The organism is Vibrio sp. Y42_MX_L11 (assembly GCF_024181785.1).
GTDB classification, from domain to species: Bacteria; Pseudomonadota; Gammaproteobacteria; order Enterobacterales; family Vibrionaceae; genus Vibrio; species Vibrio diabolicus.
The window spans coordinates 286,984-344,235 of sequence record NZ_JAMZAP010000003.1 but is presented as its reverse complement, the minus strand read 5'-3'; the positions used below and the strand labels follow the sequence as shown (position 1 = coordinate 344,235).

General features: G+C 44.8%; 54 protein-coding genes and 2 tRNA genes (1 of these 56 only partly in view). 30 read left to right on the top strand and 26 right to left on the bottom strand.

The window, feature by feature from the left end; all coding sequences use genetic code 11:
• Positions 1–209: 209 nt before the first annotated feature.
• From NL643_RS05305 to NL643_RS05285, 5 genes are all read right to left on the bottom strand, one after another.
• A complete protein-coding gene (locus NL643_RS05305) occupies positions 210–887 on the bottom strand; it encodes an LrgB family protein (protein WP_005377888.1) in 678 nt (225 codons plus the stop codon).
• 1 nt (position 888) lies between these two features.
• On the bottom strand, positions 889–1,263 hold the full coding sequence (locus NL643_RS05300; protein WP_005397786.1) for a CidA/LrgA family protein: 375 nt from the start codon (positions 1,261–1,263) through the stop codon (positions 889–891).
• Between the two features lie 55 nt (positions 1,264–1,318).
• Complete coding sequence (gene sbcB / locus NL643_RS05295; protein WP_005397785.1) at positions 1,319–2,740, bottom strand: exodeoxyribonuclease I; 1,422 nt, start codon at positions 2,738–2,740, stop codon at positions 1,319–1,321.
• A gap of 157 nt (positions 2,741–2,897) precedes the next feature.
• Positions 2,898–4,271: an L-cystine transporter gene (locus NL643_RS05290; RefSeq protein ID WP_253644048.1), complete on the bottom strand. Its 1,374-nt coding sequence runs from the start codon at positions 4,269–4,271 to the stop codon at positions 2,898–2,900.
• A 200-nt stretch (positions 4,272–4,471) separates the two neighbouring features.
• A complete protein-coding gene (locus tag NL643_RS05285; RefSeq protein ID WP_005397784.1) occupies positions 4,472–5,161 on the bottom strand; it encodes an NAD(P)H-binding protein in 690 nt (229 codons plus the stop codon).
• 247 nt (positions 5,162–5,408) lie between these two features.
• On the opposite strand from NL643_RS05285, the gene cobT reads away from it, so the two are divergent.
• The 8 genes from cobT to btuD all read left to right on the top strand — a co-directional run bounded on the left by cobT (position 5,409) and on the right by btuD (position 13,474).
• On the top strand, positions 5,409–6,452 hold the full coding sequence (cobT, locus tag NL643_RS05280; RefSeq protein WP_253644047.1) for a nicotinate-nucleotide--dimethylbenzimidazole phosphoribosyltransferase: 1,044 nt from the start codon (positions 5,409–5,411) through the stop codon (positions 6,450–6,452).
• Entirely contained in the window at positions 6,452–7,258 is an 807-nt protein-coding gene (locus tag NL643_RS05275) for an adenosylcobinamide-GDP ribazoletransferase (RefSeq protein ID WP_124008766.1), read from the top strand. Before cobT ends, NL643_RS05275 begins: the two co-directional genes overlap by 1 nt.
• A complete protein-coding gene (cobU, locus tag NL643_RS05270) occupies positions 7,255–7,788 on the top strand; it encodes a bifunctional adenosylcobinamide kinase/adenosylcobinamide-phosphate guanylyltransferase (protein WP_253644046.1) in 534 nt (177 codons plus the stop codon). Before NL643_RS05275 ends, cobU begins: the two co-directional genes overlap by 4 nt.
• A gap of 11 nt (positions 7,789–7,799) precedes the next feature.
• Positions 7,800–8,414, top strand: coding sequence for an alpha-ribazole phosphatase family protein (cobC, locus tag NL643_RS05265; RefSeq protein ID WP_167426668.1), 615 nt, complete (start codon positions 7,800–7,802; stop codon positions 8,412–8,414).
• Positions 8,415–8,542: 128 nt separating this feature from the next.
• A complete protein-coding gene (locus NL643_RS05260) occupies positions 8,543–10,339 on the top strand; it encodes a M3 family oligoendopeptidase (protein ID WP_253644045.1) in 1,797 nt (598 codons plus the stop codon).
• A gap of 274 nt (positions 10,340–10,613) precedes the next feature.
• Positions 10,614–11,642 (top strand): succinylglutamate desuccinylase, encoded by a 1,029-nt coding sequence (locus NL643_RS05255; RefSeq protein WP_005377878.1) that lies wholly within the window; start codon positions 10,614–10,616, stop codon positions 11,640–11,642.
• 82 nt (positions 11,643–11,724) lie between these two features.
• The gene (gene btuC, locus NL643_RS05250; protein WP_253644044.1) at positions 11,725–12,720 is read left to right on the top strand and encodes a vitamin B12 ABC transporter permease BtuC; all 996 of its coding nucleotides are present in this window, start codon (positions 11,725–11,727) and stop codon (positions 12,718–12,720) included.
• Complete coding sequence (btuD, locus tag NL643_RS05245) at positions 12,707–13,474, top strand: vitamin B12 ABC transporter ATP-binding protein BtuD (protein ID WP_082245220.1); 768 nt, start codon at positions 12,707–12,709, stop codon at positions 13,472–13,474. Before btuC ends, btuD begins: the two co-directional genes overlap by 14 nt.
• A gap of 69 nt (positions 13,475–13,543) precedes the next feature.
• Here the strand turns inward: btuD and NL643_RS05240 are convergent, their stop codons facing one another.
• The 3 genes from NL643_RS05240 to NL643_RS05230 all read right to left on the bottom strand — a co-directional run bounded on the left by NL643_RS05240 (position 13,544) and on the right by NL643_RS05230 (position 16,115).
• On the bottom strand, positions 13,544–14,119 hold the full coding sequence (locus NL643_RS05240; RefSeq protein WP_005397767.1) for a nucleoside triphosphate pyrophosphohydrolase family protein: 576 nt from the start codon (positions 14,117–14,119) through the stop codon (positions 13,544–13,546).
• A gap of 110 nt (positions 14,120–14,229) precedes the next feature.
• The gene (locus tag NL643_RS05235; protein WP_054867352.1) at positions 14,230–14,802 is read right to left on the bottom strand and encodes a DUF1415 domain-containing protein; all 573 of its coding nucleotides are present in this window, start codon (positions 14,800–14,802) and stop codon (positions 14,230–14,232) included.
• 89 nt (positions 14,803–14,891) lie between these two features.
• Positions 14,892–16,115: an MFS transporter gene (locus NL643_RS05230; RefSeq protein ID WP_085343191.1), complete on the bottom strand. Its 1,224-nt coding sequence runs from the start codon at positions 16,113–16,115 to the stop codon at positions 14,892–14,894.
• Positions 16,116–16,221: 106 nt separating this feature from the next.
• On the opposite strand from NL643_RS05230, the gene NL643_RS05225 reads away from it, so the two are divergent.
• Positions 16,222–17,091 carry a LysR family transcriptional regulator gene (locus tag NL643_RS05225; protein WP_054866061.1) on the top strand — a complete coding sequence of 290 codons (870 nt, stop codon included), beginning with the start codon at positions 16,222–16,224 and terminating at the stop codon, positions 17,089–17,091.
• Positions 17,092–17,118: 27 nt separating this feature from the next.
• On the opposite strand, the gene NL643_RS05220 is transcribed toward NL643_RS05225, so the two are convergent.
• Positions 17,119–17,349: a glutaredoxin family protein gene (locus tag NL643_RS05220; RefSeq protein WP_005377871.1), complete on the bottom strand. Its 231-nt coding sequence runs from the start codon at positions 17,347–17,349 to the stop codon at positions 17,119–17,121.
• A gap of 138 nt (positions 17,350–17,487) precedes the next feature.
• Here NL643_RS05220 and NL643_RS05215 point away from each other — a divergent pair, with 138 nt between their 5' ends.
• On the top strand, positions 17,488–18,003 hold the full coding sequence (locus NL643_RS05215) for a M48 family metallopeptidase (protein WP_047008672.1): 516 nt from the start codon (positions 17,488–17,490) through the stop codon (positions 18,001–18,003).
• Positions 17,990–19,117 carry a 23S rRNA (adenine(1618)-N(6))-methyltransferase RlmF gene (rlmF, locus tag NL643_RS05210; RefSeq protein ID WP_253644043.1) on the top strand — a complete coding sequence of 376 codons (1,128 nt, stop codon included), beginning with the start codon at positions 17,990–17,992 and terminating at the stop codon, positions 19,115–19,117. Before NL643_RS05215 ends, rlmF begins: the two co-directional genes overlap by 14 nt.
• 71 nt (positions 19,118–19,188) lie before the next feature.
• On the opposite strand, the gene NL643_RS05205 is transcribed toward rlmF, so the two are convergent.
• The 6 genes from NL643_RS05205 to NL643_RS05180 all read right to left on the bottom strand — a co-directional run bounded on the left by NL643_RS05205 (position 19,189) and on the right by NL643_RS05180 (position 25,716).
• Positions 19,189–19,509 (bottom strand): hypothetical protein, encoded by a 321-nt coding sequence (locus tag NL643_RS05205; protein WP_005397755.1) that lies wholly within the window; start codon positions 19,507–19,509, stop codon positions 19,189–19,191.
• A 70-nt stretch (positions 19,510–19,579) separates the two neighbouring features.
• Positions 19,580–21,175 (bottom strand): S41 family peptidase, encoded by a 1,596-nt coding sequence (locus NL643_RS05200; RefSeq protein WP_253644042.1) that lies wholly within the window; start codon positions 21,173–21,175, stop codon positions 19,580–19,582.
• Between the two features lie 363 nt (positions 21,176–21,538).
• Positions 21,539–22,303 carry a transcriptional regulator gene (locus NL643_RS05195; protein WP_253644041.1) on the bottom strand — a complete coding sequence of 255 codons (765 nt, stop codon included), beginning with the start codon at positions 22,301–22,303 and terminating at the stop codon, positions 21,539–21,541.
• Between the two features lie 30 nt (positions 22,304–22,333).
• The gene (locus tag NL643_RS05190; RefSeq protein ID WP_054867356.1) at positions 22,334–23,008 is read right to left on the bottom strand and encodes a GntR family transcriptional regulator; all 675 of its coding nucleotides are present in this window, start codon (positions 23,006–23,008) and stop codon (positions 22,334–22,336) included.
• A gap of 152 nt (positions 23,009–23,160) precedes the next feature.
• Complete coding sequence (locus NL643_RS05185) at positions 23,161–24,693, bottom strand: aldehyde dehydrogenase (NADP(+)) (protein WP_253644040.1); 1,533 nt, start codon at positions 24,691–24,693, stop codon at positions 23,161–23,163.
• A gap of 21 nt (positions 24,694–24,714) precedes the next feature.
• Positions 24,715–25,716, bottom strand: a complete 1,002-nt coding sequence (locus NL643_RS05180; protein ID WP_114322422.1) for a 4-hydroxyproline epimerase — start codon at positions 25,714–25,716, stop codon at positions 24,715–24,717.
• Positions 25,717–25,825: 109 nt separating this feature from the next.
• On the opposite strand from NL643_RS05180, the gene NL643_RS05175 reads away from it, so the two are divergent.
• The 7 genes from NL643_RS05175 (at position 25,826) to NL643_RS05145 (ending at position 33,636) form a co-directional block, all read left to right on the top strand.
• Positions 25,826–27,082 carry an FAD-binding oxidoreductase gene (locus NL643_RS05175; protein WP_253644039.1) on the top strand — a complete coding sequence of 419 codons (1,257 nt, stop codon included), beginning with the start codon at positions 25,826–25,828 and terminating at the stop codon, positions 27,080–27,082.
• Positions 27,083–27,206: 124 nt separating this feature from the next.
• Complete coding sequence (locus tag NL643_RS05170) at positions 27,207–28,280, top strand: polyamine ABC transporter substrate-binding protein (RefSeq protein WP_139060194.1); 1,074 nt, start codon at positions 27,207–27,209, stop codon at positions 28,278–28,280.
• A gap of 87 nt (positions 28,281–28,367) precedes the next feature.
• Positions 28,368–29,342 (top strand): ornithine cyclodeaminase family protein, encoded by a 975-nt coding sequence (locus NL643_RS05165; RefSeq protein WP_253644051.1) that lies wholly within the window; start codon positions 28,368–28,370, stop codon positions 29,340–29,342.
• A gap of 56 nt (positions 29,343–29,398) precedes the next feature.
• The gene (locus NL643_RS05160) at positions 29,399–30,313 is read left to right on the top strand and encodes a dihydrodipicolinate synthase family protein (protein ID WP_253644038.1); all 915 of its coding nucleotides are present in this window, start codon (positions 29,399–29,401) and stop codon (positions 30,311–30,313) included.
• Positions 30,314–30,386: 73 nt separating this feature from the next.
• On the top strand, positions 30,387–31,508 hold the full coding sequence (locus tag NL643_RS05155) for an ABC transporter ATP-binding protein (RefSeq protein WP_253644037.1): 1,122 nt from the start codon (positions 30,387–30,389) through the stop codon (positions 31,506–31,508).
• Positions 31,505–32,785 carry an ABC transporter permease gene (locus NL643_RS05150; RefSeq protein WP_253644036.1) on the top strand — a complete coding sequence of 427 codons (1,281 nt, stop codon included), beginning with the start codon at positions 31,505–31,507 and terminating at the stop codon, positions 32,783–32,785. Before NL643_RS05155 ends, NL643_RS05150 begins: the two co-directional genes overlap by 4 nt.
• A gap of 2 nt (positions 32,786–32,787) precedes the next feature.
• On the top strand, positions 32,788–33,636 hold the full coding sequence (locus NL643_RS05145) for an ABC transporter permease (RefSeq protein WP_006741629.1): 849 nt from the start codon (positions 32,788–32,790) through the stop codon (positions 33,634–33,636).
• Positions 33,637–33,756: 120 nt separating this feature from the next.
• Here NL643_RS05145 and NL643_RS05140 read toward each other — a convergent pair whose 3' ends face one another.
• Positions 33,757–34,191 carry a hypothetical protein gene (locus NL643_RS05140; protein WP_253644050.1) on the bottom strand — a complete coding sequence of 145 codons (435 nt, stop codon included), beginning with the start codon at positions 34,189–34,191 and terminating at the stop codon, positions 33,757–33,759.
• A gap of 445 nt (positions 34,192–34,636) precedes the next feature.
• Here NL643_RS05140 and NL643_RS05135 point away from each other — a divergent pair, with 445 nt between their 5' ends.
• Both NL643_RS05135 and NL643_RS05130 read left to right on the top strand, forming a co-directional pair.
• Complete coding sequence (locus tag NL643_RS05135; protein WP_012841894.1) at positions 34,637–35,170, top strand: hypothetical protein; 534 nt, start codon at positions 34,637–34,639, stop codon at positions 35,168–35,170.
• Between the two features lie 350 nt (positions 35,171–35,520).
• The gene (locus tag NL643_RS05130; protein WP_253644035.1) at positions 35,521–37,941 is read left to right on the top strand and encodes a collagenase; all 2,421 of its coding nucleotides are present in this window, start codon (positions 35,521–35,523) and stop codon (positions 37,939–37,941) included.
• Between the two features lie 149 nt (positions 37,942–38,090).
• Here the strand turns inward: NL643_RS05130 and NL643_RS05125 are convergent, their stop codons facing one another.
• From NL643_RS05125 to NL643_RS05095, 7 genes are all read right to left on the bottom strand, one after another.
• Positions 38,091–39,887, bottom strand: a complete 1,797-nt coding sequence (locus NL643_RS05125) for an aminopeptidase P family protein (RefSeq protein ID WP_253644034.1) — start codon at positions 39,885–39,887, stop codon at positions 38,091–38,093.
• Positions 39,887–40,879, bottom strand: coding sequence for an ABC transporter ATP-binding protein (locus NL643_RS05120; protein WP_203345834.1), 993 nt, complete (start codon positions 40,877–40,879; stop codon positions 39,887–39,889). The genes NL643_RS05125 and NL643_RS05120 overlap by 1 nt, the downstream gene beginning before the upstream one ends.
• A gap of 9 nt (positions 40,880–40,888) precedes the next feature.
• Complete coding sequence (locus NL643_RS05115) at positions 40,889–41,872, bottom strand: ABC transporter ATP-binding protein (protein WP_182034924.1); 984 nt, start codon at positions 41,870–41,872, stop codon at positions 40,889–40,891.
• Positions 41,873–41,882: 10 nt separating this feature from the next.
• Positions 41,883–42,815 (bottom strand): ABC transporter permease subunit, encoded by a 933-nt coding sequence (locus NL643_RS05110; protein ID WP_005377839.1) that lies wholly within the window; start codon positions 42,813–42,815, stop codon positions 41,883–41,885.
• Between the two features lie 9 nt (positions 42,816–42,824).
• Positions 42,825–43,745 (bottom strand): oligopeptide ABC transporter permease OppB, encoded by a 921-nt coding sequence (gene oppB, locus NL643_RS05105; RefSeq protein ID WP_005377838.1) that lies wholly within the window; start codon positions 43,743–43,745, stop codon positions 42,825–42,827.
• Positions 43,746–43,889: 144 nt separating this feature from the next.
• Entirely contained in the window at positions 43,890–45,500 is a 1,611-nt protein-coding gene (locus tag NL643_RS05100) for a peptide ABC transporter substrate-binding protein (RefSeq protein WP_253644033.1), read from the bottom strand.
• Positions 45,501–45,760: 260 nt separating this feature from the next.
• Positions 45,761–46,867: a M20/M25/M40 family metallo-hydrolase gene (locus NL643_RS05095; protein ID WP_053807328.1), complete on the bottom strand. Its 1,107-nt coding sequence runs from the start codon at positions 46,865–46,867 to the stop codon at positions 45,761–45,763.
• 539 nt (positions 46,868–47,406) lie between these two features.
• Here NL643_RS05095 and hppD point away from each other — a divergent pair.
• The 8 genes from hppD (at position 47,407) to NL643_RS05055 (ending at position 53,019) form a co-directional block, all read left to right on the top strand.
• On the top strand, positions 47,407–48,480 hold the full coding sequence (gene hppD, locus NL643_RS05090; protein ID WP_005377835.1) for a 4-hydroxyphenylpyruvate dioxygenase: 1,074 nt from the start codon (positions 47,407–47,409) through the stop codon (positions 48,478–48,480).
• Positions 48,473–49,603: a homogentisate 1,2-dioxygenase gene (locus NL643_RS05085; RefSeq protein ID WP_253644032.1), complete on the top strand. Its 1,131-nt coding sequence runs from the start codon at positions 48,473–48,475 to the stop codon at positions 49,601–49,603. Before hppD ends, NL643_RS05085 begins: the two co-directional genes overlap by 8 nt.
• A 9-nt stretch (positions 49,604–49,612) precedes the next feature.
• Positions 49,613–50,650 (top strand): fumarylacetoacetate hydrolase family protein, encoded by a 1,038-nt coding sequence (locus tag NL643_RS05080; protein WP_253644031.1) that lies wholly within the window; start codon positions 49,613–49,615, stop codon positions 50,648–50,650.
• 21 nt (positions 50,651–50,671) lie between these two features.
• The gene (gene maiA, locus NL643_RS05075) at positions 50,672–51,340 is read left to right on the top strand and encodes a maleylacetoacetate isomerase (protein ID WP_253644030.1); all 669 of its coding nucleotides are present in this window, start codon (positions 50,672–50,674) and stop codon (positions 51,338–51,340) included.
• A 195-nt stretch (positions 51,341–51,535) separates the two neighbouring features.
• Positions 51,536–52,195 (top strand): DUF2726 domain-containing protein, encoded by a 660-nt coding sequence (locus NL643_RS05070; RefSeq protein ID WP_253644029.1) that lies wholly within the window; start codon positions 51,536–51,538, stop codon positions 52,193–52,195.
• Between the two features lie 120 nt (positions 52,196–52,315).
• The gene (locus tag NL643_RS05065; protein ID WP_005377830.1) at positions 52,316–52,654 is read left to right on the top strand and encodes a hypothetical protein; all 339 of its coding nucleotides are present in this window, start codon (positions 52,316–52,318) and stop codon (positions 52,652–52,654) included.
• Positions 52,655–52,833: 179 nt separating this feature from the next.
• A tRNA-Val gene (locus tag NL643_RS05060) sits at positions 52,834–52,910 on the top strand.
• Positions 52,911–52,942: 32 nt separating this feature from the next.
• Positions 52,943–53,019 (top strand) — tRNA-Val (locus NL643_RS05055).
• A gap of 138 nt (positions 53,020–53,157) precedes the next feature.
• Here the strand turns inward: NL643_RS05055 and NL643_RS05050 are convergent.
• Both NL643_RS05050 and NL643_RS05045 read right to left on the bottom strand, forming a co-directional pair.
• Positions 53,158–53,454 carry a YkgJ family cysteine cluster protein gene (locus NL643_RS05050; protein ID WP_074191235.1) on the bottom strand — a complete coding sequence of 99 codons (297 nt, stop codon included), beginning with the start codon at positions 53,452–53,454 and terminating at the stop codon, positions 53,158–53,160.
• Between the two features lie 223 nt (positions 53,455–53,677).
• The gene (locus NL643_RS05045) at positions 53,678–54,124 is read right to left on the bottom strand and encodes a DUF3291 domain-containing protein (protein WP_046874876.1); all 447 of its coding nucleotides are present in this window, start codon (positions 54,122–54,124) and stop codon (positions 53,678–53,680) included.
• Positions 54,125–54,512: 388 nt separating this feature from the next.
• On the opposite strand from NL643_RS05045, the gene NL643_RS05040 reads away from it, so the two are divergent.
• Positions 54,513–56,009 carry an EAL domain-containing protein gene (locus tag NL643_RS05040; protein WP_253644028.1) on the top strand — a complete coding sequence of 499 codons (1,497 nt, stop codon included), beginning with the start codon at positions 54,513–54,515 and terminating at the stop codon, positions 56,007–56,009.
• A gap of 173 nt (positions 56,010–56,182) precedes the next feature.
• Here the strand turns inward: NL643_RS05040 and NL643_RS05035 are convergent, their stop codons facing one another.
• Entirely contained in the window at positions 56,183–57,070 is an 888-nt protein-coding gene (locus NL643_RS05035) for a DMT family transporter (protein ID WP_114322406.1), read from the bottom strand.
• Between the two features lie 110 nt (positions 57,071–57,180).
• Here NL643_RS05035 and NL643_RS05030 point away from each other — a divergent pair, with 110 nt between their 5' ends.
• On the top strand, positions 57,181–57,252 hold the beginning of the coding sequence (locus NL643_RS05030; RefSeq protein ID WP_253644027.1) for a MarR family winged helix-turn-helix transcriptional regulator. The gene runs 411 nt beyond the window's last position; only the first 72 of its 483 coding nucleotides appear in the window; it begins with the start codon at positions 57,181–57,183; its stop codon lies beyond the right edge, outside the window.

Sequence of the window (57,252 nt, the reverse complement as noted above, 5' to 3'; positions counted from 1 at the left end):
GTTGCCATTGTTGCCTGCATGAGAAAGATGGTTGTTATCTTAAATTCAATGCTAAGAGATGGTGTTATGTGGGATACAGATAGCCTCAAAAATTAACTATTGACGCCATAGTCTCTTGTTAGGTGAGGTAATACAGAATTTGGAAGGGATAAGGAAGAAACGGGAAGGCTACGGCCTGCCGGAAGGAGGGGCAGACCGAGAGCGCTTAACTATTGATATAGCCAGACAGCCAAAGCAAAAAAGCTTGGAGCCAAAATAGAAGTGATGATGCCGCATAAAACCAATGCGAGTGATGAGAACGCGGCATCAATGGGCTGTTTCTCTGCACATGTCGCGGTGCCTAAGGCATGAGACACGGTACCCATTGTTAGGCCACGTGCAATCGGGTGTTTAATTCCAATTAAGTTGTATATTGGGTATGCCAAAATCGCGCCCAATAAACCAACAATCAGAACCAAGATCGCCGCAACGGCAGCTTCACCACCGAGGTGACTCGAAATTTCCATTGCTATTGGCGTAGTGACGGATTTACCCACTAGACTCGCGATTAAACTGATATCCGCTTTGAAAGCGACTGCGATCAAGGTGGTTGTCATCATCGACATCACACTGCCTACTGTGCAAGCAAAAGTGATGATTCGCCAGTTTGCTTTAATCTGTGGTAGTTGTTCATATAACGGGTAAGCCAGAGCAACTACGGCTGGTTGAAGTAAAAAACTGATCCCTTCGTTATCCGCATAATACGTTTCAAACGGTACATTTAAGTAAGTAAGCAAAGGAATGAGCACTGCAATACTGATCAGCAAAGGATTTGCTAGAGGATTATTCACTTTGATTGCGATTTGGCGCGCGACAAGAAAAACCGCAATGGTAACAACTAACCACATATCAGTGCTTCTCCTTTAGCAAGTAGTCCAGCAGCCAAGCGAGGCTGACCAGTACAATGAGTGAGCCTCCAACTGCGCTAGCAATGATAGGGAGGGCATTAGCGAGTAACATATCGAAATGTTGCATTAATCCCACGCTAATAGGAACGAACAACAAAATCATGTAGCGGATAAATAGCGTGGCGCCCGGTTTGACCCAATCGACCTTTACAAGCCCAAGAGTCATGGAGAAAAACAGTACGAGCATACCGATGACACTTCCTGGGACGGAAACGCCAGTGAACTTTTGAATGGTAATTCCGATGCCAAGCGCCCCCATGATGAGGAAGATTGAAATGAGCAGTTGGATCAGTTGTAAGAATCGTTCTTTAATCATTTTGACAGTATATAAACAACAAGCACACCATAAGGTGCGCTTGTATTGGGAGGAGTTAAGAAGCTAAGCTCTCTACATAACGGTACACGGATTTTAATATCGCAATCTTCTTTTCGTCACTTTCATGTTCGTGAACTAAGTTTTCTAAATTCAGCATGTACTCTTCAATTTGGCTTTCAAACACTTCTCGACAGTGTAATGCCCAGCGTCTCTGTTCTTGCTCGTCTAATGTGCCTGGGAAGTTACGCGCACGATAGCGGAACAATAGAGGTTTAATGCGCTTGTCATCAAATTCAATGTCCAATGCGGCAAGATTGTTCGGGTCGGTTTCTCGAATGATATCCATGGCTGCGCGATCGGCCGGAGAGAAGAATCCGTCGTAAAGTTGCGTATCGACGTCATCACTTTTATCGAATTTACGCTCGACTGAAAAGAGGCTAATCAACTTTTCTCTAATTTCAGGATGCTGGCGCAACAAAGCGAGATTAGCGAGACATTGCTGGCGATCAATGCCAATAGACTCTGCATTTTCAGCCGTTAACGTTTTTGCAGGGGCGAGAATAGGGCATTTGTTCAAATGAACTAGTTTAACTGGCACTGGTAGCAATTCACCAAGATCTTCTCGCTTAGTGTAGAGTCTTTCGTGTAGCTCTTCTGCGGATAGCTCAAGAATAGGTTGAGGGTCTTTCGCTAAATCGATAGTGATAACAGCGTTGTTATTGGTTGGATGCCAAGCAACAGGCACAATCCAGCTAGTGTACTGGCATTCGCGCCCTAGCATGCCTGAAACGTGCATCAACGGCGTCATGTTGACGATGTCGACTAATTCATTGAGCTTGCGCTTTTGGCGCATAGAAAAGAAGTAGTCAAACAATTTTGGTTGCGCTGCTTTGACTTTTTTCGCCATTTCGATAGTCGCAATCACGTCTGCCATCGCATCGTGCGCGTTACTATGTTCTATGCCGTTAGCAACAGACAAGTGCTCTAATTTAAAACTAGTGAAGCCATCTTCGTTTTCTGGCCACTCTACGCCTTCTGGGCGAAGGGCATGGCACGCGCGTAATACATCGAGTAAATCCCAACGCGAGTTACCGTTTTGCCAACTCCATGCGTATGGATCGATAAAGTTGCGATAACAAGTATAACGTGTCACTTCGTCATCAAAGCGAATGCTGTTGTAGCCTAAACTGGTGGTATTTGGTTTCGCGAGTTCAGCGTGAATCTTAGCGATAAACTCAGGCTCAGAAAGGCCTTCTTGAACCGTTTTTTGCGGAGTAATACCAGTAATAAGCGCAGCTTCAGGAGACGGAAGATAATCAGCAGGTGGCTGGCAGTACATGACTAAAGGCTCGCCGATGATATTAAAGTTTTCATCTGTACGAACACCAGCGAACTGGCTTGGGCGATCTTTCGCGGGGTTTGTTCCCCATGTCTCATAATCAAAGAAGAAAAAAGTGGGCTGATTATCTTGGTGCATTCTGCTTACCGTTTACAAAACCGATGACAGTATTAGACCATTCAACGCCTTGACTAGCAACGAAAGATGCAAGTTGAATTTTTGAAAATGAAAAAAGCCGATGGCGAACCATCGGCTTGATATTTTACGTTTTATCGCTTTGGAAGGAATTTGAGTTCTATGCTCGTGTTTCTTCCAATGTTGCTTCACTTTCTGGTGACTTCAGCACTCGGCTAGCAATTGTACCCGCAGTCATTGAGCCTGAAACGTTCAGTGCGGTACGTGCCATATCGATCAATGGTTCAATAGAGATAAGCAGCGCCGCGATGGTCACAGGCAAGCCCATTGCAGGAAGAACAATCAATGCTGCAAACGTTGCACCGCCGCCTACACCTGCAATACCAAATGAGCTGATGGTGATAATCGCAATCAATGACAGGATAAAGTGCAGATCCAGAGGGTTGATACCCATTGTCGGAGCTACCATCACTGCCAGCATTGCAGGATAGATACCCGCACAGCCGTTTTGGCCGATAGTGGCACCAAACGATGCTGATAGGTTTGCAATCGCTGGTGGAACGTTAAGCTTAGTGATTTGCGCTTCTACGTTTAGTGGGATCGTTGCTGCTGAGCTACGAGATGTAAACGCGAAGGTCAGTACAGGCCAGATTTTCTTAAAATATTCCGCAGGGCTAACGCCGACAAACGAGACTAATACGCCGTGAACAACAAACATCAGAGCGATAGCAACATAAGACGCAACAATAAAGCCAAGTAGGTTTAGGATGTCGCCTGCGCTTGATGTCGCTACCACTTTTGCCATCAGTGCTGCGATGCCGTATGGCGTTAACGCCATGATCATCTTCACTAATCGCATAACGATTGATTGAGCTGCTTCTACGAAAGTACGAATCGGTGATTCCAACTCTGCTTTTTCCATCATCACCTTACGAGCGGCGATACCGGTTAATACACCGAAGATAACGACAGCGATAATTGAGGTCGAGCGAGCACCTGTTAGATCAGAAAATGGGTTGGTTGGAATGAAGCTAACTAGCATTTGAGGAATAGTCAGGTCACTTACTGTACCAGCACGGCTTTCTAAAACGGCGATACGAGCGGTTTCACGAGCACCTTCAGTTAACCCTTCTGCTGACAGGCCAAATGTTGTTGTCACCAAGATACCGATAAGTGCAGCAATTGCAGTCGTTACTAGAAGAACAGAGATGGTCAGGCCAGAAATTTTACCTAATGATCCACCTTTCTCCAATTTAACAACTGCAGAGATCATCGATACCAATACTAGTGGCATGATGACCATTTTCAGTAGACCAACGTAGCCACTGCCTACAATGCCTACCCATTCAAGTGTTTGAGCAATTGCGCTGTTGCCTTCACCGTGAATGAGTTGCAAAGCAAGACCAAAAAGAGAACCAGTAACAAGACCGATTAAAACGAGACGAGAAAGTGTGTGTTTCTTTTGTTGTTGGTTAAAAAGAAAGAACAATATGCCAACAAAGACGGCTAGAGAGGCTATCACTGCAAAATTCATAATCTGACCTTATCAACCTGCCGAAATGGCGGTTGTTTTTTATACGGGGTTTTATACGGATTTGTTTATGGGGCGTAAGATAACGCTCGCGATATAACTTTAAAAATGACAAACGGGTATTAGCTAGATCTAAAATGAATATAAAAACGAGATCTAAGTCGCGTGAGAGTGTGAATTAGCACGTTAAATGTACAAAATGGTTATTCGTAGTGATGCAGTAAGTCACGCATTTCTTGCCTTTGTAAGTAAACCACCGAGTCTTCTTGATAACTGAAAAGTTGATAAATCATCGCTTTGGCGACATCTTCCGCTCGAATAGGTAAAAAGTTGGACAGTTTGCCAAGCATGAATGGGCGAATTACCTTAAACAGAGTTTGCACTAACTTCTCGTCCGTTCTTGGGCTTTGACGTTGACCAACAAGCGGGCCTGGGCGAACAAACACGATTTCCTCAAAACCCATAGCTTCGATTCTTTGTTCCATTTGTCCTTTACAGGCTAAGTAATGGGATGGTGATTTACTATTTGCACCAAGGCTAGAAACAACCGCAAGGCGTTTGACTCCGATCGTTTTCATCTGTTGGGCGACTTTACACACCAGATCAACATCTACTCTACGTAAATTATCCTTACTGCCTGCTTGCTTAAGAGTTGTGCCTAAACAGATAAAGCCGATGGTCGGTGTTGGTTGGTTATCATCCCATTGGTGGATAGAGAGGTCGGCATCAATGAGAGGAACAAGCTTATTGTCCGCATCTAGGACGCCATCGAGTGGGCGGCGAGAAAGATAATATAAGGTACCAACACCTGATTGATTTATGAGGTTTGTAATGACTTTTGAACCGACTAAGCCAGTCGCCCCAGCGATGATGGCGCAGGTGTTGTTATCCATGTCCTTTCTCCTATATGGGAATATAGCCTAAGCTATTGTAGCGGATTTCAAGGAGTTACTTATAATCGAATGCTCGAAAGGTGAGACGCTCTGCGAACTCAGTAGACTTTCCTAACAGAAATCTGATTAGCGCTGCCCCAAGCGGATGCAAGGGTATACAATAGTGGACGCTCAAAACTGGGGCTGAGCAAGATTTCTTAATCAATGGAACACCTCTCACCCAGACAACATCAAAGGAACGTAAAAAATGGATGACTCTTTTGCAGCGGAGATACAAGCGCGCATAGATAACAAAACCAAACCCGTCGGTTCTTTAGGCTTATTGGAAAAGGTGGCACTACAGCTAGCTCTTATTCAAAGTCAGGATAAACCTCAGCCAGTTGATTCCATCGCTATCTGTAAACCGAGCATGCTGGTATTTGCTGGAGATCACGGCGTTGCAGAGGAGGGCGTAAGCATTGCGCCAAGCGAAGTCACTCAGCAAATGGTGGCTAACTTTCTCGCCGGCGGCGCTGCCATCAACTGTTTTTGCGACATCAATGGCATCCAACTCAAAGTAATAGATTGCGGCATGTTGGCACCTATTGATGTGCTGGTTCCAGAATTTAAGTCTCATCCAAACTTGGTTGAACAACGGTTGGGTAACGGTACGGCTAATTTTTCTAAACAATCAGCGATGTCCCCAGAACAAGTGGCGCTAGGTTTAGAGTATGGTGCGAAGATTGCTGAGCAAACCATTTTGTCTGGCTCAAATCTATTGATGTTCGGTGAGATGGGCATTGGTAACACCAGTTCGGCTTCCGCACTGTTATCGGCGCTGAGTTCATTAGATATTGATTATTGTGTTGGCGTTGGCACCGGAATCAATCAACAGCAGTTGAGCCGCAAATATAAACTGGTTGCACAGGGAGTAAACCGATGTCGAGGTCTTGATACTAAAGTGATTCTCGCACAGGTTGGAGGCTTTGAAATCGTACAAATGGTAGGCGCTTTTTTAGAAGCCAAGCGGCTTAAAACCCCAGTTTTAGTGGATGGATTTATCGTATCGGTTGCTGCGTATATTGCAACGTTGCTAGACGAAGAAGCACGCGAATACATGTTGTTTGCCCACCGCTCCGAAGAAAATGGACATAAGTTTGTATTAGAGTACCTAAAAGCAGAACCTCTACTCGATCTTGGTTTACGATTAGGGGAGGGAACCGGAGCCGCTCTTGCCTTACCCTTGTTAAAAGCTGCTGCCCAGTTTTACAACAAGATGGCGAGCTTTGAGAGTGCAGGAGTTACAGTATAGTGTCAGTCCCTGATAATTCTGAGAACGTCACGCCGTCATCGTTAAGATACCAGTGGGAGTTGTTTCTATTAGCTATCAGTTTTTTTAGTCGCTTACCCGTACCCCAAGCGTTGCCATACAGTGAAGAACGCATGAATCAGGCCGGACGTTATTTCGCGTTAGTTGGTCTCGTACTTGGAGCGCTTTGTGCTCTGGTATTTTCGCTCACCTCAATTCTTTTCCCAGAATCGGTTGCCATAGTATTAACAATGGTGTTTAGCTTATTGTTAACAGGGGCATTTCACGAAGACGGCTTGACTGATATGGCGGATGGCATTGGCGGTGGCATGACTGTCGAGCGACGCCTCTCTATTATGAAGGACAGCCGCATTGGCACTTATGGTGCAGCCACTCTCATTATGGCGTTATTGGCTAAGTATGTTTTTTGGAGTGAACTGGCTAACTTGCCGCAGTTTTGGTTGGTCATTGTCGTCGCTTATACCGCAAGCCGAGCACTAGCCGCGACGCTTATTTATGACATGCCTTATGTCAGTGACAGTGATACGTCGAAAAGTAAACCGCTGGCAAGTCGCCAGTCTTCTCTAGAAGTCTCCACTTTGTTGTTTACTGGTGGCATAACATTGCTTGTGCTTGGTATCACGCAGGCGATCTTTATATCGCTTGTTCTCGTGGTATTTCGTTTGATGTTCAAACGTTGGTTAATCAAGCGAATTGGCGGCTTCACGGGGGATTGCCTTGGCGCAGCGCAGCAGCTATCGGAACTGCTTGTTTATCTCACTATGATTGGGTTTTATCACATCTCATGAAGCAATTGATACTCGGTGGCGCGCGCTCTGGGAAGTCGCATTTGGCGGAAAAAACAGCCAAGCAATTATCGACCACTTCTCAATACTCATTACATTATGTTGCAACCGCGCTGCCATTTGACCAAGAAATGCGAGAGCGAATAGCGCATCATCAAAAGCAACGAGGGGGCGAGTGGCAAGAGTATGAATGCCCCCTTCATTTATCTGAGTTACTGACAAATTTCGCTAACACCGATGTTGTACTGGTCGATTGTTTAACCTTGTGGCTCAATAATTGGATATTTGAGTTAGGTGATGAATGTTCCAATGAGAAGCTAGAAGCAGAAATTGAAAAGCTTATACAGGTGGTACGTGGCTCAGATGCGACGTTAATATTCGTCTCTAATGAGGTTGGAATGGGCATTGTGCCTTTGGGGGCGGTTAGTCGTTACTTTGTGGATAATGCAGGACGGATGAATCAAAAACTAGCCAGTGTTTGCCATCGTGTTACCTTTGTTGCTGCTGGTTTGCCGTTGGTTCTTAAAGAGTAGGATGGAACAAAATGAAAACACTCAATATCTATCTTGTGCGTCATGGAAAAGTAGATGCTCCACCAGGGCTCCATGGCCAAACAGATGTAAAAGTTACGCCTGCTGACCAAGAAAGCATTGCTCGGGCTTGGATCGAGAGTGGACGAGGTGTGGGTGGAGTGATTTGTTCTCCTCTTTCACGTTGTCAAGAACTGGCAAATATAATTGCTGAACAGCAATTATTACCAGTAATGACGGATGAATCTTTACAAGAGATGGCATTTGGTGATTTTGATGGTGTGCCTTTTGATATGCTCACTGAACAATGGAAAAAGCTAGATGCTTTTTGGCAATCGCCAGCACAACACACGTTGCCGAATGCTGAGAGCTTAAGCACATTTTCTGAGCGCATATGTCGCGCTTGGTCTCAAATCATCAACGATATCAATGACAATCTACTTATCGTCACGCATGGTGGCGTCATTCGTATGATTCTTGCTCATGTATTGGAGTTAGATTGGCGTAACCCCAAGTGGTATTCGACGTTGTCGATAGGAAACGCTTCTGTCACGCATATAACAATTACCATAGATGAGCAAATTTACGCCACGGTGCGTTCGATTGGCGTACCTCTTTTAAATCGTTAACTTATAACAATTAAAATGCCCAGAGCGATATTGCTTATGGGCATAGTCACGGAAGATGTCAGTGGAAGCCCATCTGCTAGATGCAGGAAGCGAAAATTGACTCAGTTACATAAAAAGGAAATATAGAAATGACAACGCCGAGTTGGGATTTGTCCATCGTTTATAACGACCTTTCTGACCCACGAATTCAAGACGATATTGCTCTTGTGGAACAATGTATTGATCTTTTGAAAAAACAATCAGCAGATTGTTGCAACGTAGAGATCATGCAAAATGCGATTTTGACCAATGAAGCCGCGAGTCGTTTAGCGGGTACAGTTGCAAATTTTGCGAGTTGTTATGCTTCTGTTGATGCAACAAACGCCGAAGCGAAATCGTTACTTGGTAAAATGACCCGCATCTTTTCGGAGCTTTCCCAAGCGTTCAGTCCCTTTGATTTGACATTAACTCATGCCGACGAAGAGTTTATCTTGCGCGTGTTAGACCATGAGAATCCTGATATCAGTGGGCAAGCTTTTTCTATCTTGAATTCTAGAAAGTTGGCGGATACTCGTCTTAGCAACGCAGAAGAACAGTTACTGGCTGCGATGAGTGTGGATGGCAAATCGGCTTGGGGTAACCTATACGATAACCTGACTGGCTCATTGAAAGTGAAGCTTGAGTACACAGATGGTAATAGTGAAGAGCTTGGGTTTTCTCAAGCGGCAAGCATTCTTTATGGTTCTGAATTCGAGCGTCAAGAAGCCGCGTGGCGAGGCGTACAAGATGCAATGCAAACGCACCAAGAATCATTCGCTGCGATTTTGAATGCGTTAGCAGGATGGCGCTTAACTGAAAACAAAAAGCGTTCTACGAAGCGTGAAGTTCACTTCCTAGAGCCGAGTTTGCATGGTAGCCGAATCCAAGCTGAAACTTTAAATGCGATGATGACAGTCGCCAAAGACAGTCGAGCTATTGGTCGGAAAGCAGGTTTATTGATGGCGCAAGTACATGGTCTGGATGAGATGAAACCTTGGAATCATCTGGCGGCTATGCCTGCTTTGAGCGGTGAAGCGAAGGTTTACGACTTTGATGAAGCGATTGATGTTATTTGTGAAGCATTTGAAACAGTAAACCCTGAGATGTCGGAGTTTGTCCGTTTGATGGTACAAAACGGATGGATTGATGCTGCCCCTAACGCCAACAAGCGTCTCGGCGCATACTGCACCAAACTGCCAGCAACGCGAACACCACTTGTGTTTATGACTTGGAGTGGCAGTCGCTCAGACCTGATGACTCTTGCACATGAACTTGGCCATGCGTTCCATAACTGGGTTATTCGTGATTTGCCACTTTGCCAAACTTACTATCCAATGACGTTAGCAGAAACCGCCTCTATTTTTGCAGAAAACATCGTTCGTGATCATTTGATTTCGAAAGCGGAGAGCGTCGATGAAAAGCTAGAGATGTTGTGGGAAGAGTTGTCATCTGCGCTAGCTTTAATGATCAACATTCCGGTCCGCTATGAGTTTGAGAAATCGTTCTATGAACGCCGCCAGGATGGAGAGTTTACCGCAGATGAATTCTGTGAGTTGATGTCTGAAACTTGGAAAGAATGGTATGGCGACGTAATGAGCGAGCCGGATCCGTACTTCTGGGCAAGCAAGTTACATTTTTCTATCGATAGTGTGAGCTTTTATAACTACCCATACCTATTTGGTTTCTTATTCAGCAAGGGTATTTATGCACAGCGAGAAACCAAAGGCGAAGCGTTTTACACCGATTACATCAATTTGCTGCGCGATACTGGCTGCATGATGGCGGAAGATGTTGTCGAAAAGCATCTATCGATGGATTTAACTCAACCAACGTTTTGGCAGCAGAGCGTTGAGCTAGTGCGTGACAAAGTCGATGAGTTTGAGCGTTTACTCGCACAGCGCGGCTAAGTTTTTCGCAGTGTTGATGCATAATCTGCTTTATAGCTACAAAAATTTGATCAAATCATAATGATCTTAATCAGGGCTGTGGTAAAGTTCACAGCCCTAACACTTTGTAATTGTTTAAAAATTAAACGCCTCAATGCTTGATTTGAGTGCCTGGCGCGAAAAGGTATCGGATTTTCGAGGGAAATAGTGATTTCTACTCATAAGTGAGATCGCAGCAACAAAAATCCTTTGTACAATTTATTAACATACCCGCCGTGCTATTAAGGAGTAACGCATGACGAAGTCTCTCTTTCGCCAATCGTTTTTAACTGACACGTTAGATGTTCATATCGATGTTGCACCAGCGGAGCAGGTGCTTTCTAACGGTGTAAAACTTAAACTCTATCAGCGTGGTGTATTAGAAGTAATCCCTGCGAATTATACTCAGGATACGAAGAACATCATCATCTCTTGTGGGGTTCACGGAGATGAAACCGCACCGATGGAGCTGGTGGATTCCATTATTCAAGACATAGAATCTGGGTTCCAGACGGTCGATACCCGTTGTCTGTTCATTATCGCTCATCCAGAATCCACTCTGGCGCACACGCGATTCCTTGAAGAAAACCTCAACCGTCTGTTTGACGAAAAAGAACACAAACAGACAAAAGAGCTTGTCATCGCTGATACGCTAAAGCTGCTTGTTCGCGATTTCTATCAGGATACCGACCCGACAACACGCTGGCATCTTGATTTACACTGCGCGATTAGAGGTTCGAAGCACTATACGTTTGCAGTAAGTCCTAAGACTCGTCATCCTGTGCGAAGCAAGGCATTAATCGATTTCTTGGACAGTGCACACATTGAAGCTGTGCTCTTGTCAAACTCACCATCGAGTACGTTTAGCTGGTACAGTGCCGAGAACTTTGGTGCGCAGGCTCTGACAATGGAGCTTGGTCGTGTGGCTCGTATTGGTGAAAATGACCTCGATAAATTGACTGCGTTTGATTTGTCTTTACGTAATTTGATTGCGGAAACGAAGCCAGAACACCTACCAAAACCATGCATTAAATATCGCGTAAGTCGCACAATCGTTCGCCTGAACGAAGACTTTGACTTTATGTTCGACGACAATGTTGAAAACTTCACTTCATTTGTTCACGGCGAAGTGTTTGGTCATGATGGCGACAAACCATTAATGGCGAAGAACGAAAACGAAGCGATTGTCTTCCCGAACCGCCATGTCGCAATAGGTCAACGTGCAGCTCTGATGGTTTGTGAAGTGAAAACCCGTTTTGAAGAGGGCGAGTTGGTTTACGATTAATCCAACATTGCTTTGAGAAGTTAATTGCAATTTACCGAGGCTTAACTGTAAGGTTAAGCCTCGTTTGTTTTTATCGGCCGCTATGGATTTTCAACAACTTATCCTGAACAAGGAACGACGCTGGCAACGTAACCTGATGGTTATGTCGATCGTGCTCGCTGTACTCTCTGCCATCCACTTGATGGTCGGAGAAATTTTCCTTTCTCCTTTTCAATCTTTATCTGCATTTGAACATAAGCTACTGGTGGACTTGCGTTTACCGAGGTTGGTGTCTGCGGCAATTATTGGTGCTGCGTTAGCGGTATCTGGCGCGACGTTACAAGTGTTGCTTGGGAACGTGTTGGCTGAACCAGGCGTACTCGGTATATCTGGTGGTGCAAGCTTAGCAATGGTCTTAATCATGTTCGCGTCACCTGTTCTTCCTACCCCGATTGTTTTTATGTTGGCAGCGGTTGCAGGCTCGATGTTATTCACGTTTGTTTTGGTGGCGATAGCAAGGGCAATGCACCTGACGACGGCTCGATTGCTTTTGGTTGGGGTCGCATTGGGTATTTTATCGAGCGCGATTGTGACGTGGGCATTTTACTTTAGTGATGATCTCAGTTTACGCCAACTGATGTATTGGTTAATGGGCAGTATTGGCGGTGCAAGTTGGTATCAACATACCGTTACTTTGGTGATGTTACCGGTGCTTATCTGGTTATGTTGTAAAGGCAAGTCGCTTGATAAATTGATGCTGGGTGAGATTCATGCGACCCAATTGGGTGTCGACGTGCATCAAATGCGTTGGAAATTGATCCTCGCCATTTCTGTTTTGGTGGGTAGTTCAGTCGCTTTGGGTGGCATCATCAGTTTTGTTGGTTTGGTGGTGCCGCACTTGTTGCGTTTGGCTTTTGGTACGGAAAACCGTTATTTATTGCCACTTTCTGCAATATCTGGTGCTGCGTTGCTTGTATTTGCTGACATCGGCGCAAGACTGTTATTGGACTCCGCAGAGTTACCTTTGGGTGTCATGACAACATCGATTGGCGCACCTATTTTCATCTGGATGCTGGTGAAGAGTCATGATGCACGTTAAACATATGTCGGTTGGTAGTCGATTATTGCCTCTTTCTTTTGAGTGCAAAGCTGGCGAAATCGTACATGTCGTTGGGCCTAATGGTTCCGGTAAGAGTACTTTATTGGCTGCGATTTCTGGTACGTTAAGTCACCGAGAGGGTATGAGTGGTGAAGTGTACGTTGGCAACAAAAACTTGCTTACTTTACCGTTGTCAGAGCAAGCTCATGTTCGAGGTTATTTGTGTCAGCAATCGCGCCCAGCGTTTAATGTTGATGTGTTTCAGTATCTCGCTTTATCTCTGCCAAGTGGTGCTGAGATTGCGGATATCAAAGTGCGTGATGCCGTCAATATGGTGGTGGAGCTGGTACAACTGCAAGATAAGCTTCATCGCAGTATTCAAACATTATCCGGTGGTGAGTGGCAGCGTGTCCGATTAGCAGGTGTATGTTTGCAGGTGTGGCGTACCATTAATCCTTTTTCGCAGTTTTTAATTTTGGATGAGCCAGCAGCACCGTTAGATATTGCGCAAGAGGGTCTGCTCTATCAATTGATTAACGCTATGGCGGCGCAGGGAATTGGAGTATTGGTTGCTAATCACGATCTCAATCGCACATTAAAGCACGCAGATAAAGTATTGCTGCTTAACAACGGTGTGCTGCACTCATCAGGAAATGCCGATACTGTGCTAACGGAAGAAGCGCTCGGGGAAGTGTTCAATACTCAAGTCAAAAAGGTCATCGTAGATGAGCAACCTTATTTAATCTTTGATTAGTATTTAAGGGACAATAAAAAACGACCTTCTTGAGGTCGTTTTTTTAATCGAGATAGCCACACTCAACGCTTACTGAGTTAGCGGTTTTAGATCTGCTGGGCGGTAGTAAACAGATTTGAGTACTTTACCTTTACGAATGGTTTTACCTTCCGATACGAAATCTTCGGCGCATTTCGCGATAATGTATTCACCTTTCTGCACCGCCATCAACTTGATGCCTTGTTCCGCGTAGAATGCTTCTGTTTCTGAGTACTCTTGCTCGTTACGGCATACTTTGCTCATGTTGCTTGAGTGTACTTCATCCCAGCAAGGAATAAATTCGATACCACGGTTTACTGCAACGTTTAATAGAAGATCAATTAAGTAGCTGATCGCTAGGTTGTCTTCTACTTTGCTGTGGCCAAGATGAACGAGACGGCCCATTAATACATACACGCTGTCTACGATGGCATCTGCTTGCTCAGTTTTACAATCTGCTTCTGCTAGCTCTGTTAGCTCTTCGATCGCCAAAGAGGTGTGTAGTGTATCTGCTTGTGCATCAAGGCTTGCAGCGTCTGCGACTGGTAAGTCGAACGTACTACGGAACTCGGTGATATCACGGTATAAGTGATCAAAAATCTCTTGGGTTAGCTTTGACAGTTGCATTCTAATTTCCATTGAATCGATTGAAGCGGCAATGATACCAAACCGCACTTTGAACCCCAAGGGCATTGCATCTAACTGGTGATAAATCTGCCTTTGGGTAATGGTGGAGCTTAACGAAATAGGTAAGGAAACAGCTTTTTACGTTCTTCCTCTGAAAGGGCGGAAACACGAGCGATGTTCGTATCGGGAATGGATTCAGGATCAGGATAGTGTTTTAGTACCTTTTCCATACTCTCTTCGCGAATCAAATGGAAGATCGGGTAAGGAGAACGATTGGTTAGGTTTTCGTCGTCTTCAGGCCTTGCGCCGCCAAAACAGTAATCTGGATGGAAAGTCGCTACTTGGAAAACACCTTCCCAGTTTTGCTGCTTAATTAATCCTTCAACCCAATCGATATAAAAGTTGTAGTCCCAGAAATCTTGTAGCATGTTGGGAACCACAACCAACGTGGTCTCAAGTTGTTCTGGCTCTGTGTTACTCAGCTCAATCAGCTGCAATAAAATATCTTCAAGAAGCGCTTCTTCTTGAGTCGCTTCACTAACAAAGATTTTGATTTGTTTATTACGTTGCGGTTTGGCAGCAAACGGACAAAGGTTGAGTCCGATTACCACATCGTTGAGCCATTGATCGACCTGTTGAGTGATCGCTTCGATATCTGTGTTTTGTGTTGAACGCGTTGACATACGACTTTCTGGTTTTTATTAAAGTAGCGCAAGCATAGCAGAGTTGGTTATCCAAGTAACCAGAGAGGTATTACGCAAATGAGCGTACCTTAGCTACTCTTTAAACTCGCAGCGTCAGGTGTTTGGTCAGTATGCTTTCTTTCGGCAATGTGTTTCAAATACGCAATCGCAGCAAACATCGCTAGGTAGACGGCGCTTCCCCCCATAAGAACACTCGACCAACCTCCATGCTGCCAACAATAAAGAAGCAAGAATCCTCCTAAGCTACCGCCTACGTAGTAGTGTACTAAGTAGAGCGCTGTCGCGGTGGCTTTGGCGCGAGTGGCATTCTGACCGACCCAACCGTAGGCGAGGGTATGAGTAAAGAAGGCACCAAAACTTATCAGCAACAACCCAAATAGCATTGCAGTCAAGCTTTCAACCGCAGCAATCCACATCCCCGTCATGCTCACTATCGCGCCTAAGAACATACCGAGGATTGATGAATAACGTTTACTCCAGTGGCCTGCACAACGAGAGGAGAAAGTCCCTCCCAAGTAACAAATAAAGATCAGTGAGGCCAACCCGACGGGTACATTGTGAGGTTCACTCACCAGACGGAAACCCATTACGGAATAAAGGTTGACGAACAAAGCAAAGTTGAGTCCTCCTATCAGCATCGCGAACCACACGCGTTGGTTTTTAAAATGACCAATAAGCGCACGATTTTGATGGCGCAAACTGCTTGATGACGGGGTGAAGTTGCGCTGTGTTGGCAATAAATAGTGAACACCAATGACACCAAGAAGAGTGAACACCATCATAACTTCAATGGCGACATCAACACTGAAATTGTCCGCCAATAAGCCGCCGCTAATACGCCCTGCAATACCGCCTAATGAGTTAGCCGCAATGTACGTTCCAATTGCCATCGAGAAAGCGTGCTTGTCGAGCTCTTCTGCCATGTAAGCCACGGCGACCGCAGCAAAAGCCGCGAGCGCGACCCCGATCAGTGCTCGACATACCACCAAAAACAGGAATGAGTCACCAAACAGCATCAAAGCGGAAAGGGTAGGAATCGAAAACAGGCCGACCATCATAACTGGCTTTCGTCCCACTGATTCTGATAACACAGCCATTGGGACGAGGCTAAAAGAGAGAGCCAGTGTTGAGGCCGCAAATAGCCAGTTCACTTGTGTTTCTGAGATCGTGAAAATTTGGGCAAAAGTGGGCAGCATTGGCTGTAGTAGGTATAAATTTGAAAAAACCAAGAAGGAACCAAGCGCTAGCGAGAGCGTAATGCGTTTGTATTCCGGTGTGCCAAAACTGACCATGAATCCTGCCTAATGTGAGCAAATGGAGAGACTGTGATCAATCTATCAGTTCGTTGTAAATTAAAAAAATATATTAAAAATATGGACACCATATATTTTTGATCTAATGGAATCGAAACAACTTAAACATTTTCTGGCGGTCGCTGAACATGGAAACATTACCCATGCGGCGAAAGCCCTGCATATTGCCCAGCCCGCATTAAGCATTTCTATCAAAAAGTTTGAGCAGTCTTTGGGCGTTACCCTATTTCGCCGTGATGATAAAAAAATCAGCTTAACGAAAGAGGGCGAAACGCTACTTGTACATGCCAAGCGGGTGATTCAACAGTTGCACGACGCGCAGCTCGCGATTGATGAGTTGAAAGGTTTAGCGAAAGGCGAAGTACGACTCGGGACGCCATCAATGATGGGCAGTTATTTCTTTCCACGAATTGTGATGGCGTTTAAGAGCCAGTTCCCGGAGTTAAAATTGACCTTGGTCGAAGCTGGGACTCAATCGATTCGTCGTATGCTGCTTAATGGTCAACTCGATATCGGTGTGATCAGTTGTGATAACGTGCCTGATGACCTAGAAACTGACCATTTGTTTACTAGCCAAATGGTCGCCGTTGTTTCACCTGAGCATGAGTTAGCCCAGCGAGAATCTCTTACTTTTGATGAGTTCTTTGAACACGATTTGGTTATGTTTCAGCATGGCTATTTTCACCGTGAATTTTTGGATCAGGTGAGTGAGGAGCATGGGTTTACCATGAAGTCATCATTCGAAACCAACTTACTGCCTTTGATTTTGAGTATTGTGAAACAAGAGTTTGCGATTACCGCGTTACTGGAATTGGTGACCCAACATGAGTCAGGCGTTGTTGGCGTGCCGTTTGAACCACCAGTGACGCTGGATCTGGCACTTGCTTGGCGCAAGCAGGGGTATTTATCAATAGCAGATCGAACGTTTATCGACTTTATCAAGCGCTACGTTTAAACGCAGCGCAGATTCATTGTTCGAGCACTAGTCGCCTTTGTACATCTTCTCGAAGTTCTTTGGGTTCCAGCCAATCATTACCCGATCACCAATTTTTAAAACTGGCACTGAACGAGCACCAAGCGCATCAAGTTCTTTGCGACCGCGTTGCATCTTAGCATTGCACAAACGATAGTTAATATTTTTCGAATCCAGATAACGTTGAGCATCTTTGCAGTGAGGGCATTTGTCTTTGACGTAAAGGACGACACGTTTCATTGAGTTTCTCTCCATTATCATTGGGAGGCGAAGTTTAACGACCTTTCACCATAAATGAAAGGCGAAAGCTAAGGTGAAACTGTCCTTTATCTCAGGTATATTGAGCGCCTTTATTTTGTCATAACAGACGTTAATTCTATGCATCCGTCACTTCGATACATTCAAGGCTACCCACAAAACATCGTAGAGCAGGTGAGCTCATTGATAGCGAGTGGCAAGTTTGTTCCTTGGTTCGAAAAGCGTTATCCCGATAGGCACCAAATCAAAAGCGAAAGGGCGCTCTATGAGTACGCCATGGCAATCAAAAACTGCTACATGAAGAAAGCCGCGCCAATCAGTAAAGTTGTCTACGATAAGAAAATTCACGCGGTAAACAACGCGCTTGGTTTGCACAGTGTAATCAGTAGAAACCATGGCGGTAAGCTGAAATCGAAAAACGAGATTCGCATTGCCAATGTATTTAAGGATGCGCCCGAGCCACTATTAAGAATGCTGGTGGTACATGAGTTGGCGCATACTCGTGAGAAAAACCACGACAAGGCGTTCTATCAGCTATGTTGCTATATGGAGCCTGAGTATCACCAACTCGAATTTGATGCTCGTTTGTTTATGATTTACCTCGATTTAAAAGCGAATTTGAATGAAGAACAATAATCACAACGCGAAGCAAGCAAAGCCAAAGACTTCAAAGGCGGCTCAGAATAAAGACGCGAATAAAGCCAAACCGAAGCGTGTTAAAGACAAAGTTGCGCGCAAATCCCCGCAGCCTGCAGGAAAGAGCGAAGTCGAGTTCATAAAAATAGCGAAGAATGGTTTGCATGAGCGTAATGTTCATCGAGGTCGTTACGATTTTAAAAAACTCGTGGAAAGTGAACCACAGTTAAAGCCATTCGTTATCAAAAATCCGAAAGGGGAAGACTCCATAAACTTCTCTGATTCTAACGCTGTCAAAATGCTCAATAAAGCATTGCTTGCTGCGTATTATGGTATCGAGTTCTGGGACATTCCCGACACCTATCTTTGCCCACCGATTCCGGGCCGCGCTGATTACATTCACCGAGTGGCAGAACTACTTGATAGTGAAGTAAAAGGTCAGTACGCGCACCAAAAAGTGAAAGCGTTGGACATTGGCGTGGGAGCAAACTGTATTTATCCGATTGTTGGTGTAACAAAATACGGTTGGCACTATACGGGCAGCGATGTCGATCCAAAATCCATCCAATCGGCTCAAACGATCGTAGAGCACAATCGTGTTTTGACGGGAAAAATTGCACTGGTACAGCAACACAATGATGCCAATATTTATCTAGGTATCATTCAACCGAATGATCGTTATGATGTGACGACATGTAATCCGCCATTCCACCGTTCGGCGGAAGATGCCGCTATGGGCAGCCAGCGTAAAATCGATAATCTAAAAGCAAACCAGCGTAAGAAAGGGCTAAAACCTCAAACCGCACCAGTAAAGACAAGTAAGCCCGCGTTGAATTTTGGCGGTCAAAACGCTGAATTGTGGTGTGAAGGTGGAGAAGCGGCGTTTATCCGAAAAATGGCGAATGAAAGCCAAGCTTTTGCCGCGCAGGTCTTGTGGTTTACAACACTTATATCCAAAAAAGACAACGTTCGCCCGATGCGCAAGCAGCTTGAAAAATTGGGTGTGAAAGCCATTCGTGTGGTTGAAATGAGTCAAGGGCAGAAAGTGAGCCGCTTTGTAGCTTGGTCATACATGGATAAGCAACAGCGCAAAGCATGGATTGAACTAAAGTAACGTTGACCGTTTCACACTGAACAATAAAGTAGGAAGCCCGCTGATATCAGCGGGCTTCTATTTTGGGAGATCTAAAACTTAATGATGGGCTCACAATCTAGTGAACTGAGAGAGACAAAAGTATCTGTTTTGGCATAGTACAAGCCACAGGTTTCACCTCTTATCTGCAACGTATATTGGTCTGGAAGATCCGTATAGCTGCCATCCAACAGTTGATTGTTGTTCCCTTTTACTCGTCCTTTTTCAATCAACAAATGCGGTGAGGATTCAAATACGTTATTTGCGATTCTAGGTGCTGGTGTCCCTTGGATTTCTGCGATCGCGTTTTGAATCTCTATGACTGTTTCCGGAGAGTTCTTTTTACTCAATGCTTCAACGGGTTCTTGTGACATAGCTTGGCATCCTATCAAAGAAATCGAAGTGCCTAAGAAAAGCGCAACCCGAATCAGCATTCGTAAAAAGTTAGTTGATCTCAACATGAATTGCCTCTGTTCGTAGCGGAGAGCGAAGATCGCTTAACTCCGGAGATGAAATGTTACGCGGCATGGCGTTGAAACTTGAAGGGGATACTGGCGGACAGGTTCCTGTTTCCATGTAGTTTAGCGCCGCAGAAAGCATACCTTCAGACGGATCGCCTAATGGTTTTGTTAGGTCATCATTGACCCAGCAACCTTCCACTCTATTGTTTAAGCCTAGCTCGGTATTGATTTGGCTCTTTGGAGTAGGAATAAAACCATCAGCGAAGTCGCCAAATTTTTTCTCGTTCGCCGACTTGAACTGAATAGTGTAGTACATAGTGCCGCAGTTTTGTTCTGGTGAGAACCCATACGGTTTACCTGTGGTTGTTGAGCCTATTTGGATAACCTCCACATCAATGCCGCGCAAAGCGTTGATTAGCAGTTCACTTGAGGAAGCCGTGCCTCCTGAAGTCAGCACATATACGCGCTTTTTGTTCAGTGTCGGAAGCACTTGATCCGAATATTTCTGTGCTGCCCAGTCTATTGCTAGATTCGTAAAGCGATAGATGTTATCCCCATCTTTAATGGTACGCATCACTTTGTCATTATGAATCAACTCACTGAAGACTCGGTTCTGACCAGCACCGCTTAGCATGTAGCCTACTTGCGAGGACTGAAGGACTAAGCCACCGCCGTTGTAACGTAAATCAACGACGATCTCGTCAACATTCTCTGCTGAGAGCGTACTGAACGCCTCAATAAGCGGGGCTTGAGCACTTGGTTCAAAGGAGTTGTATTGCAGATAGCCGATCCGCATACCATTGTGTGTAATCACTTTGGCATTTTTAACTGGAGAGGTCATGACATCAGAGGCGGTAAGCGTCACGGTTTTCTCTAGACCGTCGACACTCTCAAATGTGAAGGTGTAATCTTGATTGATGTCAGGGTTAAAAAGCGTTTTATTAATAAAATCAATGTCGGACTGACTACCGGTGTTAACCACATCAATATTATTGATTTTCAGAAGCTTATCACCACGAGCAATGCCGCTTCTATCAGCTGGAGAGGCTTCTTCATTGTAGGAAATACGAACGTCTCGAGGTTGTACGCCACGTAAGAATGCCCAGTTAAAACCAAATCCAGCAACTAAACCGGATTGCGATGATTTCATCTCATCTTCATAAGGGACGGTAAAATGGAAGCGATCTTTCGGTTTACCAGTCGTGGTAGTAGCAGAGGTGACCAATGTGTTGAAGTAATCCGTCACGGTTTTGTAGTTTGCTGGATTATTATCAGGAACTTCGTCATACCAAAGGTAAGTTTCGTTAGTAAAAGCTCTTAAAAAGAGTTTTTCGTGTAAAGCAGAACCTAATTCATCTGGATAGGCGGCATAATTGTTATATGGGTCTCGACCCACTCGTGGGGTTTCACATTGGTTGACAAACGAGCTTGATGGTTGGCTAAAATCACCGGCTTTCCATGTTGGACCGTTTGCACTGCTAGTGGACGGAGTAGGTGATGAACCATCACCGCCGCCACCGCCACAACCTTGTAATAATGCGAGAGTGACTGCCGTTGCTAAAGAATACTTAAATTTCACTTTTCTATGTCCTTATAAATAATAGAATTATAATTATCTGTTTTGCTTTTGTTTTTATTAGCTAGGTGAATGTATTAATTTAATTCGTTCGTCTGCAAATTTATATTTAAAGAGTGTGAGGTAAATAACGTAAAAATGGTTATCTTTTATTCTTAAAAATCCATTAGTTATTCCTTAAGCTCCTTAGCAGTTTCAACGTAATAATAAGGAAAAAACAAAGATGAAATGGAGGGTTTTCTTAGTCGACTAATTGTTGTTTGCTAAATAGAAAGTAAGTTTTGGGCCAGGAAACTCTATTTATTAGAGATTTGGCAGGAATAAATGATGCATTCTAGGTTTGGGGTAAATTTTTAATCTGATGTTTTAATTTATTTTGGTCAATTGGGCGACGTGCTTTAACAGGCTTCCATCAATATCCGGCAAGTCATCTGCGAAAAATATCTGAGCGCCAGGAGTGCAGCGCATTAATATATTTGTTAGTTCACCTTCGTTGTTGGAAGTGTTAACTGCGTTAAGTTTCGCTAATTTTTTACAAAGTTCGTTCTCTATTTGCACTTTTTGCTCTTCGGTGAGCCTAATACGACCCACACACACACCTGGGTTGATGTTATGAGAAAGCGACTCTTGTTGAAATCGCTCTTTGAATAAGGTGTCCAATGCGGTACCTTCTTCCATAATAAATCGACGACCAGAACGGTAAAATAAGCCGTCTCCGAAGTTCTCCACATACCCTAGAATTTCCGCGATACGCAAATAGAATCGTAAGCTTGTATCAGAAATTCCGTAAGTTTGGGCTATCTCTTGCGGTTTAATATCGCGAGAAGTCAGCATATAAATAAAATCAAGTAAATAGGGATGCTCAACGAAAAGGGCGCTCTCTTCATCTGTTAGCATTTGCTCGTTTTGGTGCTGAAGCTCGTTGGCTAAGGTTGCGAGTTCGATGAGATCGGTATTCAGGTAGTTCAGATAAACAAGTACTTTATCCAAACCTAAAGCTGGATTATGTAGGTGGCGTTTAATACTAGATAGAGGGATGCCACTTTTCTCTGACAAGGAATTGTAGCAAAGCCCTTCTTCTTTAATCTTTTGTCGTAGCGCTGCGAGTAAAAACTTTGGTCCAACATTCATCCTTGAATATCACCTTATTCGTTATTCCGTTTACTGGCTGATATTTTGCCTTTCAAGCAGCAGGTTTCGAATCGCTGTGCCTGCTTCTAGAATGTGTTTTTTCAGCAGATACTTGGCGCCTTCTATATCGCGATTTTTGCACATTTCAAACAAGCTTAAGTGCTCTTCTTCTGCCTTTTTAATGCCTGTTGTGAACAATAGCTGCATACGTATGTATCGGTCACACTTTGTGTTCAAGTTGTAAATGACGTCCATAGTTTCAGGCATGTTGGCTGGCGCATATAGGGCTTTGTGGAACTCGTAGTTGTAGTTGCTCCATTCTTCTACTTCGTCGCCACTGTTCACTACTGACTCGAAACGTTCGCGAACTTCTCGCGCGCGTTCAAGGTCAGCGTCTGTCATATTTTGAATCGCACGCTCTAAAATGTGGCATTCCACGACAGCGCGCAGTTCAAATAGCTCATTGATTTTCTCTGGAGATAGCTCAGTGACCGTCGCACCTTTGTGAGGTTCAAAGCTAACGAGTCCTTGTGCTTCCAATTGAACTAACGCTTCACGCACAGGAATTCGGCTAACATTAAACTCTTTTGCTAACGCATCTTGACGTAAAGGTTGACCAGTTTTTAACTCGCCCTTCAAGATCTGAGTTCGAATTGCTTCCTCAACGAGCTGAGTGCGCGTTTTAAAAACAGGTTTCTGTGACATTGAAGTCTCCCGTGAAATTAATATTGTATCCAATCCATTTTACTTTAGTAGTTTATTGTTTTTCTGGCACAAACCAACTAGGAAAGAAGGTTTTGAGAAGTAGAGTGAAATAAAAGGCATCAGTTGATGCCTTTTTGAGCCATTTGGTGATCTTATTGGGAGACTCTGCCATCTATGGCGCGTTGAATACCCAGTGGGTTCGACGCTTTTAATGAATCCGGCAATAAAGATTCTGGTAAAGCTTGATAAGCGACGGGACGCAACCAACGATGAATAGCCTCTGCCCCGACAGATGTTAAGGCAGAATTGGTTGAAGCCGGATATGGTCCACCATGAACCATAGCGTAACCAACCTCGACGCCAGTTGGCCAACCGTTGAATACAAGGCGTCCGGCGATTTCTTCCAAACTTGGAAGCAGTTGCTTGGCTTGTTCTTCGTCTTCAGCGGTAGCGTGAAGGGTTGCGGTGAGCGAGCCAGTCAGTGAATCACTCAGTTTCAACATGTCATCGAAATCTTCACAGATTACGATTAACGATTGAGGACCAAATATTTCTTCTTCCCATTGCGGGTTTTCACGCCAGTTTTTACTGTCCGTCACGAACAGTGCTGGTGAGACATTGGTCACTTCTGCTTGTTCAGAGCGAGTTACATTAATGCCCGTTTCGGAAGCTCGCTTGTTAACTTCTGATTCATACGTTTCTCGGATTCCTTGCGTTAGCAAAGTGGCCGTTGATTGTTGTCGAATTAACCCTTGAGCAGTTTCGATAAAGGCTTGCGTTTCTGGGCTATTCAAGACAAATACAACGCCTGGTTTTGTACAAAATTGTCCACAGCCCAAAGTCATAGAAGCCACAAACTCTTCAGCCAATGATGCGTTTTCTCGTATGGCTGAAGGGAGAATAAATGTTGGGTTAATCGCCCCTAGTTCGCCATAGAAAGGGATTGGCTCTGGTCTTTGCTGAGCTAGGTTAAACAGCGCACGGCCACCACCGACTGAGCCTGTAAAACCAACCCCTTTAATTTTTGGATGGGTAACGAGTGCTTGGCCAAGTGCACGTTTGTTGCCTTGCAATAGCGTGAAGATGGCTTGCGGTAAGCACTCTTTCTCAAGTGCAGCCTCAATACACTTAGCAACAAGTTGACTGGTGCCAGGGTGGGCGGTATGGCCTTTTACAATCACAGGACAGCCAGCTGCCAGTGCCGAAGCCGTATCACCACCTGCAGTAGAAAATGCGAGCGGAAAATTAGACGCACCAAACACGGCGACAGGGCCAATTGCGATTTGCTGACGACGAATATCTGGTTTCGGCAGTGGTTGACGGTCTGGGTTTGGCGTATCGAAAATTGCTTGATGGTGATTACCCGATCTCACAACCTCGGCAAATAGTCTTAATTGGCTCGCTGTACGTCCTATTTCACCGCTTAAACGTGCTTCGGGAAGGGCAGTTTCCAAATGAGCACGAGCAACGATTTCTTCACTCTTCACTTCCAATTCAGAGGCGATAGAGCAAAGTAAGCTCGCTCGCTTTGCATTGCTTAGTTGGCGAAACTCACGCGCAACGCTTTGGGCGGCTGAGGCGGCTTGATTAACTTCTTGCTCTCCATGTACCGGAAACGCTATAGGTAGAGGCTCACCAGTAAAGGCGTTGACTGCGTAAAAAGTGGTTGGTTCTTGTGGGTTCATCATTCTTCCTTACTATCCTTATTACTTCACTTCAAATCCGTACGCATATGGGTCTTCATCGTCTACCCATATCGTGTTGTGACCGTATACTTGTGCCCATCCTTCAATGCTTGGCAAAATAGCGGCTTTGCCATTCACTTCGGTAATGCCTTCTATACGTCCTTGAAATAGGCTGCCGATGATACTTTCGTGAACAAAGTCTTCCCCTTGAATGAGTTTGCCTCTTGCATGCCATTGCGCCATACGTGCACTTGTTCCCGTACCACATGGCGAACGATCCAACGCTTTGTCGCCGTAAAACACAGCATTTCGAGCGGTGGCGTTTTCTTGAGTGGGCTCTCCGGTCCATAGCACGTGAGAAACACCGCATACTGTTGGATCTTCTGGATGTACGCACTCAACCGCTCGAGATACCGCTTCGCGAACTTTTGGTGAAAGCATCAAAATTTCATCTGGAGAGTAGTGTTCAAGTCCGGCGTAGTTTTCTTGAGGGTCGACGATTACGTAATAGTTTCCGCCATAAGCAACATCGACAGTGAGCTCACCTAAGCCCTCTATGTCCACGGTTACGTCTTGGTGGGCAAGGTAAGCTGGTACGTTAAATATCTTCACCGACGTGACCTTGTCACCTTTTGTTTGGTAGTGCACTTCGATTTGTCCTGCTGGGACATCAAGTATCAAACGGCCTTCTTTTTTGGGAGTGATAAGGCGATTCTCGATAGCGGTAGTGACGGTTCCAATGGTGCCGTGGCCACACATTGGTAAGCAGCCACTGGTTTCAATAAACAGAATTGAAGCGTCTGCGTTATCGCTGCAAGGAGGCAAAACAACGGACCCCGACATCATTGAGTGTCCGCGAGGCTCAAACATGAGTGCCTGACGAATCCAATCATAATGCTCAAGAAAGTATTGGCGCTTTTCGCTCATGGTATTGCCTTCGAGTGGAGGCACACCGCCTGCGACCAGCCTAACTGGGTTGCCGCAGGTGTGGGCATCAATACAGAAAAAAGTTCCTTGTCTCATTTTTCGCTCCTTGCTGAAAAAATGGTTGAATTAAACAATAGTGATGTTAACGTAATGTAAAATATATTGTATACAATCTACGTTTTCAAGTGTGACTCGGAGCATATTTATGTTGGTCAAGGATGAAACCAAAAAGGAAAGGATCGCCGTGATAGGTGCGGGGATTATTGGCTTATCAATTGGATTGAAGTTGCAGCAGCAAGGTTATCAAGTCACGATTTTTGATCCCAATGGCGTGGGGAATGGATGCTCTAAGGGAAATGCAGGTCATATAGCGACTGAGCAAATCTTCCCTCTTGCAACGCCAGCGCTGCTTCCACAATTACCTAAAATGCTGCTAGATTCCAAAAGTCCGGTTTCGATCCGTTGGCAAGATATTCCAAACACAATCGGGTGGATGATTCGTTTCCTATTACAAACAAAGCCATCAGCCGCGGAGCGGGCAAAAAACGCGATTAAGAGTCTTAACGAGCGGTCAGTGGCAAGTTGGCGTGACGTGCTTGATTCAATCGGAAAAGCACATCTAATAAAAATGAATGGTTCATTGCTCACTTTTGAAAACGAGAAACTGTTTCAGAATTATCAAAGCACGCTTAACTCACTGGTTAAAAACGGTGTGACGTATCAAGTTTGGACACAAGAGGAGATTCGAGAGCGGATACCTGATCTCAGCCATAAGGTTTGTGTCGGAGTCTTTTTTCCCGATACAGGTCATACGCTAGACCCTTATCAGCTCTGTGTTGAGCTAAGTGAAGCTTTTGAAGTTCTTGGCGGTAAGGTTTTACAAAAAGGTGTATCTGCGTTGGCGAAAAATGGCGATGTGCTGGTTGAGTCTCAAACACATTCATTTGACCGAATCATTGTTGCCGCTGGTGTACATTCTAAGCCTTTGATACGGCAACTAACCGGAGTCAAAGTGCCTATTCAAGCCGAGCGTGGTTATCACCTAATGGTGGATGACAAGCGTGATGTACTGCCATTTCCTATTAGCTCTGCCGATAGAAAATTCATCATGACTCCTATGTCAGGTGGGTTACGTTTGGCAGGCACTGTTGAGTATGCCGATGTAGAATCACCACCCAATATGAAACGTTCAGAAATGCTTTTTCAGTTAGGTGATGAGATGTTTGAATCGGGGTTACATCCACTCAAGCAAGGAGAAAAGTGGATGGGGAATCGGCCTTCAACAGTCGACTCGTTACCGGTTATTGATAGCATTTGGGATGGAAATGTATTACTGGCATTTGGCCACCAACACCTTGGATTAACTCAAGCGGCGATTACGGCAGATCTCCTTTTAGAGCTTATCGAAGGAAAGCCGACATCGATTGATCTTTCACCTTTTTCACTACAACGATTTGCCTGAAAAAATTTAACATTAAATATTGTATAAAATATATTAAATGCTAGTGTTAACTTAATTTTAACAAAAATGGTGTCCAACAGCCGTATTCGGATGCCTCCAGAAAAACAACCAAAAGGAGTAAAACATGTCACGAATGACCAAAGCACCATTGGCGCTGTTGATTTCAGGAATGCTGTTGGGGACCTCTGCTTATGCTAAAGACAAATTGACGGTCGTATCTTGGGGTGGTGCATTCACCAAGAGCCAAGTGGAGGCATATCACAAGCCTTTCATTAAAAAAACAGGTGTAGAGATCGTATCCGAGGATTTCAGCGGCGGATTAGCCGAAATTAAAGCGCAGGTGGAAGCGAACAACGTGCGCTGGGATTTGGTGTCTCTCGACAAGCCGGACATTGTTCGTGGTTGTGCAGAAGGGCTATTAGAACCAGTGAGCCCAAGTATTTTGCCTCCGGGCGCAGATGGAACACCAGCACAAGAGGATTTCATTGATGGTGCGATTCACGAGTGCGCAATCAATACCATCGTGGTGTCCACAGTATTAGCGGTGAACGAAGACGCGTTTAAAGGTAAGGTTTTACCTAGCAAGTTGACCGATCTTTTTGACCTAAAAACTTTTCCAGGTCGACGTGCATTGCAAAAACAACCTCAGGGTAATCTTGAGTGGGCACTATTGGCTGATGGTGTAAAACCAGAAGAGGTCTACAGCCTGCTCGAAACCGAAGCCGGGCGTGAGCGTGCGTTTGCTAAGTTGGATACGATCAAATCAGAAGTGCTGTGGTGGACAACAGGTGCCCAGCCACCTCAAATGCTTGCTGACAAAGAAGTGGTGATCGCCTCGGCGTTTAACGGCCGAATTCACAATGCCCGTAAAGATGAAGGTCAACCATTTCGGATTATATGGGACCGTCAAATGGGTTACATGAATGGATGGGCGATACCTAAGGGTAGTGAGAACACAAAGCTTGCATTGGACTTCATCGCTTTTTCTTCAGGAACAAAACCATTAGCTGATCAAGCTAAGTACGTTGCTTATGGGCCTACGCGTAAGTCGTCTTCGGCGGAGGTGAACCCAGACATTTTAGCGAACCTTCCTACCGCACCTCAAAACTTCCAAACCGCCTTCCTGATTAACGATGAATGGTGGTCAGACTACGCGGATGAACTAAATGAAGAGTTCAATACCTGGCTGCTTAACTAGGCGTTAATTTGTGTATGGGGCCGAGTTTTCATCCATAAGCGAGGTTCCGTACTTTTCCTCAACTGTATTTATGTTTTCGGAGAAATGATGAAAGTCATCGAAGCACAGCAAGTCGCGCAATGTTTAACAATGAATTCTCTTATTGAAACGATGCGTGAAATGTACTCGCGGCCAGCAACAATACCTCAACGCCGAGTCATGCCCTTAGAAGAGGGAGAATACGAGGCGTTTGCGCTACTTCCTGCTTGGAACCAGGAGTTAATTGCGGTGAAAGCCTTTACATATTTCCCGCATAACCCCGAGCAAGGCAAAGATACGCTTGCATCTAAGCTGCTTGTTTTTAGACGAAACGATGGTGAGCCGCTCGCACTCGTGGACGGTAAAGTTTTAACGTTTTGGCGCACCGCCGCAGCTTCTGCGTTGGCAGCGGACTATTTAGCGCGTCCCGATGCTGATCGTCTGTTGATCTGCGGAACGGGCAATCTTGCGCCTTATTTTGCGTGGGCATACGCTGCGGTTCGCCCACTTAAGCAGGTTTATATTTGGGGGCGTAACTCAGATAAAGCCGAGGCGACGGTAGATGCCATTGTGTCATCTTCAGAGTATCAGTCGCTTCCTGATGAGCGTCGGTTTCGCGTTTCAGTCGTAGAAAAAGTGGACCACGTTATCAAACACGTTGACATCATCAGCTGTATTACTGCATCAGCAGAGCCTTTGTTTAATGGCGCAGACGTGCAGCCGGGCACCCATATTGATTTGGTCGGTAATCATGACTTGGACAAGCGTGAATGCGACTCTAAAGCAGTGCAACGAGCACAGGTGTATGTTGATAGCTGTATTAATGTATTAGCCGAAGCGGGCGATCTTCTCATTCCAATTCAAGAGGGCGTATTCACGTCAGACGATATCAAAGGGGAATTACCACAGCTTTGCGCCCAACAAATCTCAGGACGTCAAAACGATGAGGTCATTACTTTATACAAATCAGTTGGCAGTGCTTTGGCTGATTTGGCCGCTGTAAAGGCGGTGTTGTTAGAAAATGGCATAGATAGCCATGTCTGAGCATTTTCGCTCGTTCATTTAAATTACATACAATATACATATAAGGAAAGTAGTTCATGAAAATTGATTGGAAAGGTGTTTATCCGGCGGTCAGTACGCAATTTCGTCAAGATCAGTCAATCGACTTAGACGCAACGCAAACCGTTATAGACAACCAGATTAAAGATGGTGTGAATGGCATTATCTGCTTGGGTACCGTCGGTGAGAACTGCGCGTTGTACCCGGAGGAGAAACGCCAGGTCTTGCAAGCGGCAAAAGAAGTCGTAAATGGCCGTGTGCCTTTGATTGCTGGTACAGCAGAGTCTATTACCACAGCAGCTGTTGATTACATGCAGGATGCGTACAAAATTGGTATCGATGGTTGTATGGTGATGCCTGCCATGGTTTACCGCACGTCTGAGAGCGAAACGTTCGAATATTACCGCACGCTAGCAGAAGCAACGCCAGAAATGCCAATCATGATTTACAACAACCCGGTTGCTTATGGTGTCGATGTTAACCTCGGTATCATGACGAAACTGGCTGAGTTTGAAAGCATTGTAGCTATCAAAGAGTCGACCACTGATACTCGTCGTATCACCGAGCTTTACAATAAATTTGATGACCGCTTTACCGTGTTCAGTGGTGTTGATGACATCGCTCTTGAATCATTGATGCTAGGTGCGACCGGCTGGATTTCTGGTTTAACCAACGCATTCCCAGAAGAGTCCGTCGCGATTTATAAACTGGCAAGCCAAGGTCGTTATGCTGAAGCGTTAGAAATCTACCGTTGGTTCTTACCGCTACTGCGTTTAGACACCATTCCTACGCTGGTTCAGTGCATAAAATTGGCCGAGCAAGTCTGCGGACGTGGCTCTGAACAAGTTCGTGCGCCACGCCAACTCTTACAAGGTGAAGAGCGTCAACAAGTCATTCAAATGGTTGAACATGCGTTAGAAACCCGCTTAGACCTATCCAAATACAATCTGTAATTGTGCTGTTTAGTAGAGCGTTAACTGACGCTCTACTCATTCGTAATATTCAAAAAATGAGAAGAGGGAAGTCATGAGCACGGAAAACAAGGACTATGTCAGCTTTCAACACGTTAAGAAAACCTACGATGGCACAAATTTGGTGGTGAAAGACTTCAACTTAGATATTGCTCCTGGAGAGTTCGTTACTATGTTGGGGCCGTCAGGATCGGGCAAGACCACTTGCTTGATGATGCTAGCAGGCTTTGAAACTGCGACCGGTGGAGACATTTATATCGATGGCGTTCCTGTCAATCATCTCGCGCCGCACAAGCGCGATATTGGTATGGTGTTTCAAAACTATGCGTTGTTTCCACATATGACCATTGCTGAGAATCTTGCGTTTCCTTTAAAGGTACGAAAACTCGACAGTGACACGATTCAAAGCAAAGTTCAGAGTGCATTAGAAATGGTCGAGCTTGAGCATGTTGCGACTCGATACCCAAAGCAGTTATCAGGTGGTCAACAACAGCGTGTCGCGTTAGCGCGAGCATTAGTGTTTGAACCTAAACTCGTGTTGATGGATGAGCCGCTAGGCGCATTAGATAAGCAGCTGCGTGAGCAAATGCAGATGGAGATTAAACATTTGCATGAAAAGCTTGGCATCACCATTTTGTATGTGACGCACGATCAAGACGAAGCTCTCACTATGTCCGACCGTATTGCGGTTTTTAATCACGGCGAAGTGCAACAACTCGCGACACCTACCGAGCTTTATGAATCTCCGAGTAATACGTTTGTTGCGCAGTTTATTGGAGAAAACAACCAACTCTCAGGTTTAGTCAAAGAGTGGAACGGAAAGTATTGCCAAGTGCTCGTTGGGAAAGAGTTATTTACTGCGAAACCTGTCAGAGTATCTGAGCAAGGGCAGAGGACAACACTTTCCATTCGACCAGAAAAGATTGTTATTCAACCAGAGAAAGCGTCTTGTGAGAACCAAGTCTCAGGCGTCCTACGAGAATTGATTTATCACGGTGATCATTATCGTTTGGTCGTCGAAGTAGAGAGCGTTGGTCACTTCATCGTTAAAGTACCTAACGATAATCGTAAACACTTGCAGTTAACGCCTGGCTCAATTTGTCGTATTGGTTGGCAAAGTGACGATTGCCATGCTCTTGATGGGACACAAACTCAAAGTAGCGAGGTAGCAGCATGAGTCGAGAGCTAACCGCATTAGATTCTGTATTGGAGATCGAACGCCAAGTTCATCAGCAAGAAACCAATCTGAAAGCGCAGTTGCAAAAGGCAGAGCGCCGAAAAAAGCTTCGCTCCATTATGCTCACAACGCCATTGGTGTGTTTTATTCTGCTTACGTTTGCTTTTCCTATCCTCGATATGCTTTATCGAAGCGTGGATAACCGAGAAATATCCCAGTCACTACCACAAACTATTCAAGCATTAGAAAGTTGGGATTATCAAGGTCTGCCTCATCAAGAAGTCATTGAGGCATTCTCTGTTGAAGTACTTGCGCTTTATCAAAGCAAAGAGCTACCGAAAATAGCCAGCCGAATGAATATTGAAGTGTCTGGTATGCGCAGCTTATTGATGAAAACAGGTAGAAAGTTGTCTCGTTTGGCGTCGCTGCCGAGCTCGGTGACACAGCTGGCTAAGCTGGATAAGCGATGGGCTAATCCTAAATATTGGGCGGCGTTTAAGAATCTTAGTGGCGCATTAACATTCAGTCACTATCTTGCAGCGCTAGACTTGCAAGTGAATGAGTTTGGAGACATTGAACCCCAACCAGAAAAACGCCAAATATACGTCGACCTTTTCTTTAAAACTTTTTGGATGTCTATTTCAATCACCTTAATTTGTTTGGTGATGGCGTACCCCGTTGCTTACCTGCTTGCCAATTTACCTGATAAGCGCGCGAACTTACTTTTAATCATTGTGCTGCTGCCATTTTGGACGTCATTATTAGTCAGAACCACGTCTTGGATTGTTCTGCTGCAAAACCAAGGGGTCATTAATGATCTCCTTATTTGGTCGGGTTTTACTTCCGAGCGAATTCAGATGATTCACAATACCTTCGGAACGGTGGTGTCTATGGTTCACATTCTGTTGCCGTTTATGATCCTGCCTCTGTATAGCGTAATGAAAGGAATTAGCCCAACTTATTTCCGTGCCGCTCGTTCTCTAGGCGCGACGCCTTTCATTGCGTTCATCAAAGTTTATATGCCGCTTACGTTACCGGGGATAGGTGCGGGGGCCTTGCTCACTTTCATTCTTTCTATTGGTTTCTACATTACGCCCGCTTTGGTTGGTGGAAGAAGCGGACAGATGATCTCCAATATGATTGCCTATCATATGCAGACATCACTGAACTGGGGGATGGCTGGCGCATTGGGTGGACTGCTTTTGTTCGTTGTACTGGTTCTGTTTTATATGTTCAACCGTGTGGTTGGCATTAATAATCTTAAGGTAGGAGGATAACCATGGCATTACCAAACTATGCATCAAAAGTAGAGAGAGTTGCTTACGCAGGTTACTTAGCTTTTTGTGGGGTGGTGCTGTTCTTTTTAATCGCTCCAATTCTGACCATCATCCCGTTATCGTTTAATGCAACGCCTTACTTTACTTTTACCGAGGGGATGTTAAACCTTGATTCGGCAGCGTATTCTACTCGCTGGTATCAAGAAATGTTTACTAGTGATCAGTGGCTGTTGGCGCTGAAAAACAGCACGTTTATTGCTTTTATGGCGACACTCGTTGCAACAGGGCTGGGAACTCTGGCGGCGTTGGGTTTAGCCAGTAGTAATTTGCCTTTTCGTAATACCATTATGGCGCTGTTGATCTCACCCATGATCGTACCAGTCATTATCTCTGCTGCTGCGATGTACTTTTTCTACACACGCCTTGGCTTATCACAAACTTATCTAGGCGTCATTTTGGCACATGCTGCGTTAGGTACGCCTTTTGTCGTCATTACCGTTACTGCGACCTTAAGCGGCTTTGATCATAGCCTGGTAAAAGCGGCGGCTAGCTTAGGAGCAAACCCTGTTTATACTTTCAGACACATTACCTTTCCGCTGATTCGTCCGGGGATGATTTCTGGCGGCTTGTTTGCTTTTGGCACATCGTTCGACGAGGTTGTGGTGGCGTTATTCCTGACTGGGGCAGAACAAAAAACCGTTCCGAGGCAGATGTGGTCAGGAATTCGAGAGCAAATTAGTCCGACCATATTGGCGGTCGCTACGTTGCTGATTTTTATGTCGGTGTGTTTGCTCGTGACTTTAGAAGTTCTACGTAGGCGTAATGTACGCATTCGAGGCATTCAAGAATAACCAAACTTTTTCTTTGTTGCTCGCTATGCACTTTTGTTTAGGGGCTCCTCAATTTTTGACCAAATGCGCCTCATTGTAGGCGCTTGTCTTTTGTGTTTATCGTCAGCGATGACTGACATATCACTCTGTTAGCTTAATGCCAGTCTGCTCGAAACGTGCCAAAGGCGACTTGTTCGATTGTTGATACCAACTAGCTGCCATGTTTGGTTTAAGTCGGGCTTTTTCTTCCTTGCTAATCACAACATAGTGCAAAAACGTATTAAGTGTGGTTACCATCACGTCAAACGTCATTTCCCCGTCTTTGCTGATGGCTTTCAATAACCCAACGATGGTTTCCTCAGAGACTAACGGTTCAATCACCGCGTTTTTTCGCTCTTTTATTGATGTTGAAGCGGGCAGGTTTGCACGTGCCGTCTCCCAGCAAACTTTGTTGGTTTTACTGACAAGGTTGTGCTTGTAGCAGTAGTAACTGAATAAAAAGCGTGGCAGGTTTTGCCAGCGTTCGGCTTGGACTTCTAACCAAAGGTGTTGTAGCTCAATATCAGCGTCGGTCATAAATATCATGGGAGATTACTAAAGTAGTGGCATTCTAACGTTTCATCAGTAACCCCGTCTATGATCAGCATAGTCCGATGTAGTATGTTGAAATTTTGGTTCTCAATGAAATAGTGGCTTTTCATTACTGTAAATAGTGAGTGTTTTGTCCAATCTCTGACATTGATATTTGACTTTGGTAGTAGAGTGTGGGCGTTTTTGTTTTTATAGTGTCAATTTTATACCGTTACATACTTGGGATTGCCTTTTCTAAAATAAATACTTTTATCAAAGTAACTGTGTGATTTTCATTCAAATAGTTGGTGGTTCTAAGTGATGAAAATTCTGTTTATTACGTTACAATCGAGATTAGGTAGTAATGTGTAGCGTGCTGACGAAAACCTCGCGTCTTCTATCTTGCTTTTTGTGTGCTACTTTTTAGTAAGTATCTTTTGGGTGGATTTTTATGTTTGGAGTTAAAAGAAATGCTGCTATATCTGGCTTGTATCAAGCAAGTGAGTTAAAAGCAAAGCTGTTCTCCAAGGAGTTGGAAATCTTAAGACTTAGGGCTGAGTCTGAGTTTAATAAAGTGCTCGATGAGTTACTAAGAATTAAAGATAACAATACCAGACTACGTGAAAGTGGACTTATTGATAAGCTCGAGCAAGAAAAGTCTAAGTGGAACAGCGGTCAGCTTAAAGATATCGAACAGCGCATAAGTAACGTTGAGCTCTTTATCAAGGATTGTGTTTTATATATCAGCAACATTGAAACCCAATTCGCTAAAGATAGCGACTCAGGGTATGGTGAATTGAGTTGCCGTGCTCTTGAAGATGAATTGGAAACACTGTCTTTTAGTAAGATCCTTAACGCATCAGCGCATGAGTATTTTTATAATTCTAAAGAGTATGAAATGTACCTTGAAAACACACCAAATACCGAATTTTTGCACGCGTTAAAAGAACAAATTACCGCACTCTTCGACCACAAAGCAGCCTAGAACCTACAGAGTATTAGCCCATTGTCCGATTCCTTCTTTAGGGGCTTTGATTCGCGAATTTTTACCGACCCGCTTTGGAGTATACCTAGCCATTTAACGTGCTGGGTATACCCGTTTAACTACACGTTTCTTCTCTAGCTCATCTCTATTTTTTAACAAATACGAATTTTTAAAGCTCACTCCGTGTTCCTTCTGGTACCAAAAACTGATACCGCCATATCCAGTTGTTAACAAAATGTTTCTTCTTGTCTTGCGAGTAGATTATATGGAGATGCTCTTGCAGTAATAAGGGCAGTGGCGATGCAAAAGACGTAATGCATCTAAGGAAAACTCAATATAGAAGAAATTAGATGGAACTGAAGACTTTGAGTGTCGCGATTGCGACAACATTAACCAGCACTGGCGTATTTGCGTTAAGCGAGCCAGTTTCTCAAGTTACAGAGCAACATGCACATTCGGCTCATACACACGGTGTTGAATCCAATCGAGTTGAATACCAACCAACCGCAACTCTCCCTATTCAGCCCTCCAAGGCAACTCGAGTACAGTCACTTGAAAGCCTTGATGAGTCGAGCACTGCTTGTGATTTGGAAGCATTGGTTACCGAAAGCAGTAACCAATTGATCAGCGAAATTTTAAGTCAGGGCGCGACGTGCGTGAACCAGTTATTCTCTGCTGAAAGTCGGATTCAGGAGTCGGTATTTAGTTCCGATCATATGTACAACATTGCTAAGTACACTACGACATTGGCGAAGGGGTATACAGGTGGCGGGAGCGATGAACTAGAAACGTTGTTCTTATACTTACGCGCAGGTTATTACGCCGAGTTTTACAATGACAACATCTCATTTATTGAATGGGTCACCCCAGCGGTGAAAGAATCAGTGGATGCGTTTGTTAACAACGCAAATTTCTACGAGAACAGCGATCGTCACGGCAAAGTGCTTAGTGAGGTCATCATCACTATGGATAGTGCGGGCTTGCAGCACGCGTACTTACCGCAAGTGACCCAGTGGCTTACACGTTGGAATGATCAATACGCCCAGCACTGGTATATGCGCAATGCAGTTAACGGTGTTTTCACTATTTTGTTTGGTGGGCAGTGGAACGAGCAATTTGTGCAAATAATTGGCAACCAAACGGACCTTGCCAAAGCTTTAGGCGATTTTGCTCTAAGGGCGTCATCAATCGGTGCTGAAGATGAGTTTATGGCCGCGAATGCGGGGCGAGAGATTGGGCGTCTGACCAAGTATACGGGTAACGCGAGTTCTGTGGTGAAGAGTCAGCTAAGTCGAATCTTTGAACAGTATGAAATGTATGGTCGGGGTGACGCGGTTTGGCTTGCGGCGGCGGACACCGCCTCATATTACGCAGATTGTAGTGAGTTCGGAATTTGTAATTTCGAAACTGAGCTAAAAGGCTTGGTGCTATCGCAAACTTATACTTGTAGCCCGACAATCCGAATTTTGTCTCAGAATATGACGCAAGAGCAACACGCGGCCGCATGTTCTAAAATGGGCTACGAAGAGGGTTACTTTCATCAGTCATTAGAAACTGGTGAACAGCCAGTAAAAGATGATCACAACACTCAGCTCCAAGTCAATATCTTCGATTCAAGCACCGATTATGGTAAGTACGCAGGGCCAATTTTCGATATTAGTACTGACAATGGCGGTATGTATTTGGAGGGCGACCCTTCCCAGCCGGGGAATATTCCCAACTTTATTGCTTATGAAGCCTCTTATGCGAACGCGGATCACTTTGTCTGGAACCTAGAGCACGAATATGTGCATTACTTAGATGGTCGATTTGATCTCTATGGAGGGTTTAGTCATCCAACTGAAAAAATAGTGTGGTGGAGTGAAGGCATTGCAGAGTATGTCGCTCAAGAAAATGACAACCAAGCAGCACTTGAGACGATTTTAGACGGCTCGACGTATACCTTAAGTGAGATTTTCGAGACTACTTATGATGGGTTTGATGTCGATCGAATTTATCGTTGGGGGTACTTAGCTGTACGTTTTATGTTTGAAAATCATAAAGATGACGTAAACCAAATGCTGGTGGAAACACGCCAAGGGAATTGGAGCAATTACAAAGCAACGATCACCCAATGGGCGAATTTATATCAAAGTGAGTTTGAGCAGTGGCAGCAAGCCCTTGTCTCAAATGGTGCACCTAATGCAGTCATAACCGCAAACAACAAGGGGAAAGTCGGTGAAAGCATTACATTTAGCAGTGAAAACAGTACAGACCCAAACGGGAAGATCGTCAGCGTCTTATGGGACTTCGGTGATGGCTCGACAAGTACACAAACCAAGCCGACGCACCAATATGGGAGTGAAGGGGAGTATTCGGTCAGCCTAAGTGTGACAGACAGTGAAGGCTTGACGGCAACCGCCACTCATACTGTTGTTATCTCAGCGTTGGGCGGTAATGACACATTGCCACAAGACTGCGCGGTGCAAAGTAAAGTAAGCGGTGGGCGCTTAACAGCAGGAGAACCAGTTTGCTTGGCAAATCAACAAACCATTTGGCTGAGCGTACCAGCGGTGAATGAGAGCTCAAACCTGGCGATAACGACGGGGAATGGTACGGGCAACCTAAAGCTCGAATACAGTAACTCTGGTTGGCCGGATGATACTAATCTTCACGGGTGGTCAGATAATATTGGTAATGGAGAGTGTATTACGTTGTCAAATCAGAGTAACTACTGGGGCTACGTTAAAGTATCTGGTGACTTTGAGAATGCCGCCAGTAGGGCAGTTTAACTGCATCATTTTAATTTAATGGAGCGCCTCGCTAACATCGCGGGGCGTTTTTGTTTTTACGCCGTTATCTCTATAAAAAAACCAGCCCGAAGGCTGGCAAACAAGGAGTTTGAGATGAAAATGAAAACGTTATAAAACTTGCTGATATCCTATTTCTCAAGAAGTTGGGTTGTGCTTCGAAGCCAGTTTTTATCTTGCGTATCAAGAAAAGGGCTAAGCGCTTGATAGACTCGTGAATGGTAATGATTGAGCCAGTCTAGCTCTGCTTGATCTAGCATTGATAAGTCAAGGGCGTTGGTCGCAATTGGAGCAAGAGTGATGGTCTCAAAACCGTAGAACGTGCCGAACTCATTTTGTTCTACTTCTACAACTTTAAGAATGTTCTCTATTCTTACCCCGTACTCACCTTCGCGATAAACGCCTGGTTCATTCGTAATGACCATACCCGGTTTTAGCTCAACCTCGCGGTGGCTTTGTGAGAAATTTTGTGGGCCTTCGTGAACATTCAAGCAAATGCCTACGCCGTGTCCAGTGCCGCACTTGTAATCAATACCATGTTGCCATAAGACGCCACGCGCCATGATATCAAGATTGGCACCCGTAGAGCCTTTCATGAATCGAGTCTGAGTCAGTCGGATGACCGCTTTGAGCACCAAGGTATAATCTTTGCGCTGCTTAATGGTCGGTAACCCGAAGTGGAAAGTACGGGTGATGTCTGTTGTCCCGCCAAGGTATTGGCCACCAGAATCGACGAGAAAGAAGTTGCTTTCATTGACCGCCGCATTGCTTTCTTCATCGGCGGCATAATGCATTTTTGCCCCGTGAGCTGCGAAGCCTGCGATAGTGCGGAAACTGTCACTCACATAATGTCGGGTTTGACGGCGATAGTGATTCAGTTGTGCTTCAGCAGACAATTCTGTAACGAATCCGCTTGGAACTTGCTCTTCTAGCCAGTTCATAAACCTTACGATTGCCACACCATCATCTGTTAATGCCTGTTCTAGGCTAGTTAGCTCGGTCGCATTTTTTATGGCCTTCATTGCCGTTACAGGGCAAGCCATTGGCTTTAGATTCACATTCCGTTCAATCGAACTTACCAATAAGCTGTCTGTGTGGGTCGGGCTAAAAGCGAGCGATAATCCCTCACATTGCTGATTTAAATACTGGCTTACGTAGTTGTAATGGCGAATGTGTACACTCTGCTCGGTCAGCGCTCTTTCAACGTCTTGAGGCAGTTTGGCTTTATCAATAAACAGTGTCGCAAGTGATTGCTCTACGATTAGATACGCTTCAGAAACTGGGCAATAATTCGTATCATCACCTCGAATATTCATTGTCCACATGACATCATCTAGCGTTGACACTAATAAGCTATCTACTTGGTTCTCGGTTAACCAAGAACGGATTCTCGCTAACTTATTTTCTGTTTCAACGCCAGCAAAAGCGGTGGGATGCTCGAATACGGGTGCACTTGGGCGAGGTGGTCTTTCAAGCCAAATCGGTGCGAGTAAATCCAGGTCGAGAATGATCTTAATGTTTTTCGCTTCAAAGGCTTGTTTGAGGCCTTGATAAAAAGCGTAACTGATGGCGCGCCCGTCAACTGCGACAATACTGCTTTCTGGGAGCGTGGTAGCCAGCCATTTGGCAATTGTCGGCGTTTCTGGTTGTTTGGCTTTAAACAGTTCAAGTCCTGTGCCGTGTAACTGTTCTTCAGCTTGAATATAGTAACGACCATCAGTCCAAAGGCCACCACCTTGTTGGGTAATGACGACATCGCCTGCTGAGCCGGTAAAACCTGAAATCCAGCTTCGCGCTAACCAATGATCCGCTGAGTATTCGCTGTTATGCGGGTCATTGTTGGTCACGATATATGCAGACACGTTGTGAAAGGACATTGCCTCACGCAATAACGTAAGGCGTTGGTTTACTGAGTTAGTATTGTTCATTAAATGGTTCCTAAAGTCATATTTGAGCAATAGATATGATGCTGCTCCGAGCCTGTTTTTATTGGGTTCTGTTGCTCGCATACTTCTGTGGCTTCTGGGCATCGAGTACGAAAAACGCAACCGCTCGGTGGGTTAAGTGGAGAAGGAAGATCGCCGGGCAATAGTTGTATTTCACGGTCACGTGCTAATTGCGGATTAGCTATCGGGACAGCAGATAACAGTGCTTTGGTGTAGGGGTGTTGTGCATCATCAAATACTTGATCGTAACGTCCTACTTCCATAGGTTTACCAAGATACATCACCATAACGCGGTCGCTGATATGGCGCACCACGCTTAAGTCGTGCGCAATCATCACCAGTGTTAACCCCATTTCTTGTTTAAGATCGTCTAGAAGATTGATGACCTGAGCTTGTATGGAGACATCTAGCGCACTAACAGGTTCATCACACACGACCAAATCTGGATTAAGAATTAACGCTCTGGCAATGCCCACACGCTGGCATTGACCTCCGGAAAATTCATGTGGATAGCGGTTTCGCTGGCTCGCCAAGAGACCCACTTTATCCATCATAGCGATGACACGCTTTTCTACCTCTGCCCGTTTAAGTTGCGGCTCGTGGGTGAGCAGTGGTTCGGCGATGCATTCTGAGATGGTTAATCTCGGATTCAAACAAGCGGATGGGTCTTGAAACACCATCTGAAATTCTCTGCGTCGAGAGGAAAGCTCTTTTTTACTAAACCCGAGCATGTCTTGACCTTTCCAAGTCAACTCGCCATGTGTAGGTTCAATTAAGCGAAGTAAGGCGCGTGCAAGCGTTGATTTTCCGCAGCCTGATTCCCCCACAATGCCAAGTGTTTCGCCTCGATAAACATCTAAGTCGATACCATTGACCGCTTTCACGATTTTACGTCGACTTGGAATAAGGTGACGCGACACAGGAAAGTGGACGTTTAAATCACGAGCAGACATGAGGACTTCTTTTTTATTCATAACGCCTCCTTAAGCTTTTATTTGAATAGGAGTGATAACACTGGGTGCGTTAACGTGACAGGCAATGGACTGGCTCGTGTTTAATGGAGAAAACCGTGGGGTTTCGTATTGGCAACGCGTCTCTCGATGCTCGCACCGCTCTCTAAACGGACACCCTTGATGGTTAATCAACGCACTTGGTGGGTTACCTGGGATGGTTGGTAAACGTGGCATATCTTCAGTGATAGAAGGAATAGCCTTTAGCAGGCCTTGAGTATAGGGGTGCGCAGGTTGAGCGAACAATGTCTCGGTATCGGATTGCTCCATTTTTTGACCACCATACATGACCAATACGCGATCACACATCTCGGCGACGACGCCCATGTCGTGAGTGATCAGTAAAATAGCCGTGTTGAACTCTTGTTGTAAGTCTCGTAATAGCGTCAAAATTTGAGCCTGAACGGTTACATCTAACGCGGTGGTTGGTTCGTCTGCAATTAACAGCTCGGGCTTACACAACAACGCCATCGCTATCATGATTCGCTGACGCATTCCGCCAGATAGCTCGTGAGGGTATTGATTCATCCGAGTTTCGGGAGAGGGAATACGCACCGCATCCAACATGTGAATCGATTCAACTTTTGCTTGTTTTCGGCTCATTCCTTTATGAATCATGAGAACTTCACAAAGCTGTTTGCCAATTTTCATGAATGGATTGAGTGACGTCATCGGATCTTGAAAGATCATTCCGATTTTCTCTGCACGGATGCGGTTGAGCTGCTTTTTAGACATCGCGAGTAAATCATCACCGTGGAACATCGCGCTGCCAGACACGGCGCCGTTGTCAGCGGTTAACCCCATTAATGCGAAAACAGACTGGCTTTTTCCCGAACCTGATTCCCCAACAATCCCAAGAGTTTCGCCCGCTTTAATCGAGTAGGAGAGATTACTGACCGCTTGCACTTGCCCATCTGGCGTATCGAAGCGCACGTTCATGTTTTCAATAGATAGCATGGGTTTGTCCTTATCGGTCTTTCGGGTCAAGAGCATCACGTAAGCCATCGCCGATGAAGTTAAAACAAAAGAGGGTGGCAACTAAAAACAGAGATGGAAAAAGCAGCATCCACAATGCAACGTCAATCGTTTTTGCGCCTTCGGAAATTAGGATTCCCCAGCTCGTGTCGGGTGGTTGAACACCAAGCCCTAAGAAGCTTAAAAACGATTCGAACATAATGAATCCTGGTACCATTAAGGAGGAATAAACCATCACGATCCCAAGCACATTAGGCAGAACATGGCGTCGGACAATTGTCAATTTAGAAACCCCAATAGAGTGCGCGGCTTCGATGAACTCTCGCTTTTTGAGACCGAAGGTGACACCACGTACAACACGAGCAATGCCCAACCAAGATACCATTCCGATCACGATAAAAATCAGATAGATGTTATTGCCAAAAAGGGTAACGAACAGGATAACCATAAACATAAATGGTACCGAATCGAGCACCTCAATAATGCGCATCATTACGCTGTCGACAACGCCACCAAGATAGCCGGAAATACTTCCCCAAATCGTACCAATAACAACGGCGACTAAGGCCCCAACAAAACCCACCAAAATAGAGAGCCTGCCGCCTTGCATCGTGCGAGCAAAGACATCTTGCCCGAGATCATCGGTACCAAAGTAATGACCACTGCTCAGTGAAGGTTTTCCTAGCTCGTATGGATCGATGAGCACTTCCCAGTCAATTTCATCATGGCCAAAAGCGGCAAGAGAGGGGCCGAAAGTGATGCATAAGGTAATGAACGCCAAAACATACACTGATGTCATCGCGGCTCTGTTTTTACGAAATCGAGTCCATGCATCCTGCCAAAGACTGCGACCTTCGACGGCTTCAATATTGTCGACGACTTGATCTTGAAGAGCTTGTGTATCCAGTTTTTTGATCGTTAACATGCCGGACTCCTAAACGCGTATACGAGGGTCGATAATCGTATATAGCAAGTCGACCACAAGGTTAAAGAAAATAGTGAGTGAAGCGACAATCAGAGTAATGCCCATTACTAGGCCGTAGTCGCGGTTGAGAGCTCCAGACACAAAGTGTTGTCCCATGCCACCTGTACCAAAGAAAATGTCGATAATCACCGAGCCTGTCACGACAGACACAAACGCAGGGCCGAGCATCGCAACGACGGGAATCAAGGATGGTCGCAAAGCGTGATGGAATAAAATGTAGGTTGTGGACAAACCTTTGGCTTTTGCCGTTCGAATGTATGGTTGGTTGAGCGTTTCAATCATTGCGCCACGCATGACGCGTGCAATACTCGCAATGGAGCCAATCGCCAGGCTGAGCACGGGAAGAACAAGAAAAGCCAGCTTTCCTCCTTCCCAACCACCTGCAGGGAACCAGCCGAGCTGAATAGCGAAGATCATGACTAAAACTGGAGCAAGCACGAAAGCCGGAACCACAACTCCAGTCATCGAAAGTGTCATCAGGCCGTAATCTAGGCGGCTATTTCGGTTCAATGCCGCAATGGTGCCAAGCAACATGCCAAGTGGAACGGAAATACAAAAGGAGAGTACGCCTAATACTGCTGAAACTGGCCATGATTGTGCGACGAGCTGTGTAACACTGAAGTCTTGATAAACGAAGCTCGGACCGAGATCTCCTTGTATGAAATTACCAATGTAAATCCAAAACTGAGTAAGGAAGGGCTGGTCCAAATGGAATTTTGCTTCGATATTCGCACGTACCACTTCTGGCATAGGCCGTTCCATATCAAATGGCCCCCCTGGTGCAATGTGCATCAGCCAAAATGATACGAGTGCGATGAATAGAAGCGTGGGGATAGCGATAGCTAATCGCTTAACAATGTACCAAATCATGATCCATCATCCTTTGGTCATCCGAAATCACTTCGAACGGTTATGAATAAAAAATGGTCTGAGCTCAGGTTGCCTTCTCCACCGAGAGATATGAGGAACGACAAGTAAACATTGAACTTGCCGACTCAGACCGAAAACATGCTTTTAGTGGGCTTTTACATAGACATTCTTGCGGTAGTACGACGACTCAGGGTTTGTCAGTTCGTAGCCGCCCACGTAAGGCTTGATGAGGTATTGATCGTTACCCGGACGATAAATAGGAATAATGGCCATGTCTTCAATCAGCATGCTTTCTGCTTGTAGATACAGTTCTGATGGATTGCTCATGGTCTTTGATCGAGCCATTAACTCGTCGTATTGCGGGTTGTTGTAACGAGAATCGTTGTACTCACCATTAGAAACAAAGATATCTAACCATGTAGAGGCTTCATTGTAGTCGGCGGTCCAGCCGCCGCGAGTAATGTCGGTCGGCTCTTTAAGTGCGTAGAACACTTTCGGTTCTAGCTGTTTTATTGTGACTTGCGCACCCAAACGGCTTTTCCACATACCTGCCATGGTCGTTGCCATTTTTACGTCCATCGAGAAAGTTGGTACGGTAAACGTCAACTTAAGCGGATTGCTTTTATCGTATCCAGCTTCTGACAGTAATTGCTGCGCTTTTTCGATACGTTTATGACGGTTCCAAGTTGCGAACTCAGGAGTGTGAGATTTAAAACCATCTGTTTGAGGTGGCACAAGGGTATACATTGGAACCCCACCGTTTCTCAAGATAGCACTCGTTAACAGTTGACGGTCAATGGCATATGAAAGGGCTTTACGGACCCGCACGTCTTTTGTTGGTCCTTGTTGAGTGTTGAGGTAATAGAATGTGGAACCAAGAGACGCACTGGTGTTTGCCACTTCTTGTGGGCGCTGTTGAATTAGCTTTTTCTTCTGAGCGGCAGGAATGGAAACCGCTTGGTCTATCTCACCAGCTAGGTAGCGGTTTAGCACTACATTCGCATCACCAATCGGTAGCCAGGTGACTTTTTCCAGCACTACATTGCTTGCGTCCCAGTAATGTGGGTTTTTAGCCATCACCATTTTTTCGTTAACTTTCCATTCAGAGACAGTAAACGCACCATTTGTAACGATATGTTCTGGCTGGGTCCAACGGTTGCCATGTTTTTCAACGGTCTCTTTGTGAACGGGGGCAAGCACTGGATGACTTAATAGTTTCGTAAAGAAGGGAATCGGCTCTTCGAGTGTTACCTGGAATGTTTTTTCATCCAGCGCCTTCACGCCCAAAGACTCGGGTTCGGCTTCGCCCTTCATAATGGCTTGTGAGTTTTCGATATTTGGAATGGCCGCAAACCAAGCGTACGGCGAAGCAGTGCTTGGATTCAGTAAGCGTTGCCAGCTGTAGACAAAATCTTGTGCAGTGACCGTTTCGCCATTTGACCATTTTGCATCACGTAAGTGGAAGGTATAAACCGTATTGTTGTCATTGACTGACCAAGACTCAGCAACACCAGGAATGGTTTTACCTTGCTTATCTTGAATGACCAGACCTTCAAATAGGTCTCGACCGAGATTAAAAGCGGGCTCTGCGGCTTGCTTGGCTGGGTCAATAGAAGTAACTTCAGCCCCATTGTTTAGTGTAATTTCTTGTGTCTCATCGAGGGTCACACCTGCGGGATACGGCGCGGCATAGCTTGATGTTGCCAGTATTGGACTCATCATCGACGCTAACAAAAGCAACTTAGGTAATTTCATCCTTGTCTCACTCTTTTCATCCTGAAAGATGCTAGAAATGTATATTGTATAAATTGTCCACACAATCGAGTTTTAACAATGTTGTAACAGGGTGCCAAATGTTGGGCTATTTGGTCTCAAAAAGTGAGCTGGGGGATTGATATGGAGCCGGCACTAAGTCCGCATTACGGGGTAGGCTTTGCTTCGCGCAAATAAAAAATCCCCTTCAAGCGCGCGCTAAAAGGGGAGGGTAGTTCGTCTGTTCTTCAAAAGGTACGACGTTAACTGACTAGGAAATGTTTTACGAACTCAGTGATTTTGACCATATCACTTACCGCGATAAACTCTTCTGTCGTGTGTACTTTTGCCATGCCAGTTGAAAGATTGACCGTTGTGAGACCTTTCTTGTTAAAGTTGTTAGCATCGCTACCGCCGCCAGTGCCTTTTGTGAAAGCCTCAATTCCCAACTCTGCAAACGCCGCTTTTATAGCGCTAACGTGTGGGTGGTTTTCTTCAATAACAAATGCATCGTAGGCTCGGCTAGATTCAATGTCGACTTCTGCACCGTGTTTTTCACAGACAGACTCTAATGTTGAGATCATATGATTGACCTGAGCATCTAGTTTATTGCCATTCAGGGAGCGTGCTTCTGCCACGATTTTTAATTCAGGCATGACAATGTTTGTGGCCTGACCGCCATTCACTACACCGATGTTGGCTGTCGTTTCTTCGTCGATGCGAAGCAGCTTCATTTGGTTGATGGCATTTGCCGCCACCATGATCGCACTGATGCCTTCTTCTGGCGCAAGCCCTGCATGTGCTGGTCGACCTTTGATTGTTGCCACGATTTTTTGCTGGCCTGGGGCTGCGGTCACAATAGTGCCAATAGGACCACCCGTATCTAACACGATTGCTTCCGTTGAAGTGACGTGTGACATATCGAAGTATTGTGAACCGAATAAACCGCCTTCTTCATACACGGTGAAAGCAAGCTCTAACGTTTTGTGCTCAAGGTTTTCCGCTTGAATACAACGAACGGCTTCCATGATGGCAGCAATACCAGATTTATCATCGCCACCAAGAATCGTATTGCCTTCTGAACGGATAACGCCGTCTTCGATGATTGGCTCAATGCCAATACCTGGAGTGACCGTATCCATATGACAGCTCATTAGAATAGAGCCGTCTTTTTTGCCGTCTAAACGGGCGTACACGTTAAAACCGTTAGAAATATGCTCAGGCACTGGAAGCTTGTGCACGGTAAAGCCTAGCTCGCCTAGCTGTTCTGCCAGTGTTTCTGCAATTTGTTTTTCGTTTTTTGATTCGCTGTCGATACGTACTAGTTGGCAAAAGTGTTCAACTAGGCGTTCTTGATTGATGTGTGTCATTAGATGTCTCTTTTTCTGATCGAGCGTGAAGCACTGTGGCTAGGGCTCGATAGGGAACAGAGCACCACTTATGGCACAGTTACTTTTGAATAAAACTGAGGTGAATCAATAAAGGAGTATCCATGACACGATTCTGACCGATGAGCCTTTCGAACTGTATGAAGCGTCACGAAACATTACTTTTGATGTTTTGCAGGATCAAATGAATAAATCGGATAGAGATAGGGTGCAATAGACTTTCCATCCCCTTTTACTTTTTGAGCTACGTTGCCAAGATAAAATGCCAAAGTAACAACTTGTTTACATTTTATGTGTTGGCGTAAAGCCGAAAATATCAATCTAATATATTGAAAATAAGCAGTTTGTTTGATGTTTACGAAAGTGGGTTCGATGTGCCCACTGCGTGTAACATATATTTTACAACTGTGCGTAAAAATCGCCAAGGTAAAGATTTCTCCCCACGTATTCCAATTTCTCAAGACCTGCGCCAAGTTAGAAAAATAAGTCCAAACAAAAGCTACTGAGACAAGGAGAAAGTCATGGTTGATGCATATAACCCACTAGGAACAGACGGATTTGAGTTTGTTGAATATACCGCTGCAGACAACAAAGGCATTCAACAGCTTAAAGATCTGTTTATATCGTTAGGTTTTGCGGAAATCGCAAAGCATCGCTCAAAAGAAGCGTGGTTATATCGACAAGGTGACATTAGCTTTATTGTGAATGCGCAGCCGCATAGCCAAGCTGAGGGATTCGCCAAAGTTCACGGTCCGTCGGTTTGTGGCATGGCATTTCGCGTGAAAGACGCCACCGTTGCTCTGGCGCATGCGTTAGAGAATGGCGGTAAAGAATATAAAACGGAAATTGGGCCGATGGAGCTTAGCATTCCTGCTATTTATGGCATCGGTGAAAGCTTGCTTTATTTTGTCGATCGTTATGGAAAGCAGAGCATTTATGATGTCGATTTTCGTTTTTATGATGATGCTGATGAGCGTTTATCAAAAGCGAATGTTGGTCTTTACGAAATCGACCACTTAACGCACAACGTCAAGCAAGGCAACATGGATGTCTGGTCTGGTTTCTATGAGCGCATTGGTAACTTCCGCGAAATTCGTTATTTCGATATCGAAGGTAAGCTGACTGGTCTTGTCAGCCGTGCGATGACGGCACCTTGCGGCAAAATCCGAATTCCTATCAATGAGTCGTCAGATGATAAATCACAGATTGAAGAGTTTATCCGTGAATACAATGGCGAAGGTATTCAACACATCGCATTGACCACAGACGACATCTACGAAACGGTCAAAACCTTGCGTGAGCGAGGCATGGACTTTATGCCAACGCCAGATACTTATTACGAGAAAGTCGATCAGCGTGTTGAAGGCCACGGTGAAGATGTAAGCAAGCTTCGTGATTTGCAGATTCTTATTGATGGTGCGCCAACGAAAGATGGCATCTTGCTACAAATCTTTACTCAAACCGTTATCGGCCCTGTGTTCTTCGAAATCATCCAACGTAAAGGCAATGAAGGCTTTGGCGAGGGTAACTTCAAAGCGTTGTTTGAATCGATAGAAGAAGACCAAATTCGCCGAGGAGTATTGAGCGATGCATAAATGGATCACATTCCCGCATCGGGAGGGAGTGTGCTCTAAACAAGCGCATGCTGACTTCCCGGAAGAGGCAATTTATGAACGTGAGGCAGGTCGAAGTGGCTTCTTCGGCCCCGCAACACATTTTCATCATCAACATGCCCCAACGGGGTGGTCTGAGTGGGAGGGCGAGCTACGTCCACGAGCGTTCGATTTTAATCTAGTCGAGAAAGCCAGCCATATTACCCCGTGGGCAGTCCCGCATCTATTACACAACGCGAATTGTAAACTTCGTGTCTGGCGTATGGATGAAAAAATGGACTTCTTGGTGAGAAATGCGGATGGCGACGAACTGCTATTCATCCACCAAGGTACGGCGGATCTCTACTGTGATTATGGTCATTTGAAAGTGAGCGAAGGGGACTATGTCATGATCCCACGCTCGACGAGCTGGCGTTTAGAGCCAAGCGAGCCGATGTTCATTTTGATGATCGAAAACACCGATGCGGCCTATACATTGCCCGAAAAAGGCATGGTTGGAAACCACGCGGTGTTTGATCCAGCGGTTTTAGAAACGCCGTCGATCAACGATCAGTTCCGTGCTCAATATTCTGAGAATCAAACACAGGTTCAGGTGAAACGCCACGATAAAGTCAGTGTTATCACTTACCCATTCAACCCGTTGGATGCGATTGGCTGGCATGGTGATTTGGCGGTGGTAAAAGTGAACTGGCGTGATATTCGTCCACTTATGTCACATCGTTACCACTTACCGCCTTCTGCACATACTACATTTGTAGGAGCAGGATTTGTGGTGTGCACCTTTGTTCCTCGTCCGATTGAAAGTGATCCCGGAGCGCTCAAAGTACCGTTCTATCACAACAATGATGATTATGACGAAGTCTTGTTCTACCATGCAGGTGACTTCTTTAGTCGTGACAACATTGAAGCGGGTATGGTGACATTCCATCCAGCAGGTTTTACACATGGTCCTCACCCGAAAGCTTTCAAAGCAGGGCGAGAGCATAAGAAGACTTTTACCGACGAAGTCGCGGTGATGATAGATACGCGCCACGCGCTTCAGTTCTCGGATGAACTGGAAAAAGTAGAAAACAAAGAATACGTCTATAGCTGGCAAGAGAAGTAAGAGGCAAGGATGAAATTAGCAACCAAGAAAAATGGCACTCGTGACGGTTTGTTGATGGTCGTGAGCAAAGACTTAACGCGCTGCGTACCTGCGACAGAAATATTCCACCCAATGAATTTGGCACCGACGATGCAGGTGGCACTTGATAACTGGGATGCGCTAGCACCGCAACTGGAAGAGCTATACGTTGCACTGAATAATGGCACAGTCGCAGGGTATGAAGAGTTTGAAGCGCACTACTGTGAGTCGCCGCTTCCTCGCGCTTATCAGTGGGCTGATGGCAGTGCTTACGTAAACCACGTTGAGTTGGTTCGAAAAGCTCGCGGCGCTGAAATGCCAGAGAGTTTTTGGACGGATCCGCTGATGTACCAAGGAGGCTCTGATGCCTTTATTGGTCCTTGTGACAACATCGAGTTTGCGAGTGATGAATGGGGTATTGATTTCGAAGGCGAAGTTGCTGTGGTAACTGGTGACGTACCAATGGGCGCAAGTGTTGCAGAGGCTCAGGAGTCGATTCGTTTGATCATGCTGGTGAATGATGTCTCACTGCGTGGCCTAATTCCCGCAGAATTAGCTAAAGGGTTTGGTTTTTTCCAATCTAAACCTTCTTCTGCGTTTTCTCCTGTGGCAGTAACACCTGACGAACTAGGCGAAGCGTGGTACGAAAACAAAGTGCATTTACCATTGGTCTCGACATACAACCACAAGCCGTTTGGTCGCCCAAATGCGGGTATCGATATGACGTTTGATTTTGCAGACTTAATTGTTCATGCGACTAAAACGCGCCCGCTATCTGCTGGGGCGATTATTGGTTCTGGCACGGTATCTAATAAGCAAGGCACCGAACATGGCACTTCGATTGAGGAGGGTGGCGTTGGTTATTCATGTATCGCGGAAGTTCGTATGATTGAAACCATTCGTGATGGTAAACCGTCGACTAACTTCATGTCGTTTGGCGACTCAATCAAACTGGAAATGTTCGATGCGGATGGCAACAACATCTTTGGTTCGATTGACCAACAAGTTAGCCAATATCTCAAGCATTAAGAGCGCCAGTTGGGAGACGATATGAGCGATAGCATGGTTTTGTACGGATATTGGCGGTCTTCAGCGGCGTATCGTGTGCGTATTTGTTTGAATCTTAAAGAGTTATCGTATGATTCAAAATCGGTACACTTGGTGCGCAATGGTGGTGAACAACACAGTGACGAGTACCATGAGTTAAACGCTTCTGAACTGGTTCCTTTGCTGGTGGATGGGGAGGTTCAGTTAACCCAGTCACTGGCGATCATTCAATACTTAGAAGAACACTACCCGGATGTCACTGTGATCCCCGAGCAAACGCCGCTTCGATACCAAGCGCTAGCTTTGGCTCAGGATATTGCAATGGAGATTCATCCTCTGAATAACTTAAGAGTTCTACAGTATTTAGAGGGGGAGTTAGCTTGCGAGCCAGAGCGCAAAGTCGCTTGGATTCATCACTGGATCCACAAAGGTTTTGCAGCATTAGAAGAGAAACTTCAGAAGCATCGTAAACTAAATGGTGATTGTAAGTTTAGCCTGACAAGCTCGCCATCTATTGTCGATATTTGTCTGGTACCACAATTTTATAACGCACAACGCTTTGGTGTAGATACTTCTCTTTATCCAACCATTAACGCGGTTGTGCAGTCATGCAATCAACTGCCTGCTTTTATTGATGCGATGCCAGAGAATCAGCCAGACGCTAATAGTTGATTCTTAGCATCATAATGTATTAACAAAAATTTAAACGAGCCAATCCAAGTGTGTGATTGGCTCGTTTTTATTGGGGAGCCAAATTTTCTGTATCACGCTATCGTAGTGGCTCCTCAAAATTGCGAGGTTTTGTTGCTCTGCATAGCATTTCCATTTACGCTTTGAGCAACGAGTTGTTTTGGATGCACTTTATTTATGACCAACATTTTTATCATTGTTGTTCTTCTGGTTTTATTCTTCTTTGTTATTCAAAAGTACGTGATTAAGCACGACGACACGCGTGATTATCCTTATCGCTCGAAAGGTCCTCTGCTCAGAGGTCAAGAGGGTGCGTTCTATAATGCGTTAAGAGCGGCGGTAGGGGAGCATGCCGTAGTATTCGCGAAAGTAAACATGTCCAGTTTGGTTACGCCAAAAGAAATCAAAAATAAGAAGCAGTTTTTTGTCGCGAACAATCGCATATCTCGAAGTTATTTTGATTACGTTATTTGTGATCCTAGGACGCTAGAGCCGCGTGTGATCGTTGAATTGGATAACGGGCAAGAGTTAAGCAAGGGCAAGGTAGAAAGACAAAAGTTACTGATCCATGTTTGTAAGACGGCAAACCTACCTTTAATCGGCGCTTCGATAAAGCACAGTTATCAAGTTGGGCGATTACGTCGTTTGCTTGCGGCACATATAGATTTGATTGAGCCTGATAAAGAAGTGCGTTTTTGCAAAAAATGCGGCAGTCCAATGATCATTAAAACCGCAAGCCAAGGTGAATTCAAAGGTCGACGCTTCTTTACTTGCAGCCGCCAACCAAATTGTACTTACACCGAGAATTACAATGTGGTGTTTGATTCGGACGACTAAAGACGACAGTTGAACAGCAAAACGGATGAGGCTTTGATTCGAGATGATCAAAGCCTTTTTTGTATCAGTCCCCAAGGCAAGACCTATACTTTGAAAAAGAGTGCAGAATAGGGAAGCCATATGCGATACGGATGGATTTTGTCAGCGTTGTTCATCGCATCTAATGTTAGTGCGATACCTAATTTGAAACCACTGGAGTGTGAGTTAACGGAGACACCCCAAGATCATTTCTTGTTTTACCGAGAGCAAATGGTTTACCACAGTGAGCAGTTTGTCATATTTCAAAACTTCAAAGGCAGGGTGAGCACTCAAGTGGATGTCAAAACAGGAGAGTTGATCCGTACAACCTATATCGGCGAACCATTTAAACCTAAATATCAGATTTTGTTCGGCACTTGCCCTAAGGTATCGCAAACCTTACAGATTTGGATGCTCAGTGAAGTGCCTTACGACAATTAAGTGAGATAATAAAAGTTATATAGATCACACTTTTAAACCCTGCAGGCTCAGTCCTTGTCGATAAAATCATCTGAAAACGCGTGTTGAGTTTACATTTTCGCCAAACGGTTCAAAGTTGGTAAATTTGTGCTTGCACCGTCGTTCGCTTATAGCTAATATCCTCGTCGTTCCAGAGAAATGCGTCCGTAGCTCAGCTGGTTAGAGTATCGCCTTGACATGGCGGGGGTCGGTGGTTCGAGTCCACTCGGACGCACCATTCTGAATTGAATGGTTAGGAACACAAAATTTGGGTCCGTAGCTCAGTTGGTTAGAGTACTACCTTGACATGGTAGGGGTCGGCGATTCGAGTTCGCCCGGACCCACCAAATTTTAGAAAAAGCTCACCAAACGGTGGGCTTTTTTGTATCCATAATTTGTTGATACTCAGATTTAAACACCTTACTTTTCCTTTGCACACTTTCTACAAATACTCCGCATTGCCATCAGTGTAAATTTGAATGGTTTTACAAGAATTTAACTCGTTCATCTAAACATTCATTGGAGCCCATTTCGAATTCGCGGCAAATCCAAGGCCTATTTTCATAAATCGTACACATTAATGTGTCTCTGTCTAAAGCTGCACACCAACCATCATTTAGCCGCATCATGGTTTCGCCTCCATACTGGTCACGTGCAATAAACTCTTCAGGTACGCCAGTATCTGAAATAATCATAACCTCGAGACGGCAACAACAAGCCTTACAGTTAGAGCAAGATACATCAGAGGGCAGGGGAGAGGGAGTTTTAGTTGGTATAATCATGAATAACTACAATTTGGTCAATTGTGCATGGTACCGTAAATTTAACACGAATGAACTTTATTTCTAAAATAGAACACCCTATGAATGATAAACCTAGTGAACGCATTTTATGCGTTCACTTGCGCGCCTTTCCGAGTAAGTCGGTAGAACTGACAGTGATTCACACCAATTAACCTTATAGTCAGTATAAATTTGAACGCCGATTCTTTGTCATACGCGTACTTTACACAAGATCTGCTTCTGTAAAGTTTGTTTTAAATGTGAAAGCAAATGGCGTATCTCCGTTTTCGCGCAAATGCTGAAGACGTAACAAGGCTTCTTGTGGTGTTGGTATATAACCGTCTTCTACCCACCACAGAACATAGCTATCCTCCGCTAAACGATGAAACCATTCGCTTTTTCGGCGCATGAAATCTCTATGACCGGTACGAAACATAAAGTTTTTAAGTGAGTCAGTACTTTCCCAAATAGACATGTTTACAATCATGTTCGGGTCATCAAATAATTTAATGCTTGTTGCATCGCCGGAGTCGTCTTTTAGACGCCAGATAAAGCCTTCACTTTCTTCAGCTATACCATTAATTAAGTCCAAATTGTCTACGAACTCTTTAATTTCTGGTGCATCCAAAGGGTATTTAGCAAGCGCAATATTTAATTGAGCTAATTTCATTTCATGACCCTCCCTGGTCGATAAGCCTGTAATGCTGGTAAAAAGCTCTAAGTAGCTTTTCCTATTTTATCATGCAGTGTGTTGCTAGTGCCTTCAAAGGTCAATTAGAAAGTTAGTGACTGTGGCGAGTCATTGGATGGCAAAAAAGTCGTTTTATACATTGGTTATGTTGAGCATAAGCCCCTCTTTTCTCGCGATTATCGTCGGTAAGTCTCACTCAAGAGAGTTGCTATCTTGGATATGCAGCAGTACTCTCATTTTCTGTGGCAAGCCTTGCGCTTCTATACTTCTTATTGAGATTCGATCCTCACTTTTTGGTGTGTGAACGTGAGATAGTGTTCATGTCACTCATTAATTTAAGTTGTTTGGCTGAACGTTAGGAGGAGCTTTGATTACAAAGATAACAAGAAATGCCATTTTGCTTGGCCTAGTTCCCATTGCTGTTTTTGTTGTGGCTTTTAATTCAATAGCCAATTTTTACATCAGCTATATCAAAGAGACTAAAATAGACACCTATGTCGATTATTTACACCAACGATCCATGTATTTGAATGAGGCGATTGTAAAGCAGGTTTCGCAGTTAGATTTCACGTGCAGTAATAGTGATGTTAGAACATTACGCGACCCACGTTTTTATAATCGTTACATCCGTTTTATTGCGATGGAAACGAATGACGGTAAAACATGCTCCACGATTGGTCGCGAAGTATCTCATTTATCCAATGCGCAACGATTTCAGCTTGGCGAAAACTTTTTTGCATCACTTATTTTACCGGAACACCAAGATCAAGTTGAGTGGATGGTCATTTATGAAAATGAACATGTTGAAGTTGTCTGGGTTCTCGATAATAGTTGGGTCAAAGAAGTGATAAAAACGCCTTGTGAAGACTGTTTGTTCGTCGAGTTTATATATGATGAGCCTGTATTTGGAGATTTAACAATAAGTCGAGGAAAACCAACCATTGCAGCAGAAGAAGCGGCAGTTTCAAAGGAGTTATTCTTCTCGGCTGATTCTCAAGCCAATATGCTCATCAAAATACACAGTGGCGAGAAACTGAAGAGCTATGTTCAGGAAAGAGTCTTTCTATGGGGAGGCCTAGTCAGTGTGCTTATGGGGTTGGCTTTTGCGTTTGTATATGTGTCCAGTAAGAGCTTGAGAAAGTCTATCAAAGGCTTGATCCAGAATGGGATTAATAATGCGGAATTTGTCCCTTATTACCAAGCGATTGTCGATAGCCGTGATGGTGTAACACTGGGGTATGAAGCACTGATTCGGTGGTCTCGCCGTGATGGTATGGTGCCGCCAAACATGTTCATTGGCGCTGCAGAAGAAAGTGGTCTGATTGTCCCAATGACGAATCAGCTTATTCGTAAAATCATACAAGATCTTAGTGTGTTACCTGAGCATGTGTGGGTCAGCATCAATATTGTTTCTTCCCATTTAGAGTCAGGTGAACTCACTAAGTTACTGTCAGAACTGAATTGGCCATGTCCGAAGAGAGTGCATTTTGAGTTGACCGAGCGAATTCCTGTAAAAGATACAGAGGCAGCGAAAAAAGAGATTTTGTATCTGGCGAATAAAGGCTACAAGTTCAAAATTGACGATTTTGGGACTGGGTATGGCGGATTTTCTTATTTGCAAGATCTGGGTATCCGATGCTTGAAAGTGGATAAGATGTTCATCGACCCAATAGGCTCTGATGACCAAAAATTGAAAGTGTTAGATTCTATTGTCTCGGCAGCAAAGAAAGCGGAATGTGAGATGATTGCAGAAGGTGTAGAGAGCGAGGCTCAAGTCGCGTATTTGGCTCAGCATTCTATTTACCTTATTCAAGGGTATGTCTACGCTAGACCAGAGCCTATTAACAACCTTGTGATGACTTAAAGCAAGGCATAATGGGGCGTATTCATTATTAAAGGTGTCTTTCGGCACCTTTTTTATTACTGAACCTTTTTTGGTTCACTGTTCGATAAAAAGCCTGTTGAAGTCTTAGAATTCAAACAGAGTTTACAGAGAATATGAACGCCCGATTTTAGCATCGGGCGTTAGGATTTTACTTAGGAAGAAAGGGCGGCTTTTTGGGTTTTTAATGAAGCGATTAATTGAGGAAGCAATGACATAACAATCATCCCTAGCATCAAGCTGTATTGGAGAGGGGTGAAAGTCTCACCTAATAGCAGCAAACCTGACACAATGCCCGCAACGGGGTTGGCAATGCCACCAAAAGTAAAGTCAACGACCGACATACGCTGCAATAGCCAAACATACATGCCGTAGCCTAATGCAGTGTTCAGAATGATCACCCACAGCAGCCCAAGGGTGTTCGTCATTGATAAGTTTTGAATGGCTGTAACGTATGGCTCTGGATTGTTTATTGCCAGCACGCTTGTTGCGACAGACATAATCACACCACCCAAAATGAGCTGCCATGTTAATACTGTCCACCAATGCATTTTCGTTCCTAGTGACTTCGTTACGCTACTGCCTACCACAATACACATGATGGCGGAGATCATCGCCAGCAAGCCCATAGGGTTGAGCGAAATAGAACTAGGATCAAATAAGAACCAAGCCAAAGCAATCAAAGTCGCTCCACTTATTGCCTGTATTGCGCTTGGCTGGCGCTTATAGACTGCCCAGCCAAACAGCATCGCAAAAACGGGCACTGATACCATACCGACACCTGAGATCGCAGAAGGAAGCGTCAACGCCATGACAAAAATGAGACCAAAGAAGCAAGCGATGTTGATAGTTCCTAAAACAAGCAGCACTTTCCATTCACTCTTTTTCGGGAAAGATGGCTTTATTGCGAGGAGCAAAAGACCCGCAGGCAATGCTCTTAGCGCACCAAGTAAAACGGGAGGCCAGTCCGGAAGCGTAAACTGAGTAACAGCATAAGTTGTCCCCCAAAAAAAAGCCGGGATCATTGCAAGCAAAATGTTCATGTTAAATATCTTTACGTTGAGATAATTAATTGTAAAGATATCGGTAAGGTTACTTTTTGTAAAGTATCTTTATGTTAAAATAAAAATTAAATGACGTTTGGAGAGAAACCATGGACGCAATTGATAGAGTGGTAGATCAGTGGGCTAAGGAGAAGCCAGAGCTCGACACTGAACCGATGGCA

What these genes read in the sequence shown, in the direction of transcription:
- NL643_RS05305 (WP_005377888.1), bottom strand. Translation starts at nt 887, where the DNA reads ATGTGGTTAGTTGTTACCATTGCGGTTTTTCTTGTCGCGCGCCAAATC.
- NL643_RS05300 (WP_005397786.1), bottom strand. Translation starts at nt 1,263, where the DNA reads ATGATTAAAGAACGATTCTTACAACTGATCCAACTGCTCATTTCAATC.
- sbcB (WP_005397785.1), bottom strand. Translation starts at nt 2,740, where the DNA reads ATGCACCAAGATAATCAGCCCACTTTTTTCTTCTTTGATTATGAGACA.
- NL643_RS05290 (WP_253644048.1), bottom strand. Translation starts at nt 4,271, where the DNA reads ATGAATTTTGCAGTGATAGCCTCTCTAGCCGTCTTTGTTGGCATATTG.
- NL643_RS05285 (WP_005397784.1), bottom strand. Translation starts at nt 5,161, where the DNA reads ATGGATAACAACACCTGCGCCATCATCGCTGGGGCGACTGGCTTAGTC.
- cobT (WP_253644047.1), top strand. Translation starts at nt 5,409, where the DNA reads ATGGATGACTCTTTTGCAGCGGAGATACAAGCGCGCATAGATAACAAA.
- cobU (WP_253644046.1), top strand. Translation starts at nt 7,255, where the DNA reads ATGAAGCAATTGATACTCGGTGGCGCGCGCTCTGGGAAGTCGCATTTG.
- cobC (WP_167426668.1), top strand. Translation starts at nt 7,800, where the DNA reads ATGAAAACACTCAATATCTATCTTGTGCGTCATGGAAAAGTAGATGCT.
- NL643_RS05260 (WP_253644045.1), top strand. Translation starts at nt 8,543, where the DNA reads ATGACAACGCCGAGTTGGGATTTGTCCATCGTTTATAACGACCTTTCT.
- NL643_RS05255 (WP_005377878.1), top strand. Translation starts at nt 10,614, where the DNA reads ATGACGAAGTCTCTCTTTCGCCAATCGTTTTTAACTGACACGTTAGAT.
- btuC (WP_253644044.1), top strand. Translation starts at nt 11,725, where the DNA reads ATGGATTTTCAACAACTTATCCTGAACAAGGAACGACGCTGGCAACGT.
- btuD (WP_082245220.1), top strand. Translation starts at nt 12,707, where the DNA reads ATGATGCACGTTAAACATATGTCGGTTGGTAGTCGATTATTGCCTCTT.
- NL643_RS05240 (WP_005397767.1), bottom strand. Translation starts at nt 14,119, where the DNA reads ATGCAACTGTCAAAGCTAACCCAAGAGATTTTTGATCACTTATACCGT.
- NL643_RS05235 (WP_054867352.1), bottom strand. Translation starts at nt 14,802, where the DNA reads ATGTCAACGCGTTCAACACAAAACACAGATATCGAAGCGATCACTCAA.
- NL643_RS05230 (WP_085343191.1), bottom strand. Translation starts at nt 16,115, where the DNA reads ATGGTCAGTTTTGGCACACCGGAATACAAACGCATTACGCTCTCGCTA.
- NL643_RS05225 (WP_054866061.1), top strand. Translation starts at nt 16,222, where the DNA reads ATGGAATCGAAACAACTTAAACATTTTCTGGCGGTCGCTGAACATGGA.
- NL643_RS05220 (WP_005377871.1), bottom strand. Translation starts at nt 17,349, where the DNA reads ATGAAACGTGTCGTCCTTTACGTCAAAGACAAATGCCCTCACTGCAAA.
- NL643_RS05215 (WP_047008672.1), top strand. Translation starts at nt 17,488, where the DNA reads ATGCATCCGTCACTTCGATACATTCAAGGCTACCCACAAAACATCGTA.
- rlmF (WP_253644043.1), top strand. Translation starts at nt 17,990, where the DNA reads ATGAAGAACAATAATCACAACGCGAAGCAAGCAAAGCCAAAGACTTCA.
- NL643_RS05205 (WP_005397755.1), bottom strand. Translation starts at nt 19,509, where the DNA reads ATGTCACAAGAACCCGTTGAAGCATTGAGTAAAAAGAACTCTCCGGAA.
- NL643_RS05195 (WP_253644041.1), bottom strand. Translation starts at nt 22,303, where the DNA reads ATGAATGTTGGACCAAAGTTTTTACTCGCAGCGCTACGACAAAAGATT.
- NL643_RS05190 (WP_054867356.1), bottom strand. Translation starts at nt 23,008, where the DNA reads ATGTCACAGAAACCTGTTTTTAAAACGCGCACTCAGCTCGTTGAGGAA.
- NL643_RS05185 (WP_253644040.1), bottom strand. Translation starts at nt 24,693, where the DNA reads ATGAACCCACAAGAACCAACCACTTTTTACGCAGTCAACGCCTTTACT.
- NL643_RS05180 (WP_114322422.1), bottom strand. Translation starts at nt 25,716, where the DNA reads ATGAGACAAGGAACTTTTTTCTGTATTGATGCCCACACCTGCGGCAAC.
- NL643_RS05175 (WP_253644039.1), top strand. Translation starts at nt 25,826, where the DNA reads ATGTTGGTCAAGGATGAAACCAAAAAGGAAAGGATCGCCGTGATAGGT.
- NL643_RS05170 (WP_139060194.1), top strand. Translation starts at nt 27,207, where the DNA reads ATGTCACGAATGACCAAAGCACCATTGGCGCTGTTGATTTCAGGAATG.
- NL643_RS05165 (WP_253644051.1), top strand. Translation starts at nt 28,368, where the DNA reads ATGAAAGTCATCGAAGCACAGCAAGTCGCGCAATGTTTAACAATGAAT.
- NL643_RS05160 (WP_253644038.1), top strand. Translation starts at nt 29,399, where the DNA reads ATGAAAATTGATTGGAAAGGTGTTTATCCGGCGGTCAGTACGCAATTT.
- NL643_RS05155 (WP_253644037.1), top strand. Translation starts at nt 30,387, where the DNA reads ATGAGCACGGAAAACAAGGACTATGTCAGCTTTCAACACGTTAAGAAA.
- NL643_RS05150 (WP_253644036.1), top strand. Translation starts at nt 31,505, where the DNA reads ATGAGTCGAGAGCTAACCGCATTAGATTCTGTATTGGAGATCGAACGC.
- NL643_RS05145 (WP_006741629.1), top strand. Translation starts at nt 32,788, where the DNA reads ATGGCATTACCAAACTATGCATCAAAAGTAGAGAGAGTTGCTTACGCA.
- NL643_RS05140 (WP_253644050.1), bottom strand. Translation starts at nt 34,191, where the DNA reads ATGACCGACGCTGATATTGAGCTACAACACCTTTGGTTAGAAGTCCAA.
- NL643_RS05135 (WP_012841894.1), top strand. Translation starts at nt 34,637, where the DNA reads ATGTTTGGAGTTAAAAGAAATGCTGCTATATCTGGCTTGTATCAAGCA.
- NL643_RS05130 (WP_253644035.1), top strand. Translation starts at nt 35,521, where the DNA reads ATGGAACTGAAGACTTTGAGTGTCGCGATTGCGACAACATTAACCAGC.
- NL643_RS05125 (WP_253644034.1), bottom strand. Translation starts at nt 39,887, where the DNA reads ATGAACAATACTAACTCAGTAAACCAACGCCTTACGTTATTGCGTGAG.
- NL643_RS05120 (WP_203345834.1), bottom strand. Translation starts at nt 40,879, where the DNA reads ATGAATAAAAAAGAAGTCCTCATGTCTGCTCGTGATTTAAACGTCCAC.
- NL643_RS05115 (WP_182034924.1), bottom strand. Translation starts at nt 41,872, where the DNA reads ATGCTATCTATTGAAAACATGAACGTGCGCTTCGATACGCCAGATGGG.
- NL643_RS05110 (WP_005377839.1), bottom strand. Translation starts at nt 42,815, where the DNA reads ATGTTAACGATCAAAAAACTGGATACACAAGCTCTTCAAGATCAAGTC.
- oppB (WP_005377838.1), bottom strand. Translation starts at nt 43,745, where the DNA reads ATGATTTGGTACATTGTTAAGCGATTAGCTATCGCTATCCCCACGCTT.
- NL643_RS05100 (WP_253644033.1), bottom strand. Translation starts at nt 45,500, where the DNA reads ATGAAATTACCTAAGTTGCTTTTGTTAGCGTCGATGATGAGTCCAATA.
- NL643_RS05095 (WP_053807328.1), bottom strand. Translation starts at nt 46,867, where the DNA reads ATGACACACATCAATCAAGAACGCCTAGTTGAACACTTTTGCCAACTA.
- hppD (WP_005377835.1), top strand. Translation starts at nt 47,407, where the DNA reads ATGGTTGATGCATATAACCCACTAGGAACAGACGGATTTGAGTTTGTT.
- NL643_RS05085 (WP_253644032.1), top strand. Translation starts at nt 48,473, where the DNA reads ATGCATAAATGGATCACATTCCCGCATCGGGAGGGAGTGTGCTCTAAA.
- NL643_RS05080 (WP_253644031.1), top strand. Translation starts at nt 49,613, where the DNA reads ATGAAATTAGCAACCAAGAAAAATGGCACTCGTGACGGTTTGTTGATG.
- maiA (WP_253644030.1), top strand. Translation starts at nt 50,672, where the DNA reads ATGAGCGATAGCATGGTTTTGTACGGATATTGGCGGTCTTCAGCGGCG.
- NL643_RS05070 (WP_253644029.1), top strand. Translation starts at nt 51,536, where the DNA reads ATGACCAACATTTTTATCATTGTTGTTCTTCTGGTTTTATTCTTCTTT.
- NL643_RS05065 (WP_005377830.1), top strand. Translation starts at nt 52,316, where the DNA reads ATGCGATACGGATGGATTTTGTCAGCGTTGTTCATCGCATCTAATGTT.
- NL643_RS05050 (WP_074191235.1), bottom strand. Translation starts at nt 53,454, where the DNA reads ATGATTATACCAACTAAAACTCCCTCTCCCCTGCCCTCTGATGTATCT.
- NL643_RS05045 (WP_046874876.1), bottom strand. Translation starts at nt 54,124, where the DNA reads ATGAAATTAGCTCAATTAAATATTGCGCTTGCTAAATACCCTTTGGAT.
- NL643_RS05035 (WP_114322406.1), bottom strand. Translation starts at nt 57,070, where the DNA reads ATGAACATTTTGCTTGCAATGATCCCGGCTTTTTTTTGGGGGACAACT.